This is a genomic window from Stenotrophomonas sp. CASM110 (assembly GCF_049384345.1).
GTDB lineage: Bacteria > Pseudomonadota > Gammaproteobacteria > Xanthomonadales > Xanthomonadaceae > Stenotrophomonas > Stenotrophomonas muris.
Map to the genome: position 1 here is coordinate 1 of NZ_JBMRGI010000020.1, position 57,041 is coordinate 57,041.

Below are 57,041 nucleotides of genomic sequence, written 5' to 3' on the forward strand. Positions count from 1 at the left end.
GAGCCCCCATGGGTGAGGGCGCTTTGCTTGCGAAGCACTGCTTCGCAAGCGCCCGAACGCCCAGCCGCCAGCGGCTGGGCCGGACCCCGGAGGGGGGTTTACGGCGTGTCCTGCCCACCCACATCGCCCCGCCCTCCCACGGATAGCCGCTGTTGCTGTTGCTGTCGCTTCGGCCGTTGCCCTGGCTCGTAGCGGCTGCAGGGCGCAGCCCTGCCGAACCCCCTCAAATGTCTGTCGGAGCCAGCCCGTACTGCTCGGCGAAGCGCTTGCTGAAACTGGCCGCAGACCGGTAGCCCGCGCGTGCGGCCACGGTCTTCAACGGCAGGTCGGTGGTGTAGAGCAGCTGCATGCCATGCGCCAGCCGGGCCTCGGTGAGCAGCTGGCGCAGGCTGGTGTCCTCGGCCGCCAGGCGACGGCGCAGGGTCGCGCCGCTCAGCGCGAACTGTTCTTCCACATCGCGTGATTGCCAGTCGCGTGCTGGTTCGGCGGCGATGCGGTCGCGGATCTGTTCGCCCAGGCTCGGCGCCTGCGGCAGCAGCAGGTTGCCGTGGCCCTGTCGGCACAGGGTCAGCACCAGCGAGGCCAGGGCCAGCCGCGCGTCGCTGTAACGGCCGTCCTGCAGCGATTGCCGCCACTGGCGCAGCACCGCGCCATGGTCGATCAACGGCAGTCGCGCCATCGCCTGGCCGGGGGCGGGAAGCTCTTCGTTCCAGAGCGTGCGCGCCGCCGCCAGCACTTCGGTGCAGAGCGGCACGATGGCACTGAGGTAGCGGCCGCTGCAGGGATCGGGGGTGTTGACCACGTCGATGCGGCACCGCTGGGTCAGCAGCAGGATGTCGCCGGGAACGAACGTCAGCGACTGGTGTGCGGTACGTACCTGCTTGCGGCCTTCCAGCAGGATCGCGAACTGCGGTTGTGGAACCTCCACCGAGCTGGCGCCATGCTCGCGGCGTGCGGTGATGCAGGCATAGCCCTCGGCGCGCCCGCAGCCGGCCAGGCTGGCCATCTCGGCCAGTAACGCAGTGGCCGCTGGCAGCATGCCGGTCATGACACCTGGGCACCGAACAGGCGACCGACGCCGGCCGCCGCAGCCATCGCCAGCGCGCCCCAGAACATCACCCGGACCGCGCCGCGTACAGGCGGTGCGCCCCCGGCCTGGGCCGCCACCGCGCCGGTCAGGCACAGGCCGAGCAGGGTGCTGGCCGTGGTCATCAACGCAACCTTGTCGGTCGGCGCGAGCAGGGCGGTCAGCACCGGCAGCGCCGCACCGCAGGTGAACGCACCGGCCGAGGCCAGCGCCGCCTGCAGCGGGCGCGCGCGCAGGGTGTCAGTGATGCCCAGCTCATCGCGGGCGTGGGCACCCAGTGCATCGTGGGCGGTAAGCTGTTCGGCCACCTGCCGGGCCAATGCAGGCTCCAGGCCGCGGTGGCGGTAGATCGCGGCCAGCTCCTCCAGTTCGCTGTGCGGGTCTTCGCGCAGCTCGCGCTTTTCCATTGCCAGGTCGGCCGCTTCGGTGTCGGCCTGGGTCTGCACCGACACATACTCGCCGGCGGCCATCGACATCGCGCCGGCCACGGTGCCGGCCACGCCGGTGGCAAGGATAGTGGTGGCGGAGGCGCCGCTGGCCGCCACGCCGACCACCAGGCCGGCCACCGAGACGATGCCATCGTTGGCCCCCAGCACGGCGGCACGCAACCAGCCGACGCGCTCGGAGCGGTGCAGTTCGGGGTGTCGCGAATGACGGTTCATGACGCCGAGTGTACGAGGGTCAAGAGGGCGTCGGTAGGATGCTGAAACCCGTCACCGTCGCATGACGCAACGGGGTGCCACGCTATAGTGCGCCCTTGCGATGGAAGGCCGCGAGCCCCACATCCCCCGCCACCGTCCAGCGAGCCTTCCCCTTGTCGAGCCCCAGCCACGTCGCCGATACCCCCATTACCGACCGCTCGCAGCTGGTGGAGGTGATCGCCTCCGGCGAAAAGCCCCGCGCGCAGTGGCGCATCGGTACCGAGCACGAGAAATTCGGGTTCCGCCTGGACGACCTGCGCCCGCCGACCTTCGAGGGCGAGCGCGGCATCGAAGCGTTGCTCAACGGGTTGGTCCGCTTCGGCTGGGAGCCGGTGCAGGAAAACGGCAACACGATCGCGCTGCTGCGCGACGGTGCCTCGGTGACGCTGGAACCGGCCGGTCAGCTGGAACTGTCCGGCGCGGCGCTGGAGACCATCCACCAGACCTGCGTGGAGACCGGCACCCACCTCAACGAAGTGGCACAGGTGGCCGGCGAACTGCAGCTGGGTTTCCTCGGCATGGGCTTCCAGCCGAAGTGGAAGCGCGATGAAATGCCCTGGATGCCGAAGGGGCGCTACAAGATCATGCGCTCGTACATGCCCAAGGTCGGTTCGCTGGGCCTGGACATGATGACCCGCACCTGCACGGTGCAGGTGAACCTGGACTACGCCACCGAAGCGGACATGGTGAAGAAGTTCCGCGTGTCGCTGGCGCTGCAGCCGATCGCCACCGCGCTGTTCGCCGATTCGCCGTTCACCGAAGGCAAGCCCAACGGCTACCTGAGCTACCGCTCGCACATCTGGACCGACACCGACGCCGACCGCACCGGCATGCTCGACTTCGTGTTTGAGGATGGTTTTGGTTACGAGCGCTATGTCGACTACCTGCTCGACGTGCCGATGTATTTCTCCTACCGCGATGGCATCTACCACGACGCCAGCGGGCAGAGCTTCCGCGATTTCATGCAGGCCAGGCTGCCGGTGCTGCCGGGTGCGCTGCCGACGCTGCGCGACTGGTCGGACCACATGACCACCGCGTTCCCGGAGGTGCGCCTGAAGAAGTATCTGGAAATGCGCGGTGCCGATGGTGGCCCGTGGAGCCGCCTGTGTGCGCTGCCGGCATTCTGGGTGGGCCTGTTGTATGACGACACCGCACTGGATGCCGCCTGGGACCTGGTACGCGATTTCACCCTGGTCGAGCGCCATGCACTGCGCGACGGCGTGCCGAAGCATGCGATGAACCTGCCGTTCCGCAATGGCACGGTGCGCGACCTGGCCCGCGAAGCGGTGAAGATTTCCGTCGAAGGCCTCAGGCGCCGTGCGGCGCGCAATGCCGACGACCAGGACGAGAGCAAGTTCCTGGACGTGCTGCAGGAGATCGTCGAATCCGGCCTGACCCCGGCCGAGCGCAAGCTGGCGCTGTTCCATGGCCGCTGGCACGGCGACGTCGATCCGGTGTTCCGCGAGTTCGCGTACTGAGTGGATTGCGGTAGTGTCGGCCGCTGGCTGGCAGATGTATGGGGTTGCCGGCCAGCGGCCGGCACTACCAAAAGAAAAACCCCGGCATTGCCGGGGTTTTTCTTTTTCGCATCTGCCCTGGATCAGGCGGCGTTCTGCATCGTCGCCATGTCGATCACGAAGCGGTAGCGCACATCGTTCTTCGCCATGCGTTCCCAGGCTTCGTTGACGTTCTTGATGTCGATGATCTCGACGTCGCTGACGATGCCGTGCTCGGCACAGAAGTCCATCATTTCCTGGGTTTCGGCCATGCCGCCGATTGCCGAGCCGGTCAGGTGTTTGCGGCCGAAGATCACGCTGCCGCCGGTCAGCGGCGGATCCAGTTCGGTCAGCACGCCGACCAGGCACATGGTGGCCTCGCGCTTGAGCAGGCCCATGTACGGGTTGGTGTCATGGCCGACCGGGATGGTGTTGAGCAGGAAGTCGAAGCTGCCGGCGTGCGCCTTCATCTGCGCGGCATCGCGCGAGACCAGTACCTCATCGGCGCCCAGGCGCTTGGCATCGGCACCCTTTTCCGGCGTGGTGGTGATCATCACGACGTGCGCGCCCAGTGCCTTGGCGAACTTCACGCCCATGTGGCCGAGGCCACCGAGACCGATCACGCCCACCTTCTGCCCCGGGCCGACCTTCCAGTGGCGCAGCGGCGACCAGGTGGTGATGCCGGCGCACAACAGCGGGGCGGCCGCCTTCAGGTCGAGGGTGTCGGACACCTTCACCACGAAGCGCTGCTCGACCACCACGTGGTCGGAATAGCCGCCGTAGGTCGGCGCGCCGGTTTCGCGTTCACGGCCGTTGTAGGTCCAGGTCGCGCCTTCGGCGCAATATTGCTCCAGATCGTGCTCACAGGCGTCGCAGTGGCGGCACGAGTCGACCATGCAGCCGACGCCGGCGTGGTCGCCAACCTTGAAGCGGGTGACGTTGCTGCCGACTTCGGTCACCCGGCCGATGATCTCGTGGCCCGGCACCATCGGGTAGATCGAGCCACCCCAGTCATCGCGGGCCTGGTGCAGGTCGGAATGGCAGATGCCGCTGTAGAGGATCTCGATGCGCACGTCGTCCGGGCCGACCGCGCGGCGTTCGAACTCGTACGGGACCAGCGGGTCGGTATGGGAATGGGCGGCGTAACCACGGGCGAGGGACATGGGGAATCCTTGGCAGGGTTTATCGAAAGGCGTTTTACAATACGCCCCGCAACCAGCAGCAAGAAGCGCGGATATCGGCATGATTCATCAAGTGAAACTGCACAATCGTGGCCACTGACAACCTCTCCCACCTGGCCGCGTTCGCCGCGGTCGCCCGCCACCGCAGCTTCCGCCGTGCCGGCGCCGAGCTGGCGCTGTCGACCTCGGCGGTGAGCTACGCGATCCGCGCGCTGGAGGAACGGTTGGGGGTGGGCCTGTTCCATCGCACCACCCGCAGCGTGGCCCTGACCGAGGCCGGGCAGCGCCTGCTGGAACGCCTGCAGCCGGCGTTGGGGCAGGTGCACGACGCACTGGAAGAAATGAACCACTTCCGCGCAGCCCCGGCCGGCCTGCTGCGCATCAACGCCACCCGCGCGGCGGTACCGACCCAGCTGGGGCCGAGGCTGGCGCGCTTCCTGCACGCCCATCCCGACGTGCGGGTGGAGCTGACCGAAAATGACGGCCTGGTCGACATCGTCGCCGAGGGCTACGACGCCGGCGTGCGCCTGCATGAGTTCGTGCCGGAGGACATGGTGGCGGTGCCGATGGGGCCGCCACTGCGCGGGCTGATCGTCGGCTCGCCGGACTACCTGCGGCGTCGGCCGGCACCGCAGCATCCGCGCGACCTGGCCGCGCACGAATGCATCCGCTTCCGCTTCGCCAGTGGGCACCTGTACAAGTGGCAGTTCGAGCGCGATGGGCAGGCGCTGGAGATCGACGTGCCCGGGCGGTTGACCCTGTGCGAGCAGGGCACGATCGTGCGCGCCGTTCTGGATGGCATCGGCCTGGCGTACGTGCTGGAAGACACGGCAAGGCCGTACATCGAATCGGGGCAGATGGTGGCGGTGCTGGAAGACTGGAGCGAGCCGTTTGCCGGCTTCGCGCTGTACTACCCGAAGCAGCGGCAGATGCCGGGCGCGTTGCGTGCGTTCGTGGATATGTTGCGCGAGTGAGTTGCGATGGATGACGTGGTGCCGACCAACGGTCGGCACCCACCGGGGCAGGCCATTGCCAACCAACGGTCGGCACCTGCCGGGGCAGGGCGTTGCCGATCAACGAATCGACATCGGCCGGTAGATCCACGCCATGCGTGGATGGCACCACGCTACGGCCCTTGCAACACCGGCGCCAACAACGCCACGCACTCACGCAGATGCATCTCCACCGGCGCATCCTCGGCCACCACGCCGATCACGCGTTCGCGCAGCGGCTCGGCCACGGCCATCGCCAGGATCAGCCGCGCCATGCATGCGGAATCTCCCTCGCGCAGCAGTCCACGCTGCTGCTGACGTGCCAGCCAGTCGGCCAGCAGCGCACGGCCGCGTTCGATGCCGTTGTCGAGGTAGGCCTGCAGCAGCGCGTCCTTGCCGGGGAAATCGGTGGCCAGCAGGCGGAACACCTGCACCGCCTGCGCCGATAGCGCCTGCGTGCACACCGCGTGCAGGATGTCCTGCAGCAACGGCACGACCTCTTGGGCATTGCGCGCATCACGCTGCAGCTGTGGCGCGAAGCCGTCGGTCCACTCACGCACCGCCAACCCGACCAGCTCCTCGCGGTTGCTGGCATGGCGGTACACGGTCTTCTTCGCCACCCCGGCGTGCGCCGCCACCGCTTCAATGGTGGTGGCCTCGTAACCCTGTGCCAGCAGCAGCTCCAGCGTGGCCTGCAGCACCGCGTGGCGGACTTCGGCTTCCGGTCGCGCAGGGCGGCCACGGCGGCGGGTCGGTGATGTGGGCGCGGGCAGGGTGGTGCTGTTCATTGCGCCCATCTTACCGCATCCGGTTAATTGCGAAACGGAAATCGTTTCCGTATTTTGGGGTCTCCCAACCCGTAGGAGACCCCCATGGATACCGCTGTGAACGCTCGCCCCTGGCTGGACCACCACGATCTGCTGGACCCGGCGCCGATGCATCTGGAAACCGGCATCCAGCGCCGCGAAGACGGCACGCTGCTGGTGGCGGTGCGCACCGATCTGCACGGCTGCAAGGGCCGCATGCTGGACTGGTGGTTCACCTTCTTCGAGACCACCCAGCACATCCGCTGGTGGCATCCGGTCGATCATGTCGAGCATCGCGGCTGGGACGCGGCCTGGCAGCGCGGGCGCAGCTACCACGGCGCCAGCATCCATGCGGTGGAATCGCTCGCTGACATTCCGCCGGTGGCGGCGCGCCTGAAGTTCCATGACCCGCGCACCTTGCTGGTGCCCGAACGCCTGCAGGCGGCACAGGATGCAGGCCATGTATCGGCGGTGATCGCCGCGCGCATCGGCTTCGGTGATCACGTGCGTCTGGATGTACAGGGCGATCCCTGCGATGGGCAGATGCTGCATGTGGCGCGCGATACGCCGTTTGGCTGCGTGCTGCGCAGCCGCTTCGTGCTCGGCCTGGGCCTGCTCAGGCACTGCTATACGGAGTTCAGTTTCCTGTCGCGGCTGCTGCCTTCGCTGTACTACGGCGAGCGCGCCAACGGCGAAGCAGTGCCGTTGCCGTGGTGAACGGCGCGCCGGTCATTCAACCAGCGCATCGTAGCCTTCGCCACTGAACTGGATCAGGCAGAAGCCATGCCCGAACGGATCGGCCAGTACGGCGATGCGTCCCCAGCGACGCTCGCGCACGGACTGCTCGAGTGTCGCCCCGGCCGCAACTGCACGTGCCAGCGCGGCTTCAATGTCATCCACCACCCAGTCCAGGTGCAGCGGCGTCCAATGACGCTCGTAGTCGCGCACGTCGCCGTCTTCCGTGGCGGCGCTGCCGGCGTCGTTGTGCAGCAGGTAGAGCGGCGTTGGCCCACCGAGCAGCTCCACGGCGCCCGGGCCGAGACGGCGGCCGATGCGCAGGCCGAAGGCCCGGATGTAGAAGTCTTCGGCGGCGGCCAGGTCGGGCACGTCGAGGTTGACGATGAAGCTGTGGGCAGTGGCGTTCATGGCAGCGATGGGCGGCATCCGGTGGTCGCAGTCTAGTCCTGCCGCGTGGTGCTGCCGATTCATCTCCTGCGCGGATTCGGGCAAGCTGGGCGGTTTCGATCGACAAGGACATCCATGAGCGCGCTATCCGGCATCGAACAGGCCACCGGCCAGACCTTCCCGCCCCTGTTCAAGCAGTTGCATGCAGCGGGTCGGTTGAGCTGGGGTGCTCCCCATCCGGAATGGTCCGAGGTGGTATTCCCGGCGCTGCAGGCAGAACCGCCGGTGCTGCTGTACGCCCAGGACTATGAGCCGTTGGAACACGATGAACTGCTCGAGGCGTGGCAGGAGCTGACCGCGGAGGATCATTACAATCCCCTGCGCACTGACCTGCAGTTGCTGCCCTTTGCGCGGACCGGCGCGGGTGACAGCTACTGTTTCTGGAGCAACGCGCCCGGTTTCAGCGAACCGCCGGTGGTGATGGTGTGGCATGACGACGACCGTGCCGATGTGCTGGCCGCCAGCTACCAGGATTTCGTGTTCCGCAAGATGGTCGAAGCGGTTGCCGACTACCAGCGGCCGTACACGCTGCTGTCGCACGGCGAGCTGGCCGGGAATCTGCAGCGCTGGCTGCAGACTCACCATTCCTTCCTGCGCGGCGACCAGTACGCGGCATTGCAGCGGCTGTTCGCCCGCGTTGACGATATTGAAGGAGGAAACTTCAGCGAAGACGAGGCACAGGCCATCGTCGCTGAAGTGATCGGCTTCGAGCGCTTGGACGAGTCGTTCGCCTACGTGCGCGAGGACGCCTGAAGGCCGGGGTCGGATCCGCGCGCAGCGTGGCTCTGACTCCTTGTTCGCCGAACAGGGGGCAGAGCCCTTTCCGTTGGAAAGGGATCCGACCCCGTGCGGGATCAGCCTGCGGCCGGGTAATCGAGATAGCCCGCCTCGCCGCCCCCGTAATAGGTGCTGCGGTCGGGCGTGGCCAGCGCGACGTTGCGTTGCAGGCGCTCGACCAGATCCGGGTTGGCGATGAACGGCTGGCCGAACGCGGCAAGGTCGATGGTGCCGGCCTCGACCAGCTGCAGGGCGCGTTCGCGGGTCATGCCGCCGGCCAGGATCACGGTGCCACCGTAGGCCTGCTTGAACTGCTGCAGGAAGGCCTCGCCCAGCACCGACTGGCCCGCCTGCTGGTTGTCGTTGAGATGCACATAGGCCAGGCCGCGCTTGCCCAGTTCCTTGGCCAGGTACAGATAGGTGGCCTCGTTGTCGGGGTAGAACGGCATGTCGAAGGTGAGATTGTTCGGTGCCAGGCGCACGCCGATGCGCTGCGCACCGATGCGCTGGGCCATCGCATCGACGGTGTCCAGGATCAAGCGCGCGCGGTTGGGCAGCGAGCCGCCGTAGTGATCTTCGCGCTGGTTGATGACCGGGTTGAGGAACTGTTCGAACAGGTAGCCGTTGGCGGCATGCAGTTCGATGCCGTCGAATCCGGCGGCGATGGCGTTCTCTGCGCCGCGCACGAAGTCGTCGACGATGCCGGGGATCTCTGCGGTCTCCAGTGCACGTGCCGGGGTGGGATCGGCGTGGCCGCGGCTGCCATCGTCCAGGTACACGAACGAGGTGTTCTTCGGTGCGCTGGCCACAGGGCGGGTACCGGCGCTGACCGGTTGCCCACCGTCGGGCTGCAGCGAGGAATGCGACATGCGGCCGACGTGCCAGAGCTGGGCGAAGATCGTGCCCTGTGCGGCATGCACCGCCTCGGTGACGAGCTTCCACCCGGCCACCTGCTCGGCCGACCAGATACCCGGGACGTCGATGTAGCCCTGGCCCTGCGGCGAGACCGGGGTGCCTTCACTGATGATCAGGCCGGCGCTGGCGCGCTGCCGGTAGTACTGCGCGGTGAGTTCGTTGGCGACCGCACCGGGGTTGCGGGCGCGGGTCATCGGGGCCATCGCGATGCGGTTGCGCAGGGCGGTGCCTGCCAGATCGAAGGGGCGGAACAGGGCGGCGATCATGTCGGTCATCTCGGTGTGGGGGAAGGCGCCAGCGGCGCGATGCACACAGGATGGAGTTGACATGCGGACGCATAAAGCGCTTCGATCTCCCTGGGCGCGGGACTATTTGTCCCCAATGGAGCGTGATAGATGCTGCCGCTGGAATCGTTGAATGGCCTGGTGACCTTCGTTACCACGGCCCGCTCAGGCAGCTTCACCGAGGCTGCCGACGCGCTGGGCATCTCGCGCTCGGCAGTGGGCAAGGCCATCGCCCGGCTGGAAGCGCGGCTGGGCGTGCGCCTGTTCCACCGCACCACGCGGCGCATCGCGCTGACCACCGATGGCGAGGCGTACTACGCATCGTGTGCGGCGGCGCTGGAAGAAATCTCCGCCGCCGAAGCCTGCCTGGGGTCGGCCGGCCTGCCCAGCGGACGGCTGCGCATCGACATGCCGTCCTCGTTCGGGCGGCTGGTGGTGCTGCCCGTGCTGCTGCGCCTGTGCCGACAGTACCCGGACCTGCAACTGACGATGACCTTCACCGATCACTTCGTCGATCCGGTCGAAGAGGGCATCGACCTGCTGATCCGCTTCGGCGGGTTGCACCAGGCCGAGCACCTGGTCGCGCGCCGGCTGGGTCGCCAGCGCCTGGTCACCTGCGCATCGCCGGAGTACCTGCAGGCGCATGGCGTGCCAGCGACCGTGGAGGAACTGGCGCAGCATCGCAGCATCGTCGGCTTCCGCCATGGGCAACCGGTGGCGTGGCGGATTGGCAGTGATGACGCCGAGGGAACGTTCATCCCGAACGCGGCCTACCAGCTCAACGATGGTGACGCAGTAATCGATGCGGCCATCGCAGGACTGGGCATCTGCCAGATGCCCATTTCACTGGTACGCCGACATCTGGAATCCGGCGCGCTGCACTCGGTGCTGGATGCGCACATGCAACGGCATATCGACATCCATGCGCTGTGGCCGCCGACCCGGCACCTGCGGCCGAAGGTGCGCTATGTGGTGGATGAGCTGGCGCGGCTGGCGGGTGAGGGCTTGTTCGATTGAACCGGCACGATTGAGCGGGATGGTTGCCCGTGTATACTATCCCCCAGTATAGTTTCGAGGTGGCCTGGTCATGCCGCACTCCCCCGAAGAGAAGAAGAAGGTCCTGGCCCGCGTGCGCCGCATCCGTGGCCAGTGCGATGCGCTGGACCGCGCGCTGGAAGCTGGCGCCGACTGCGGGCCGGTGCTGCAGCAGATCGCCGCCATCCGTGGCGCGGTCAACGGCCTGATGTCCGAGGTGATGGAGGCCCATCTGCGCGAGGAGTTCGGGCAACCCGCCGCCTCCGACGAACAACGCGCCGAACGCGTGCGCGACATGAGCGCGTTGATCCGCTCGTACCTGAAGTAAACGACGGCGCAACATGGCGCCGCCCATCCTGTCATTGCCTGTCTCTGGAGAGTCCATCATGAAGTCCCGTGCCGCCGTCGCCTTTGGTCCCGGCCAGCCGCTGCAGATCGTCGAGATCGACGTCGCCCCGCCGAAGAAGGGCGAAGTGCTGGTGAAGATCACCCACACCGGTGTCTGCCACACCGATGCGTTCACGCTGTCCGGCGATGATCCGGAAGGCCTGTTCCCGGTGGTGCTGGGCCATGAAGGCGCCGGCATCGTGGTTGAAGTGGGCGAGGGCGTGACCAGCGTCAAGCCGGGCGACCACGTGATTCCGCTGTACACCGCCGAGTGCGGCGAGTGCCTGTTCTGCAAGAGCGGCAAGACCAACCTGTGCGTGGCCGTGCGCGCGACCCAGGGCAAGGGCGTGATGCCCGATGGCACCAGCCGCTTCAGCTACAACGGTGAGCCGCTGTACCACTACATGGGTTGCTCGACCTTCAGCGAGTACACCGTGGTGGCCGAAGTGTCGCTGGCGAAGATCAATCCGGAAGCAAACCCGGAACACGTCTGCCTGCTCGGCTGCGGCGTCACCACCGGCATCGGCGCGGTGCACAACACCGCCAAGGTGCAGGAAGGCGACAGCGTGGCGGTGTTCGGCCTCGGCGGCATCGGCCTGGCGGTGATCCAGGGCGCGCGCCAGGCCAAGGCCGGTCGCATCATCGCGGTGGACACCAATCCGTCCAAGTTCGAACTGGCGCGCGAATTCGGCGCCACCGACTGCATCAACCCGAAGGATTTCGATAAGCCGATCCAGCAGGTCATCGTCGAGATGACGACCTGGGGCGTGGACCACAGCTTCGAGTGCATCGGCAACGTCAACGTGATGCGCGCGGCGCTGGAATGCGCGCACCGTGGCTGGGGCCAGAGCGTGGTGATCGGCGTGGCCGGTTCGGGCCAGGAGATCTCCACCCGTCCGTTCCAGCTGGTGACCGGCCGCAAGTGGATGGGCACCGCCTTCGGTGGCGTGAAGGGCCGCAGCCAGCTGCCGGGCATGGTCGAGGATGCGATGAAGGGCGATATCGAACTGGCCCCGTTCGTCACCCACACCATGGACCTGGACAAGATCAACGACGCCTTCGACCTGATGCATGAAGGCAAGTCGATCCGTTCGGTGGTCCACTACTGAGCCGCGGCGTGGGCTGGTTCGACGCCCTGCGCAGGCCGCGTGCGGAGGATCCACGCGCGGCCCTGGTCGACCCGATCGAGCAGGCGCTGCGCGCGCTGGGCTGGGTCGAGGGCGGCGTGGGTCCACCGCGCGTGGTGGACTCGCCCTTCGGCATTGATGAAATGCCGTTCGAGCACTGGCTGGCACAGGTATTCCTGCCGCGCCTGCACGAAGCCCGCGCCGACGGCCTGTGGCCACCGCGCAGCGACGTGGCGGTCGCGGCGTATCGCAACCTGGACGGCCAGCCTGGCGTCGAATCGTTGCTGCGCCTGCTGGCACAGCTGGATGAACTGATCAACCAAGGCGTCCACGCCGGGCGTGGATAAGCCGACCAAGGTCGGCATCTACCAGAAGCACGCGTGCGCTGACGCGCCGCGCAGGAGAGCACCATGGAACGCATTGAACACCGCGCCTGTTTCGGCGGTTGGCAGGATGTCTACCGCCATCATTCGACCACGCTGGGCTGCGACATGCAGTTCGCCGTGTACCTGCCGCCGCAGGCGGAAACGCAGACGCTGCCGGTGCTGTACTGGCTGAGCGGACTGACCTGCACCGAGCAGAATTTCATCACCAAGGCGGGCGCGCAGCGCTATGCGGCCGAACACGGCGTGATCATTGTCGCGCCTGATACCAGCCCGCGCGGTGATGACGTGGCCGATGCCGAAGGCTACGACCTGGGCAAGGGCGCAGGGTTCTACCTCAACGCCACCCGTGCGCCCTGGGCGAAGCACTTCCGCATGCATGACTATGCAGTGCAGGAGTTGCCGGCGCTGATCGAAGCGGAGTTCCCGGCGACCGGCGCACGCGCCATCAGCGGGCACTCGATGGGCGGCCACGGTGCGCTGGTGATCGCGCTGCGCAATCCGGGGCGCTACCGCAGCGTGTCGGCGTTCTCGCCGATCGTCGCGCCCAGCCATGTTCCGTGGGGGCAGAAGGCCTTCCACGCCTACCTTGGCGACAACCCGGCCGACTGGGCGCAATGGGACGCCTGCGCATTGATTGCCGCGGCCAGCGAGCGCCTGCCGTTGCTGGTCGACCAGGGCGAGGCGGACGAGTTCCTGCAGACCCAGCTGCAGCCGCAGCGCCTGCAGGAGGCCTGCGCCGCTGCCGGCCATCCGCTGACCCTGCGCCTGCAGCCCGGCTACGACCACAGCTACTACTTCATTGGCAGCTTCATCGGCGAGCACGTCGCCCACCACGCCCGCGCCCTGCACGGCTGAGCCCCCGGGAAAAAGGGGACGGAGGGGATTAAGTCGCATTTGCCGCTGTGCCGCAAACGACTTAATCCCCTCCGTCCCCTTTTTCAGCGATGGATCACACCCTCGTGGCGCCGCCCCGCGCTATCGTGCGCGTAGACGGCCTTGCGGATCGGGGGATGCATGCCGGTAGTGCTGGCGCTGCTGTATGTGCTGTGCCATGGCCTGGTGCTGGCCTTGTGGCCTGGTCCGGCCGGGGTAGGCTCCTTCGTTTTCCTGACCGGTGCCCCGTTGCTGGCGGCGGCCGCCTGCCTGTGGCGGGCCCGCCGCGACCGCGCGGCACTGGGGTGGCGCGCCACGGCATTGGCGCTGCTGCTGTGGGCCGGCGGCATGGCGTTCAACATGATCGACGCCCTGGGCGCCGGGCGTGCCGATTTCACCCCGCGCGCAAGCCTGTTCCTTTACGTGCTCTACGGTGTGCCCCTGGTGTTCATCCTGGCCAGGGCGCGCCGGGAACGGGTCAGCATCAGCCTGATCGATGCGGCCATGGCGGCGCTGCTGGGCGTGCTGTTCTTCGTGCACGCGCAGTCGTTCGCCGCCCGCGTTGACATCGACGACCACGCGTTGTCCAACATGCAACGCATGTTCGATATCCAGAACCTGTGCATCGCCGTGTTCGCGGTGGTGCGCTGGCTGGCCGGCGACGTTCCCGAGCGGCGTACCTTTTTCCGCGCGCTGGCGATGTATGCGGCGACCTACCTGTTGGTGGCGTATTACATCAACCACTACACCTCCGGTGATGCGTTCGGTGCCTATGCCGATCTGCTGATCGATCTGCCGTTCCTGCTGCTGGCGCTGCTCGCACTCAGCCAGGCACCGGCGCGGGTCCTGACGCCGCATCCGCGGATGGCGCGCACGGTGCAGGCGGCGGGCCCGATGATCCTGCCGCTGCTGCTGCTGGTGGTGGGCACCCTGGTGGTCGACCATGCCCGGCCCCTGGCCGTGAGCGGTTTCGTGGTGGCGACGCTGGGGTTCGGCCTGCGCAGCATCCTGCTGCAGGTGGACCTGATGGAACGGCAGGCCTCGCTGGACCAGCTGGCGCGCCAGGATGGCCTGACAGGCGTGGCCAACCGGCGCGAGTTCGACGCGCTGCTGCTGGCCGAGTGGAATCGCGCACGGCGCAGTGGCACCGAGCTGGGCCTGCTGCTGTTGGATATCGATCATTTCAAGGCCTTCAACGACCGCCACGGCCATCCCGCCGGCGACCGCTGCCTGCAGGCCGTGGCAGCGGTACTGAAGGCGAGCGCCGGTCGCGCCGGTGACAGCGTCGCACGTTATGGCGGCGAGGAATTTGCGGTGATCGTGCCCGGAAGCGCGCTGTCGGGCGTTCTGGCGCTGGCCGAGCGCCTGCGCCAGGCGGTGGAAGCGCTGCCGTTGCCGGAAGGATCGGTCAGTATCAGCATCGGCGTGGGTTACCTGCATCCGCCGGCTCTGGCCAGTGCCGATCAGTTGCTGGCAGACGCCGATGCCGGCCTGTATGCCGCCAAGCGGGCTGGCCGCAACCAGGTGATCCTGCATGCGCACGTGCTGGATGACGAGGGCAGCACGCACGGAACGATGGACTGCTGAGCAGCTCTCTGCATGCGATCACACGGGGGGCGCGACGGCTTATCGCTGCCGCAACCAGCCGGTCGGATCGAGCAGCCTCAGCCCGACCGGTGACAACGAGCGCTGCCGCAACGGCAGGTTTGCCGCCTGCACGGCCATTGCACAGCGCGCCAGCTGCTGGCGCAACGGTGCCAGCGAGTCGTCCTCGCGGGGCCGTGCATGCCGCCATTGCGCGATGCGCAGCAGGCAGACCAGCAGGTCCAGTTCACTGGCGGCAATGAAGGGAGAGCCGGCCGGCAGCAGATCGATCGGAGCGGCGGGGGTGGCCAGCAGCGGCAGCAGGCCGATGAAGGCGTCGCAGCCCTCCTGGCCAAGCCCGAGTCCGCTCAGCTGGGCAAGGCCATCGGCCTGCAGATCGGGGTCGCGCAACTGCCGTATCGCGCCCAGCAGCGCCTGTTCGCCCCGGCCGAACTGTCGACCGAAGGCGCGGTAGTTGACCCGGGTGGGAAACAACGGGGAACGGGAGGCCATGGTGGCTAGGGCTGTGGGTCGCGGGTTTCCACCAGCACTGGACAGGGCGCGTGGTCGATGGTCCATTGCCCGATCGAGGGTTCGAACAGGCGTTCCAGCCGGGACAGGTGGCGATGGCCGATCACGATCAGGTCGCACTTCAGGCGCCGGGCCTGCTCGCTGATCACTTCGCCGGGATCGCCGGAGGGGATCTGCGCGATGGCATCGACGCCGCGCTCGCGCAGTTCGGCCAGGGCTTCGGCCAATACTGCCTCGGCGCGGGAGCGCTGGCGGGCGGCTTCCGGATACTCGGTGCGATCGGCTTCGCTGGCATCGGCCGCCAGCGCGAATTCGGGGTCGAGCACGCACAGCAGGTGCAGGCGGCTGTGGGGGCCGGCGATGGCGGCGGCCAGGTCCAGTACGCGTGCGTGCTGGGGGCCACCATCCAGGGCGACCAGCAGGGTAGTGAACATGGATGTCTCCTTGGCAGGACGGGGATGGTCGCCGATGTCACCGCGCGCACCCATGCCGTGCGCGGCAGTCAATGAATGCGTCGAACGCAATCCACGGTGGTTGCAAGTGCCGTAGAGTCATCTGATTTACTGGAGACTGTCATGCCCCTGCCGGACCTGAACCTGTTGCTGGCACTGGACGTACTGATTGACGAATGCAGCGTGGCCGCCGCCGCGCGCCGCATGAACCTGAGCGCGCCGGCGATGAGCCGCACCCTGGGCCGGATCCGCACTGCGCTGGGTGACCCGGTGCTGGTGCGTGCCGGCCGCGGTCTGGCGCCCACGCCCCGCGCGCTGCAGCTGCGCGAGCAGGTCCGCGATGTGATCGAGCAGGCCCACCGCGTCTTCAACGCTGGTCGTGAAGTGGACATGCGCGTGCTCGAGCGAACCTTCAGCGTGCGCGCCAATGATGTCTTCATCGGTGGATTTGGCGGTCGGCTGCGCGAGATCTTCCGCCAGCAGGCACCGCGCGCGGTGCTGCGCTTCGTGCCCGAGGGCGATACCGACGATGATGCGATGGCGCAGGGCCGGATCGACCTGTACATCAGCACCGCCGGCAAGCATGCGCCCGATACCAAGGTGCAGAACCTGTTCAGTACCTCGTTCATGGGCGCCGCGCGCGAGGACCACCCACTGTTCGACGAGGAGATCAGTGCAGAGCGCTTTGCCGCGTGCGACCACATCGCGGTGTCGCGCCGTGGCCTGCCGCGTGGGCCGATCGATGATGACCTGGCCACGCTCGGCCTGCAGCGCCGCGTGGCGCTGATCAGCCCGACCTTCCACGGTGCGATCTTCGCGGCGGCCGAATCAGACCTGATCCTGCCGCAGATGCCAAGCGTGATGCTGGAGCGGATCGTCAGCATGCGCCTGCCGCTGCGCCTGTTCCCGCTGCCGATCCCGGTGCGTACCGCGGCCATCGTGCAGGCCTGGCATCCGCGGCTGGACAACGATGCCGCGCACCAGTGGCTTCGCCGTTCGATCAAGACCATGTGCGAGCGCGTCGAGGACGCCCACCGCTGAGACCCGCAGGCGTGCGCTGGACGCACGCCTGGGATGCCGGCGACGCCATTTTTCACAGGGTACCGGCTCCCTAGACTGCGCTCCCCGGAGTTTCACTGAGCGCATTCCAATGACCCTCAACATGCCGTGCACTGCACGGATCGGCGCCTGGCGATGAGTGCGCCGGCCGCCGCTGTCCCGGCCGCCGCAGCGCGCCGTCCTGCCGCCGCCCCCGGGCTCGATCGCCGCATTCTGGTCGGCCTGTGTGGCGTGCTGCTGGCGGTGCTGGTGTCCGGCTTCAACGAGAACATCACCAAGGTCGCGCTGGCCGACATCCGTGGCGCGATGGGTTTCAGCGTCGACGACGGCAGCTGGATCGTCGCCCTCTACAGCGCGATGTCGGTCAGCGCGATGGCCTTCGCGCCGTGGTGTGCCGCCACGTTCTCGCTGCGCCGTTTCGCGCTGGCGATGATCGGTGGCTTCATGGTGCTGGGCGTGCTGTGCCCGCTCGCCCCGAACCTGCAGGTGTTCCTGCTGCTGCGTGCATTGCAGGGCCTGTGCGGCGGTGCACTGCCGCCGTTGCTGATGAGCGTGGCGCTGCGCTTCCTGCCGCCTGGCATCAAGCTGTACGGCCTGGCCGGCTACGCGTTGACGGCGACGTTCGGCCCGAGCATGGGCACGCCGCTGGCCGCGTTCTGGGTCGAGCAGGTGGGCTGGCACTGGGCGTTCTGGCAGATCGTGCCGTACTGCCTGGCCGCCATGGCGATGGTCGGCTGGGGCCTGCCACAGGACCCGCTGCGGCTGGAACGCTTCGCCCAGTTCGATGGCGTTGGGCTGCTGCTCGGCCTGCCGGCGCTGGTGCTGCTGGTGCTGGGCCTGGTGCAGGGCCCGCGGCTGAACTGGTTCGATTCGCCGATGATCACGCTGATGATCGGTGGCGGTGCCGGCCTGATGGTGCTGTTCATGATCAACGAATGGTTCCACCCGCTGCCGTTCTTCAAGCTGCAGTTGTTGGCCAATCGCAATCTCAGCTACTCGCTGGTCACGCTGGGTGGCGTGCTGTTCGTGCTGCTGGCGGTGATCTCGATCCCGTCCGGCTTCCTGGCCAGCGTGCAGGGCTACCGGCCGCTGCAGACCGCACCGATGCTGCTGTGGGTGGCACTGCCACAGGTGATCGCGCTGCCGCTGGTGGCGGCCCTGTTGAACATCCGCGCGGTGGACTGCCGCTGGGTGCAGGCCACCGGCCTGGCGATGCTGGCACTGGCCTGCTGGCTGGGCTCGCACCTGGACGTGGCCTGGATCCGCGACAACTTCCTGTGGGTGCAGCTGCTGCAGGTGTTTGCCCAGCCGATGGCGGTGCTGCCGCTGCTGATGCTGGCCACCGGCGGCCTGGCGCCACAGGATGGCCCGTTTGCCTCGGCCTGGTTCAACACGGTCAAGGGCTTCGCTGCGGTGCTCGCCGGTGGCGTACTGGATGCCATCGCCCAGGGCCGCCGTCATTTCCATTCCACCGTGCTGGTCGACCGCCTTGGCGAGCAACCGTGGCTGGCCGATGGCCCGCAGCTGGGCGCGCGCCTGCATGCACAGGTACAGGCGCTGACTTCGGCCGACCTGTACTGGGTGGTCGCACTGGTGGCGTTGGCCTTCATTCCCCTCATTGCCTGGATGCCCACCCGCATCCATCCGCCACGCGCCGTGGCCTGAACCTTTCGCAGGAACCCCTCATGACGATCAATCGAACCCCTCTCAACACCGGCCTGGGCCTGGGCGTGCTGGCCCTTGCCATCGGCGCGTGGCTGCTGCTGCGCGATGGCGGTCACCAGACCACCAACAATGCGTACGTGGTGGCCGACTACACTCTGGTAGCGCCGAAGATTGCCGGCTTCGTCAGTGCCGTGGAGGTAGAGGACAACCAGTCGGTGAAGGCCGGTGACGTGCTTGCCCGCATCGACGACCGCGACTACCAGGTGGCACTGCAGGCTGCGCGTGCCGACCTTGCCAATGCCCGTGCGCAGCTGGCCAATGCGCAGGCCGCACTGGCCCAGCAGGACTCGCTGATCGCGCAGGCCAGGGCCAGCGTCGATGTCAGCCGTTCCGAACTGACCCTGGCCAGTGCCGACCAGCAGCGTTACCGCGAACTGGCCCGTGATGGCGCCGGTACCGTGCAGAACGCGCAGCAGGCGCAGTCGAAGCAGGCCGTGGCCAGTGCGCATCTGCAGCAGGGCCAGGCCGCACTGTCGACCGCACGCCAGCGCACCGACATCCTCAGCGCGGGCGTGCAGGCTGCACAGGCGGCGGTGCAGCGTGCAGAAGCGGCACAGGCACGCGCCGAACTGGATCTGTCGCACACCGTGCTGCGCGCGCCGATCGATGGCATGGTCGGTCGCCGCGCAGTGCGCGTCGGTGCCTACCTGACCCCGGGTACGCCGGTGGCTGCGGTGGTCCCGCTGAAGCGCGCCTTCGTGGTCGCCAACTTCCAGGAAACGCAGATGACCCGCATGCAGGCCGGCCAGCAGGTCGAACTGAAGGTGGACGTATTCCCGGGCACGCCGCTGCGCGGGCACATCGACAGCATTGCACCAGCCACCGGCGTCACCTTTGCTGCAGTCGCACCAGAGAACGCCACCGGCAACTTCACCAAGGTGGTGCAGCGCATTCCGGTGAAGATCGTGCTGGAGCCGGGCCAGCCGCTGCTGGACCAGCTGCGTGCCGGCATGTCGGTGGAAGCCAGCGTTGACCTGGGCAGCCGCGCGCGTGCGCAGAGCGTGCAGCACGGACCGGGCCACAAGCGCGGGGAGGGCGCATGAGCGCCATCACCGTGTTCCGCACCTTCGTTGCGGCCACCCTGTGCACGGCCCTGGCTGCCTGCGCGATGGGCCCGGACTTCGTACGCCCGCAGGCGGAACTGCCCGGCCACTGGCGGGGTGGGGCTGTCGCCGGCAACGCCATCGATCAGGACGCCGCCTGGTGGGCCGGCTTCGACGATCCGCTGCTGGGGCAGCTGGCCCACCAGGTGCTGGCGGCCAACCTGGACCTGCAGCTGGCCGCCAACCGCGTGCAGCAGAGCCGCACCGCGCGCGGCATCACCGCCGCCGATCGCCTGCCCAGCGTCAGCGCGAGCGCCAGTGGCGTGCGTGCACGCAACAGCGAGGTGGGCCTGAATGATCCGTCCGGCAACGGCGGCCGTGATGACTACGGGCTGTTCCAGGCCGGTATCGGCCTGGGCTGGGAACTGGATCTGTGGGGCCGCGTGCGGCGCCAGGTGGAAGCGGCCGACGCGCGCGTGCAGATGGCCGAGGAGGATGCACACGCCGTGCGCATCGCGCTGCTGGCGGAAACCGCGCGTGATTACCTGCAGCTGCGTGCGACGCGGCAGCTGCTGGCGATCACCGAGGACAACCTCAGCATCGCGCATGACATCAAACGGCTGACCGAGGCGCGCCAGAAGCAGGGCGTGGCCAGCACGCTGCAGGTGTCCAGCGCGGCCGCGCAGGTTGCTTCGCTGCAGGCGCGCATCGCGCCGCTGCGGCATCGCGAATCGCAGCTGCGCAATGCGCTGGCGTTCCTGCTGGCACAGCCGCCGCAGGCACTGGACGCGCAGCTGCAGGATGCACGCCGTGACTGGCCGGCGTTGCCAGCGGTGGCGGTGGGTCTGCCGAGTGAACTGGCCGAGCGTCGCCCGGACATCCGTCGTGCCGAGGCGGCACTGCATGCCGCAACGGCCGGCATCGGCGTGGCCAAGGCCAGTTTCCTGCCGCGCATCACCTTGAATGGTGACGCAGGCTTCCAGGCCAAGCAGCTGGATGACCTGGATGGCTGGAACGCGCACCGTTTCAGCATCGGGCCGTCGATCAGCCTGCCGATCTTCCAGGGCGGGCGGCTGAAGGCGAACCTCGCGCTGAGCAGGCTGCAGCAGCAACAGTCGGCCCTGCAGTTCCGCCGTACCGTGTTGCAGGCCTGGCATGAGGTGGACGACGCCATGGATGGCTACAGTGCCGAGCAGCAGCGCACGGTGCAGCTGCACGTGGCGGTGGATGAGAGCGAGACGGCACTGGGGGCGGCGCGCCGGCAGTACCAGGCCGGCGTGGTCGACATGCTGGACGTGCTGACCACCCAGCGCATCGCGCTGGACAACCAGGCCGCGCTGGCCAACAGCCAGGCCGCCGCCGCGATCGCGCGTGTAGAGCTGTACCGCGCGCTGGGCGGTGGCTGGTAGCGATAGGGAAACGCCGGGCCATGCCCGGCGGTTCGTCGGTAGTTGCCAACCTTGGTTGGCAGCTTTTTTGGAGCGCCAACCAAGGGTGGCGTCTACCAGAGCATGGTCATCGGCACCGGGTCGATCACGACACGGGCACGGTAGCGCCGGGCCATGCCCGGCGGGCGGGTGCCTCAACGCACATCGCGCAGTTCCCAGTGGCTGCCGGCCAGCAGGCGCAGGCGCTGCTTGAACACGTCACTGTCGATGCGGGTGGTGGCGACCAGGTTGATGCGCAGGTCCTTCTGCTCGCCGGTCACGGTGGCCTCCGGGTCGGTCACGCCCCACTGCGGTTCCACCGCATCCGGGTCGGGCTGCTTGGCCTTCCAGCGTTCGAACAGCGTGCCGCTGCGCAGGGCATCCTGCAGCTCTTCGGCGAAACCGGCGGCGCCCTGGGAATGGAAGGACAGGTCAGGGTCGTTGCCGCGGGCCTTGGACGGATCGGGCAGGCTGATGTGGTACTGCGCAGGCATGGAGTTCTCCTTGAAGTGCGGCAAGGCTGGCACAGTCGGGGTGGAATCGATGTGCAGATTCCTGCCGTGGCCAGCGCTCATTCGAACCGATGCGGCCCATCGGCAAATCCCACGGTGACCGCGCCCTTGCCGACGTTGACCATGCCGGTCAGGCTCATCACCGATTCGTACACGGTCACGCCATGGCCGGCGCAGACCTCTTTCATCTGTGCATAGCCGGGCAGGCTGCGCAGCTCGTCCAGTTCGCCGCCGTAGCTGACGCACACCGTCGGCGTCATCAGCCCGGCACGCACGCGCTGGCCGACCACCGCGAACAGCTTCTGCACGGCGCTGTCGAAGCCCTTGATCTTGGCCACCGGCCCGGTCTCGCCACGGTAGCCGTGCAGCACCGGCTTGATGTCCAGTGCACTGCCCAGTGCCGCGCTGAGCAGGCCGACACTGCGGTCGCCCTTGTGCCGCGCGCGTGCGCGCATGTAGTACAGGTCGCGGGTGATCATGTAGCCGTGCACGTTGCCGGCCAGTTCTTCCAGCCGTTCGCGGATCTGCTGCACGCTGGCGCCACTGTCACGCAGGCGGACAGCCTCCACCGCGGTCACGGCCTGCGCGGCGAACAGGTTCTGGGTATCAAGTACGCGCAGCGCGAACGGCGAGTTGTAGCCCGCTGCCTGCCGCACCGGCTTGTAATCGTTGAGGATGGCGAAGCTGGCCTGCAGCGCGTTGTCGTGGATCGGGCTGCGGGTCTTGGTGATGGTCATGCAGAACACGTGGTCGTAATCGATCACCAGCTGCTGCAGGAACAGGTCGCGGATCTGGTTGACGCTGAAGGGGATGGTTTCCGCTTCAGCGCCATGTTCGGCCACATGCGCGTGCAGGAAGCTCAGGGTGGCCTGCTCATCGCGATGATCGGCCAGCACAGCTTCGCCGATCCGTACGGTGATCGGCAGCAGCACGATGTTGTGCTCGGCAATGAAGTCCTGCGGCAGGTCGCAGGCCGAGTCGACGACGATTCCGATGCGCATCCGCGGCTCCCCCTCCAGGGCGGTTGTAGGTTCGGAAATGTGAAATCTATCTCAAATTCTGGCGTGGCGCGCGAGGGAAACGCGGCACGCCCTGTTCAGCGACTGCGCTGCACGGCCACCGGAAGCTCGGCCAGGCGCTGCCATTCGGGCTGCCGCAGCAGATCCGGGTCGGCCAGCACCGCCGCCATCAGTGGGTGGGCGTCGTTGCCCCAGAACAGTTCGCCATCGATGGCCAGGGTCGGCACGCCGAACACGCCGGTTGCAATGGCGGCCTCGGTGTTCCTCCGCAGCTGCTCCTTGACCGCGGGAGTCGCGATGGCGCTGGCGACATCCTCGATCCCCAGCCGCGCGGCTGGTTCGCGCAGGGCCTCGGCGCTGTCGGCGGCATTGCCGTCGCGCCAGATCCAGTCGAACAGCACGTCCACCGCCTGTGCGCTGCCACCCGCGGCCAGGCACAGGCGCAGGGCAGACAGCGGATTGAACGGGTGGCCCGGCGGGAACCGCAGCGGTGTGCCTTCGGCCTGCGCGGTCCACAGCAGCTGGCGGTAGATGAAGCGGCGCTTGGCCGGAATCTCGGCCGGCCCGAGGTTGCCCAGGTGATGCAGCACGGCACCAAAGGCGATCGGCACCGGCTGGATCCGCGGGAACTCGGGCAGCTGCTTCAGCTTCTGCCAATGCAGGTAGGAGTACGGCGAAACGAAGTCGAAATACCAGCGCAGGGTGGCCATGGTGGTGTCCTTCAATGCGGTCAGGGCTGCGCGTTGCGCAGCAGGTAGCGATCGCGCAGCTCGGTCTGGCGCGAGCGCATCGGCATCGCCCGCCCGCCCAGCCAGACCTGTTCGGCATAGTGCGCCACGTCCAGCGGGTCGCCCTCCCACAGCACCAGGTCGGCACGCTTGCCCGGCTCGATGCTGCCGATCTGGTCGGCCACACCGAACGCCTGCGCCGGCACCCGGGTCAGGCCGGCCAGGCCGTCGGCCCAGGGCAGTCCATTGGCCACGGCATTGCCGGCCAGCTGGCGCATCTTGCGGGCGTTGTGCGAGGCGTCGCCACGCTGCACGAACGAGACCGCCACGCCGGCCCGTTGCAGGCGTGCCGCATTTTCCAGGGTTGCACCGATCTGGTCGAAGCTGGCCGGCAGGTTGGACAGCACGTCGACGAACACCGGCACCTGCGCGGCGGCCAGCTCCGGTGCCAGCTGCCAGGCTTCGCTGCCACCGGCAATGGCGATCTTCACCTTCTCGCGGGCGGCCCAGCGCAGCAGCTGGCGGATGTCCGCCGCACGGTCCACCTCCACCACGATGCGGCCCTGGCCGGCCAGGTAGCGGCCCAGCGTGCGGCGCCCGGCCGGGGTCAGCAGCGCATGCGGTGAGTCCGCGGCGACCTGGCCACGCGCCTCGTCCACCATCTGCTGCAGCAGCATCCATTGCGCCGCACGCGAATGCCCGGTCAGTTCCACTGCGGCCGACCCCAGGCGCAGGAACAGCGCGCGCGGCCCGAGGGGATCGGCGCTGCCGTCCAGCCGCATCACACCGCCCTGGCCAGCGACGAAGCCGCCACCGGTGGCGGCCCCCAGGGCGGTGAAGCCGATGCCGTCCAGGCGCGCCACCGGGATCAGCACCGAGGCCGGGTTGTAGGCCAGGGTGACATCGAATTCGGGGCGCAACGGTTGTTCGCCGATCTTCAGCGTGCTGTCGACCGTGCTCGCTTCACCGGAGACTTCTTCGATGCCGATCTCGGTGATGCCCCCGAACAGCGCGGGTGTCAGCGGGCGGCCATCGGCCTCGACGACGTTGGCCCCGGCCGGTGCGGACAGCCCGTTGCCGACTGCGCGGATGATGCCGCCCTGCACCAGTACATCGGCGTGCTGCAGGCTGCCGCGCGCGCTGGCCGTATGTACGGTGGCGTTGCGGACCAGCAGGTCCTGCGCCTGCGCGGCTGCGGAGAGGCAGGCCAGCACCATGACCGTAGCGCCGAGCCATGCCCGGCGACGCTTGTTCAACGCGCCCATCAGTGCACCTCCTGGCCGAGCTGGAAATCGGAACGCGGCGTCGCTGCCGGCGCACTGCGGTCGTACAGGCGGCGGCCGTCGATGAAGACCTGTTCGGCCAGCGCGTAGGAACCGAAGGGGTTGCCGTTCCACACCACTACGTCGGCCATCTTGCCGGCCTCCAGGGTGCCGGTCTGGCCTTCAATGCCCAGCGCTCTGGCGGCATTGGCCGTCATCCAGGTGATGGCATGTTCGGGCGTGATCTCCGGCATGTGCGCGCGGCGCGCGGCGGCGATCACCTTGGCCGCTTCCTGGTTCAGGCGCTGGATGCCTTCGGGCGAATCGGAATGGACGATGGCGCAGCTGTTCTTCGGCCGGTCGACCAGTGCGATGTTCTCCGGAATGCCATCGAAGGCTTCCATCTTGAAGCCCCACCAGTCGGCCCACAGCGCACCGCAGACGCCGTCGGCGGCCAGCCGGTCGGCCAGCTTGTAGGCCTCCACGCCGTGGTGGAAGGCCGCCACCTTGAAGCCGAATTCCTTGGCCAGGTCGAGCATGGTGGCCATCTCGTCGGCGCGGTAGCAGTGGATGTGCACGCGGATGTCGCCTTCGATCGCGCCGGCCAGCGTGTCCAGCTTGAGATCGCGCTTGCCGCCGGCATCACCGGCGCTGTCGCCCTTGTCGCTGCCGAACCAGCCCTTGCGCTTGGCCGGCTTGGGTTTGTTCTTGGCGATGTAGTCGGCAGCATCGATGAAGGCGGCGCGGTAGCCGGCAACGTTGCCCATCCGCGTGGCTGGGGCGACGTTCTTGCCTTCGCCGTAAACCCGTTTCGGGTTCTCGCCGCAGGCCATTTTCAGCCCCCACGGAGCACCCGGGAATTTCATGGCCTGGTAGGTGATGGCCGGCACGTTCTTCAGGGTCACGCCACGGCCACCGACCAGGTTGGCCGAGCCAGGCAGCACCTGCATGCTGGTCACGCCTCCGGCCAGGGCTGTAGCGAAGCCCGGGTCCTGCGGCCACACCGAGTGCTCGGCCCAGACATTGGCGGTGACCGGTGCGGTCATCTCGTTGCCGTCGCTGTGCGCGCCGACGCCCGGGCTGGGGTACACGCCCAGGTGCGAGTGCACGTCGATCAGGCCCGGGGTGACCCACTTGCCCCGCGCATCGATGCGGGTGACCCCGGCATCGGCCTGCAGCTGGCGGCCCACGGCGACGATGCGGCCCTCGCGCAGCAGCACGTCGGCGTTGTCCAGGCGCTGGCCGGTGCCGGTGAGCACGGTGGCGTTCTGGATCAGCACCGGCGCATCGGGATGCGCCCGGTAGGTGCTGGGGTAGGGATCGGCGACGAAGCGCGAGGCGCCCACCGCCGGTGCCGTGCTCAACGAAACCAGCGCCATCCCAAGAGCGGCGCGCAACACCATCGATGCCATGCAGAGATCCCCAACCCACGCGTGAATCCGCCGACGCTATCTGTCGTCGATACCACTTGCCAAGTGACCTTGGGCAGGGGCAGGGGTGGGGATTTTCCTATACAAAAATTCTGAACGAAGCATTAATTTTTTGTGACACCTGCCGCTACCAACGGGTGGGACAGCGAGCGCTGACCCGCCGTGAGGTGTGCTTTCCATTGCTCCATGACGGAGCTGCACCTGAAATATTTCAAGGAATCAAGGACGTAACTGCAGATGATTGTCTTCCCGTCGTATCGCTCCACCGCTTCCCGCCGCTCGATCCTCCCCTCACCCCTGGCCTCGGCCATTGTTGGCTCGCTGCTGATGGCCGCCGCTCTGCCGGCGCTGGCCCAGGACAGCAACGCAGACGCCTTGTCGCGTTACCAGTTCCAGCGCAGCCTGCAGGCCGCGTTTGCCGCACCGGTCCTCACCGCTTCGCCGTCGCTGGCCGTCGCCGCCGCCGATGTGGAAGTCGATCCGGAACCCATCATGGGCAAGCCGGGTGATGCCGCCAGCTGGCGCACCACCGAATTCAACAGCGACTGGGGCCTGCAGGCGATCAACGCCGATGTGGCCTACGCACGCGGCCTGACCGGCACCGGCATCCGCCTGGGCGTGTTCGACAGCGGCACCGGCCTGGACCACGACGAGTTCGCCGGCAAGGACCACCGCAGCATCCATCTGGCCGACGTGCTGGCCGATGGCAGCCTGTGCGCGCGCGAAGTGCTGAGTGGCCCGGACGCCTGCTTCGCCAGCGACGGTGACCAGGTGGCCGTGTCCTACCAGCTGCTCGACCCGGACTATGCCGATCTGCTGGAGCGCAATGGCTTCTACGAAGGCCTGAGCTACAACGTGCACGGTACCCACGTGTCGGGCACCATCGCCGCCAACCGTGATGGCAACGGCACCCACGGTGTTGCCTTCGGCGCCGACCTGAGCGTGGCCCGCCTGTTCTCCAACAGCGCCACCTACCTGTCGGTGGTGAATATCGGCGGTTCCCTGTATCTGGACGAACAGACCATCGCCGCCATCCAGGCCGACGATTCGATCTACCCGCAGCTGTATGCGCAGATGAACGAGCAGGGTGTGCGCGCCATCAACCACAGCTGGGGCCTGGCCAACGAGCCGACCACAGCGGAAGACCTGGACATGTACCAGTCGCACCCGGTGTTCGCCGCCAGTCTGGCTGCGATGGCCGAAGGTTCGCGCAGCAGCGGACTGATCCAGGTATGGGCCGCTGGCAACACCGATTCGCCCAACACTTCGCCGGAAGAAGCGCCGATTGCCGGCATGTATGCCTCGCTGCCGCGCGCCGTCGCCGACGTCGAGCCGTACTGGCTGGCCGTGGTCAACGTCAATCAGGACCTGGAGCTGAGCAACCGCTCGATGCGCTGTGGCCTGGCGGCGAACTGGTGCCTCGCCGCGCCCGGCTCGAACATCAACTCGACCGTGTACGGTCCCGATTCGGTGATCGAAGGTGATTTCTACGATGACAATGGCAACCTGGTGGTGGACATCATCAGCCAGACCCCGTCGTCCGATTACGAGGAACTGAGCGGCACGTCCATGGCCGCCCCGCACGTCACCGGCGCGCTGGGCCTGCTGTTCGAGCGCTTCCCGTACCTGGACAGCGCGCAGGTGCGCGACGTGCTGCTGACCACCGCCACCGACCTGGGTGCTGCAGGCGTGGACGATGTCTACGGCTGGGGCCTGATGAACCTGGCTGCGGCCGTCGAAGGCTACGGCTCGCTGCGCGTGGACACCGAAGTGGTGATGAACCAGAAGGCCGGCGGCCTGAAGGTGTGGGAAGGTGATGCATGGGACGACTGGACCAATGACATCGGCGGCCCGGGCAAACTGACCAAGAGCGGCATCGGCTGGCTGCGCCTGAGCGGCGACAACAGCTTCAACGGCGCGGTGGTGCGCGAAGGCGTGCTGGAACTGGACGGCGTGAACACGCTGACCAGCGCCGTGGACGTGACCGGCGGAACCTTCCTGCTGAACGGCACCCTGCAGAACACAGCGCTGAACAGCCTGGGCGGCAGCAGCCGCATCACCGCCACCGGTGTGCTGGACGGCTCGGACCTGACCGTCACCGGCGGCGTGGTGTCCTTCAACGGCGTGCAGACCGGCGGCAGCACCTTCGTGGGTGAAAAGGGCACGCTGAAGGGCGTGGGCCAGCTGGGAAACACCACCGTGGCCGGCATCATCGCTCCGGGCAACTCCATCGGCACGCTCACCATCAACGGTGACTATGTGCAGACCGCCACTGGCGTGTACCAGGCCGAGGTGGCCCCGGGCAGCCGCAGCGACCAGCTGCACGTGACCGGCACCGCCACCCTGGGCGGCACCCTGGTGGCGCTGCCGGAACCGGGCACCTACTATCTGGGCGAGCAGTTCAACTTCATCCAGGCCGACGGCGGCGTGAACGGTCGGTTCGCCAGCACCGATTTCAGCGCCTTCTCGCCCTTCCTGCAGTTCGGCCTGGCCTACTCCGCCGCCGGCGCGCGCATTGAAGTGACCCGCGGCAACGCGCTGGCTACCGCGGCCACCACCGCCAACCAGTTGGCCGTGGCCACCGTGGTCGACGGTCTGGCGGTCAACCAGGGCCTGCCGCGTCCGCTGACCATGCTGTTCCCGGAACAGGTGGGCAGCGCACTGGACAGCCTCAGCGGCGAACTGCATGCCGCCACCAGCGCGGCCCTGCTGGAAGGCAGCCGCTACGTGCGTGATGCCGCGCTGGCCCGCCGTGCCGGTGCCGCTGCACCGGGTGCCGAAGGCGGCGACGCCACCGGTGTGTGGGTGCAGGCCCTGGCCGGCAGCACCACGCTGGACGGCAACACCAACACCGCCCGCACCGAAGCCAACAGCAACGGCCTGCTGGTCGGTGCCGACCGCGAGTTCGGCGGCTGGCAGGTGGGCGTGCTGGCCGGTACCGGCCGCACCGACGTGAAGCAGGGCGAAGGGCGCCGTGCGAGGTCGAAGGTGGACAACACCCACTTCGGCGCCTACGCCAGCCACAACTGGGGCGGTTTCGGCCTGCGTGGCGGCCTGGCATGGAGCGAACACGATGTGGACAGTACCCGTGAGCTGGCGTTCGCCGGTTACAGCGACACCCTGAGCGCCCGCTACGACGCGCGTACCCGCCAGGCCTTCATCGAAGCGGCCTACCGCTTCGGTGGCCGCGAGGCTGGCCTGGAGCCGTACGTGCAGGTGGCCCGCGTGGAAGTGGACACCAAGCACGTGAACGAGCGTGGCGGTGCTGCGGCCCTGCAGGGTTCGGTGGACGACGTGCGCACCACCCTGGCCACGGCCGGCGTGCGCTTCGACAAGGGCTTGAAGGCCTCGTTCCAGCAGGACAGCTGGTTGCACGTGCGCGGCGCGGTGGCGTACCGCTACGCCAGCGGCGACCGCAACCCGTCGGCCCGCCTGGGCTTTGCCACCGGCGGTGACAGCTTCGTGGTCAACGGTGCACCCATCGCCGACAGCGCGGTGGTGGCCGAACTGGGCCTCTCGGCCTGGCTGACCGCCAAGCAGCAGCTGGAACTGGGCTACAGCGGCCAGTTCGGCGACGAAAGCCGCGACCACGGTGCCAACCTGCGCTGGTCGGTGCGTTTCTAAGCCACCGGCTCCCGCAGGGAAACCAGGAGGGGCGGCCGTTGGGCCGCCCCTTCTCTTTGTGTGGCAGGGCAGGCGCAGCGTTGCCTACAATGGCGCCCCTGCAGAACCGGACCGGGCATGAAGAGCAAACAGGAAATCGTCGACAACTGGCTGCCGCGTTACACCGGCGTTCCGCTGGACCAGTTCGGCCAGCATATCCTGCTGACCAATTTCGGCGGCTACCTGCACACCTTCTCCGCGCTGACCGGCGCCCCGGTCATCGGCCTGGACCGGCCGATGGCCAGCGCCACCATCGATGGCATCACCATGATCAACTTCGGCATGGGCAGCCCCAATGCCGCGATCATCATGGACCTGCTGTCGGCGGTGATGCCCAAGGCGGTGCTGTTCCTGGGCAAGTGCGGTGGCCTGAAGCGCAAGAACCAGCTGGGTGACCTGGTGCTGCCGATCGCAGCGATCCGCGGTGAGGGCACTTCGGGCGACTACCTGCCGCCGGAAGTGCCGGCCTTGCCGGCGTTCGCGCTGCAGCGTGCGGTCTCGACCATGATCCGTGATCTCGGCCACGACTACTGGACCGGTACCGTCTACACCACCAACCGCCGGGTCTGGGAGCACGACGAGGCGTTCAAGGAGCGGCTGCGGGCGATGCGCTGCATGGCCATCGACATGGAAACCGCCACCGTGTTCGCCGCTGGCTTCGCCAACCACATTCCCAGCGGCGCACTGCTGTTGGTGTCGGACCAGCCGATGATCCCCGATGGGGTCAAGACCGAGGCCTCCGATGCCAAGGTCAGCTCCCAGTTCGTGGAAAACCATATCCAGATCGGTATCGAGGCGCTTAAGCTTATCCGGCGCAACGGCAAGTCGGTCCGCCACCTGCGCTTCGACGAATGATGATGATGGCCTGGCGCGGCGCGCCGGCCCTGGGGAGTAGGTGATGGACGTTGCCGCGCACGTGGTGGAATTCTGGAAAGAGGCGGGCCCTGCGAAGTGGTTCGCCCGCGATGATGCGTTCGACGCGCAGTTCCGCCAGTTGTTCCTGGATGAGCATTTCGCAGCCGCCTCGCGCGCGCGCGAACACTGGCTGGGCAGTGCCGAGGGCGCACTGGCGCTGATGCTGCTGCTGGACCAGTTCCCGCGCAACTGCTTCCGCGGTAGCGCCCATTCCTACGCCACCGATGGCCTGGCCCGGCACTACGCCATGCGCGCCATCGAGGAAGGCCTGGACCTGCAGCTGGTGCCCAAGCTGCGCGCCTTCATCTACCTGCCGTTCGAGCACTCCGAGGATCCGCTGGACCAGGACCGCTCGGTGGCGATGTTCGACGTGCTGGGCGACAAGGAATACCTGCAGTACGCCGAGCTGCACCGCGACATCATACGCCGCTTCGGTCGCTTCCCCCACCGCAACGCCGTGCTGGGTCGCATTCCCTCACCGGAAGAACTGGACTACCTGGCCGAAGGCGGTTTCGCCGGCTAAGAAAAAGGGGACGGAGGGAATTAAGTCGTTTTTGCCACAAACGACTTAATTCCCTCCGTCCCCTTTTTAGGGGGCAGATCGCCTTTCCGCAGGAAAGGGCTCTGACCCCGGGCCTTCAATCAGTACTTCGGCACGCCGTTGTCGACGTCTTCCGACCAGGCGTTGATGCCGCCGGTGACGTTGAACACCTTGGTGAAGCCCAGGGCGCGGAACTGCTCGGCGGCCTGCGCGCTGCGGCCACCGTGGTGGCACATGAAGGCCAGCGCGGTGTCCTTGGGCAGGGCTTCCAGCGCGGCGCGGCCGTTGCCGTCGAAGGTCTTGAACGGCACGCCCACGGCGGCGATTTCACGCTCGTCGGCCGGGCGCACGTCCACCAGGGTGATGTTGCCGGCACGCACCAGGTCGTCGGCATCGCGCACGCTGATTTCCTGCACCGGCTTGGGCGCATTCGGGTTGTCGATGGCCAGGCCCTTGCCGCGGATGTCGTCCACCCAGTCGATGGTGATGCCGTTGGCGCGACGGGCGCTGGCCAGGTCGAACTGCACGCGCAGGCCGTTGGACTCGGCGGCGATGGCGCCTTCGTCGTGCGGGGCCAGCTGGAAGTTCGGCTGGAAACCGGCGTCGATGGACAGCTGCAGAGCAGCGCCCGGGGCATCGGCCAGCGCGCCCTTGAGCATTTCCACGGCCGCCGGGGTGACGGTGATGCTCGGCGGGGTACGGTCCGGCGCGGCCAGGCCCAGCACGCTGCTCAGCTCGCCGCTGGCAGCCATCTGCAGCACGATGTCGCTGCCGCCGACCAGTTCGCCGTCGATGTACAGCTGCGGAATGGTCGGCCAGTCGCCATAGGCCTTGATGCCTTCACGGATTTCCTGGTCGGCCAGCACGTTGACGTGGGCGAACTCGACGCCGAGGTCCTGCAGGGCGCCCACGGCCTTGGCCGAGAAACCACACTGCGGCATCGACGGCTGGCCCTTCATGAACAGCACGACGCGGTTGGCGTTGAGGATGGATTCGATGCGCGAACGCAGGGCGGGATCGAGGGACATGGACGTCGGGGTTCCGGGAATTCGAATCATCAATTCTACCCCTCATGGCATCATGGGGGATGAGCAACGCAGGAACATTGCATCGCATCCCGACCCGGCCCTGGCGCTGGCTGCCCTGGCTGGTGGCGTCGCAGCTGGCCGTGATCCTGGTCTGGGCCCTGGCCGGCTGGCACTGGGGGCTGCCCGTGATGGTGGCCAGCCACGCACTGTTCCTGGTGCCGGTATTCCTGCCCAACAGCCGCTTCTACGCGCCGGTGCTGAGCCGGATCGGAGAGGCCGGAAACAGCGTCTGGTTGACCATCGATGACGGTCCCGGCCCGGAGACCCGTGCGGTGCTCGACCTGCTGGACCGCTACCAGGCCCGCGCCACCTTCTTCCTGGTGGGCGAGCGTGCGCTGGCACAGCCGGAGCTGGTGCAGGAGATCCTGCGCCGCGGCCACGACCTGGGCAACCACAGCCACAGCCATCCGCAGGCGCGCTTCTGGCGGCTGGGCCCGGCAGCGATGCGTGCCGAGATCGAGGGCTGCCAGCATGCGCTGCAGGCGGTAAGCGGCCGCCCGGTGCGCTGGTACCGTTCGGTGGTGGGCATGACCAATCCGTTCGTGGCGCCGGTGCTGAAGGCGCTGGGACTGGTGCGCGTGGGCTGGAGCGCCCGTGGCTACGACGGTGTCGGCTGCACGCCGGAGGGCGTGCTGTCGCGGCTGCTGCCGGACCTGCGCCCGGGCGCCATCGTGCTGCTGCATGAGGGGGCCGCCCACGGCCACAACCTGGCGATCATCGAACGCGTGCTGCAGGCGCTGGACGAGCGGGGGCTGAAGGCGCGGCTGCCGGTTCCGTAACGCCGGGCCCTGGTGGTGTAGAGCAGCCGAGCATGGGCTCGGCGCTACAAGGGTTGCCGATCATCCTGTAGCGTAGCGCCGGCACATGCTGCACTCGGCGCTACAACGCGGGGCGTTCGGCCACCAGCAACCAGCTGTTGAACGGCGTGCGCCCGTGCAGGGGGCGCGGGGCCGTCACTTTCAATCCGGCCTCGGCCAGTGTCGCCTGCAGCACCTGCGGGTCGGGGTAGTGGCGCGGCCGCGTGCCCATCCAGCCGACCAGCCAGGCCAGCCGGTCCGCCACCCGCGTGGTGCGGTCGCGGCCATCGCCGGTGGCCAGTGGCGTGCGCAGCAGCAGGCGGCCGCCGGGAGCGACCCGCATACTGGCCTCACGCAGCAGTGCCTGCTGTGGGCCCGCGTCCAGGTACTGCAGCACATCCAGCAGCAGCACATGCCCGGCCTGCGCCGGCAGCGGCGCCTGCACGTCCAGGCAGTCGAAGCGCACAGCGGGCAGGCCGGTGGCGGCACGCTGGGCGCGGGCGATCTTGCCGGCATCCACGTCCACGCCCCGGTAGGGCTGGGAGCCACCGCGCTGGCGCAGCACGTGGGCGAACAGGCCCAGCCCGCAGCCCAGGTCCAGCACGGGTTGCCCGTCGCCAGGCAGGTGCTGCAGCACGCCGTCATACAGCGGGTCGCTGCCCAGCTTGCTGCGGGTGTAGTAGTAGTCGCGGCGGCTGGCCCAGGCGTGTGCGGGGCGGAATGCCTCGGCGATCGCGCGGGCCTGCGCGGCGCTCAAGGGTGTGCAGGGCAGGGGCGGGCCGTTCCGTGGCGTGCCATCCATCGGGTCAGTCCGTTCCGCCGAGCAGGTGGGCGGCGACCGGCAGCGCGCGCGCGCTCCACAGCGCGTACATCCGTGCTGAAGGGTGCAGGCCGTCGTCGGCGATCATCGCCGGGTCGCCACCGTGGTCACGGCTGATGTCGGTGATGTCGACGAAGGCCACGCCCTGCTGGGTGCAGATCACTTCAGCGGCCGCATTGAATTCGTCGGTCTCGATCTCGATCGCGGCCAGGTCACGGCCGCTGCCGATACCGAACGGCGTCGCGCCCCAGTCGGGGAAGGACAGCACCAGCACACGCCCGGGGCGGCCACCGGCAAAGCCGATCGCCCGCTGCAGCAGGGCGTGGAACTGTACGCGGTACTCGTCCAGCGGCCGGCCGCGGTACTGGTTGTTGACGCCGATCAGCAGGCTGACGAAATCGAACGGGCCCTGCGGCGCGGCCGCATCGATGCCGGCGTCCAGCTCGTCGGTGGTCCAGCCGGTGGTGGCGATGGTCTGCGGGTCGGCCAGCGCCACATCCTGCGCACGCAGGGCGGCGGCCAGCTGGTGTGGCCAGCGGCCTTCAACGGCAACGGCTTCTCCGATGGTGTACGAATCGCCCAGCGCCAGGTAGGACAGCGCCACGGCTCAGGCCACCGAACGGCGCGGCTTCAACGGTACGACCTTGGTCGCGTCCTCGGCACGGCGGGCCAGCACGCGGTCGATGCGGGCGAACACATCGCGCATCACCGAGGCTTCCGGCAGCAGGGTCACGCGGAAATGATGGCGGTAGGGCACGTTGAAGCTGGAACCCGGTACCACCAGCACGCCTTCATTGTTCATCAGATCCAGCGCGAAGTTGTGGTCGTCGAAGCCCTTGGCGGCGGCACCGACCACGGCCGGGAACGCGTACAGCGCACCGGCCGGCGCGACCAGCGACAGGTGCTCACTGGCTTCGCAGGCTTCGATCACCGCGCGGCGGGTTTCATACAGGCGGCCGCCCGGGGTGCACAGTTCGGAGATGGTGTCCGGGCCGTTCACTGCGGCCTCGATGGCGTACTGGCCCGGCACGTTGGCGCACAGGCGCAGCGCGCCGAGCAGGTCCAGCGCAGCGCGGAAGTCGCCCAGGCGCGCGTCGTCGCCGCTGAGGTGGGCCCAGCCCACGCGCCAGCCGCAGGCACGGTGCACCTTGCTCAGGCCACTGAAGGTCAGGCACGGGTGGTCGCCGGCCAGCGGCGCGACCGGCTGGAATACCGCATCGTCGTACAGGATCTGGTCGTAGATCTCATCGACCAGCAGCAGCAGGTTGTGGCGGCGCGCGATCTCGACCACGCGCTCGAGCAGTTCACGCGGGTAGCTGGCGCCGCTGGGGTTGTTCGGGTTGATCAGCACGATGGCGCGGGTGCGCGAGGACACCAGCGTCTCGATCTCGCTCGGGTCCGGCTGGAAGCCGTTCTCGGCGGCGCAGCGGTAGTACACCGGGCGGCCATCGTTGAGGATGGTCGAGGCCGACCACAGCGGGTAGTCGGGTGAGGGCACCAGCACTTCGTCGCCCGGGTTGAGCAATGCGCGCAGCGACAGGTCGATCAGTTCGCTGACGCCGTTGCCGACGAACACACGGTCGGGGTGCGCATCCGGTGCGCCACGGCGGGCGTAGTACGCCGCGATGGCTTCGCGTGCGACCGGCAGGCCCTGCTGGTGGGTGTACGGGTCGGTGCGGCCCATGTCATCGGCGATCGCGCGCTGCAGGTGCTCGGGCGCGCGGAAACCGAAGTTGCCCGGGTTGCCGATGTTGAGCTTGATCAGCTTGCGGCCCTGCGCCTCCAGCTCCCGGGCTCGCCGCGCCAGTTCTCCGCGGATTTCGTAGCGCACTTCGGAAAGGCGCTCGCGGATGGCCAGGGGCTTGGGCGAGTTGGTGGACATGGGAGCTGGGCCGTCAAAAGGCATGGGGCTTCCATCCTACCGGAATTGCTGCAATGCATGGCAGGGGCGCCGGGCCCGTCATTGCTGGGCTGGCAGGGCATCGGCACGGGTAGAATGGCGGCGATGACCCAGACCCCCGATTTCATCGCCCTGCAGACCATTGGCTGGCCCTGGCCGGGCCCGGCGCAGCAGGCCGACTGGCAGGCCGCGATGGCCGCACATCCGCAGGCCCGCCCGGCGCGGGTGATCGAACAGCACCGCACCCACTACGTGGTGGCCGATGGCCCGGATGCGTCGATCAAGGCCGAATCGCTGCCGGAATGGCAGCGCCCGCGCTTCCCCAGCCACGAGCGGCCTGCAGTGGGCGACTGGGTGCTGCTGGACGGCATCCGCATTGTCGCGCTGCTGCCACGCCGCACCGCGATCAAGCGTGGCGCCGCCGGCGAGCACTACCACCAGCAGGTGATCGCGGCCAACATCGACACGGTGTTCATCGTCTGCGGCCTGGATGCCGACTTCAATCCGCGCCGCATCGAGCGCTACCTGCTGCTGGTCGGCGGTGGTGGTGCAGAACCGGTGGTGGTGCTGACCAAGGCCGACCAGACCGAGTACAGCGAGGATGCGCTGGCGGTGCTGGAAGAGCTGGAGATGCAGGGCATCGCGCTGCATGCGATCAACGGCCTGGATGCCGACAGTGTGGCGGTGCTGCAACCGTGGCTGGGCCCGGGCCGCACGGTGGTGCTGGTCGGTTCCTCCGGTGCCGGCAAATCCACGTTGACCAACACCCTGCTTGGCGAGCAGCGGATGAAGACCAACGCGGTGCGCGCCAACGATTCGCGTGGCCGCCATACCACCACCCACCGCGCGCTGATGCCGTTGCCGACGGGCGCCTGCCTGATCGACACCCCGGGCATGCGCGAGCTGAAGCCGACCGGCGAAGAGACGCTGTCCGAAGGTGGCTTCGCCGACATCGAGGCGCTGGCCGCACAGTGCCGTTTCAACGACTGCAAGCACCAGCAGGAACCCGGCTGTGCGGTGCGGGCGGCGATCGAGGCGGGCGAGATCGAAGAGAGCCGGCTGCTGAACTACTTCAAGCTGAAGGAAGAAGTGGCTGCCGCTGCCGCCAAGCTGGCGGTACGCCAGGCCGAGACCGCGCAGGAGCGCGGCGGCAAGAAAGGCAAGGGCCAGCAGTTCCGCCCGGCAGGCAAGCCGCGTAGGCGGTAACAAGGCAGCCGAGCATGGGCTCGGCTCTACAGCTGGTCCGCGGTGGAGTCATTTCATGTAGCGCCCGAGCCAATGCTCGGGCGGCGGCGCACCGCGCCGGGCACGGCAGGGCGTTATAGTCCGCGCATGGAACCGACTGCGACGCTGGACCGTGATGTGGCCCACCATGCAGCGCTCGATGCGCGCCTGGTCGAGGCCGTGGGAGGCATCCGCCTGCTGGGCCTGACCAGCTGGCCGGCCACGCTGCAGGCACCGTTCCTGGACAGCGTGGCGCGCGGCCAGCCGGTGCTGCCGAAGGTGGATTACCCACGGCTGGACTTCAGCGAAGAACGTCGCGCGCTGGCCGCGATCGCCGCCGACTGCGACGACACTCATCCGCTGGGCCACTACGTGCGGCAGTCAGCGCAGAGCTGGGACCTGGCCGCGCAGCTGCTGGAAGGACTGGGCACCGCCGCCGTTGATACCTGTTCGGTGCAGCTGTTCGGCGCCCCCGAGCAGCCGCTGCCGGGCAATGGCCCGAGCACGCGCGACGCGGCGCGCCACTTCATACAGATTGCCGCCGAACTGGACCACGAACTGCTGGCGCCGGAAGAGCAGGTGCCGGTCTCGGCCATCGCCCTGCAACTGCAGCTGCAGAATGATCTGGATGCGTTCTTCGAATCGCGCATCATCCAGGTGCAGCTGGATCCGGAGCTGGTGTCCAAGGCCGCCGCCGGCCCGACCCGCATCCGCCTGCGCACCAGCGCGCGCTTCAGCGCCTACGACCGCGCGCAGTTGTTCCACCACGAAGCGCTGGTGCATTCGCTGACCGCATTGAATGGCCGCGGCCAGCCGGTACTGCCGAGCCTGGCGTTGTCCTCGCCACGGGTAACGGCGACCCAGGAAGGGTTGGCGACCTTCGCCGAGCAGATCACCGGCAGCATCGACATCGAGCGCCTGAAACGCATCAGCCTGCGTACCGAAGCGATTGCGATGGCACGCGAAGGCGCTGATTTCATCGAAGTGTTCCGCTATTTCTGCGATGCCGGGCAGAACGCGGAAGAGAGTTTCGCCTCGGCCCAGCGCGTGTTCCGTGGCGTGCCGCCGAGTGGCGGCCTGGCCTTCACCAAGGACACGGTGTACCTGCGCGGCCTGGTATCGGTGCACACCTTCTTCCGGCACATGCTGGCCGAGGACCGCCTGCAGGTCTGCCGCTGGTTGTTCGCCGGCAAGATGAGCCTGGCCGATGCGATCGCGTTCGCGCCGCTGTTCGAGGCGGGGGTGCTGAAGCCGCCGCGCTGGCTGCCGCATTGGGTGAGCCGGGCGAACGGCCTGGCCGGCATGCTGGCGTTCTCGCTGTTCGCCAACCGGATACGGATGGACCAGCTGGCGCCGGAATGAAATGCGTTGGCGGATCCTCCTGCGCCTGCCTGCTATCGGCTGGGAGGAGGCGGGGCACCCTGGTCAGGACACGCAAAAGCCCCTCCATGGTGCTCGATGGCGCCATCCATGGCGCCAACGGTCCTGACCAGGGTGCCCCGCCTCCTCCAGACAATTTCCTGCGGGCGCGGCAGCAGGTCCACCAGAGGGATTGCGTTTGAGAAGTTTGAAAAGCAAAGCGCCGGGCAATGCCCGGCTCTTTGCTTTTGCTCTTGCTTTCCATTGCCTCCGCGCCGGCGCTGGGAATTGTCGAGCGCGGGTAGGCAGGCCCATGCAGGACCGTTGGCGCCATGGATGGCGCCATCGAGCCCCCAAGGACGGGTTTACGGCGTGTCCTGCATGGGCCTGCCTACCTGCGCCATGCAGGAACAGTCAATGCGCCGCAGCGCCCGCTTCTGACTTAGAACTCCGCCGCCACCGTCATGAACAGCTGCCGCGGCGCACTCGCATGGATCGCATAGCGCGTGCCCTTCGGATCAGTCGGTGCGAACGAACTCAGCTGGCCGGCGTAGCGCTTGTTGGTCAGGTTGGTCGCGTTCAACGACACCCGCACGTTGCGCAGGCCCAGGCCCGGGCCGAAATCGTAGCCCGCACCGGCGTCGAAGGTGGTCACGCCCGGCACCGACTGGTCGTTGGTGTAGGTGTAGTAGCGCTTGCCGGTGTACTTCGCACGCAGGCTGGCGAAGAAGCCGTCGCGGTTCCAGCTGATCTCGCTGGAGGCCATGCGCTGCGGCGTATCCACCGTGATCTTGCCGGCCACCGGAACGATCGCACCGCCCGAGGTGTAGTCATCCTCGTAGGTGGTCTTGTTCCAGGACAGCGCGTTGTACCACTGCAGGCCATCAATCGGCTTGAGGATGAAGGTCAGTTCCGCGCCATGGCTCTTCACCGAACCGACGTTGATGAAGCGCGTCACGCACTCCGGGCGCGTGCCGACTTCGATGCTCGAACACGGGTTCAGCGACAGCAGGCGGTTGTCGAACTTGACGTTGTATGCAGCGATCGAGGCCTGGTACTTCTCACCGAAAGTGCGGAAGCCGGCTTCCAGGCTCTTGGACTTCTCCGGCTCCAGCCCGGCGCTGGCCGCGAACGATTCCGGCGACACCTGCAGCGGGCCGCCGCTGCCACCGCCGACGAAGGCGGCGATGTTCTCGGCGTAGGAGGCGAACAGCTCGTTGTTGGCGTTGAGCTTGAAGCCCAGGCCTACCTGCGGCAGCACCGATTCCTTGGCGGTCAGTGTGCCCGACGCAATGCGGGTTTCAACGCCGGGCTGCGCGGTGGCGCGCATGCGGGTGTTGGGGCTCTTGATGCCCACGTCCACGGTCAGGCGCTGGTCCAGGAAGCGCATGCGGTCCTGCACGTAGAACTGGCGCGTGCGGATGTCGAAGTCCTGGTTGAACAGCAAGCGGTCGGGGTTCTTCAGGTACAGGTCGTCCAGGAACGGGCCGCTGATGTAGTAGAAGTTGCGCGACACGTTATGGTCGTTCTGCTCGTACCACAGGCCGGCTTCCAGCTCGTGGATGCCCACCGTCCACGACAGCGCGGCGGTCAGGCCATCGCGGTTGATCGTGTAGTTGGTGCTGCGGATCGAGATCGGCAGCATCCTGTCGGTACCCGGGTAGGACGGCTGGCCCGGTGCCCACCAGTGGCCCTGGCCACGGTTGTCGTGGTGGTAGGCCAGCAGCTTCAGGCGGCCCTGCTCGCCCAGGCGCAGGTCGGCATCGACCGAGTACAGGTTGTCGTCGCGCAGTGCACGGCTCTGATAGTACGCATCGTCGATGCTGTTGACGCCGCCGCTGAACTTGCAGCGCGCCTTGTTGTAGGTGCCAGGCGCGCAGTACGCGGCGGCGACGGCGCGATCCCAGTCCGGCGCGTAGATGTTCCAGTCATACCCCAGTCCGCGTGCCAGCATGTCCTTGGACAGGTAGGCATAGTTGGCCTGGCTGGCGCGCGAGGTCGCCACGAACGCACCGAAACGGTGGTCGCCAACGTTCCACACTGCCTTGGCATTGAACTGGCGGGTGGTCTGGTTCTGGTACGGCGCGGCCCACATGTCCTGGTCCTGGTGCACGCCGGACACATAGGCCGAGAAGCCGTTGAGGTCGCCGGTGTCCACGCGCAGGTAGCCGCGGCGCTGGTTGTTGTCGCCGACGGTGACGCTGGCGCGGCCACCGAATTCGGTGGACGGATCCATCGAGAAATACTGGATGGTGCCGCCCAGGTTGCTGGTCGAGGCCACGCCCAGCGAACCAATGCCCTGCGACAGTTCGGCGCCGGCCAGGTTCTCGGCGATGATCGCGCGGGCGATGCTCAGGCCGTTGTAATTGCCGTAGCTGTTGTCGCCCAGCGGGATGCCGTCCAGCGTGTAGCCCAGGCGGCTCTTGTCGAAGCCGCGCAGGCTGATGGTCTGCGATTCCTCGTTGGCGCCAAAGGCATCGTTGGACTGCACCGACACGCCCGGAAGGCGATCGAGGATCTTCTGGCCACTGGTGCCCGGCGGCAGCACCTGCTTGTCCACGGCAGTGATGCGCTGCACCTGGCGGGTCTCGCCCTGGCCGATCACAGAGACGGTATCCAGCGTCTGCGCGCTCAGCGCGGCATCGGTGCTGGCGCCGGTATCGGCGGTGGTGGCGGCATGGGCGCTGGCAGCGGCGGAGAGCACGATCGCTACGGCGATCGTCAGGTGTCGGGTCTGCATGGTGGTCCGTTGCATGGGGGGTGATCACCGGCACGCGTGCGCGGTGCAGGGCCACTATGCGAACGGAACATGAAACCTTCTTTACGGAAAACCAACGAATGGTGCAGGGCACCCGCGCAGGTCCCGCAGCCGGATGAAAAAGGGGCCGGATTCCCTTCGCAAGCAAAGGTTCACCGGCCCCGCGCACTCCGTGGGGGAGGCGGTCCACGCGCAGCGTGGAGACTGGCTTACCCCATGTACAGGCCACCGTTGACCGGATAGTCGGCGCCGGTCACGTACGAGGCTTCATCCGAGGCCAGCCAGGCGCACAGGCCGGCCACTTCCTCGGGGCGACCCAGGCGGCGCACCGGCACCGAGGCCGCCAGCCGGTCCAGTACATCCGGCGGGAAGCTGCTGATCGCCTGGCTGGCGATGTAGCCCGGCGACAGCGTGTTGACGGTGACGCCGCGCGAAGCCACTTCGGCGGCCAGCGCACGGCTGAAGCCATGCATCGCGGCCTTGGCGGTGGCGTAGTTCACCTGGCCGATCTGGCCCTTGTGGGCGCTGACCGAGCCGATGTTGATGATGCGGCCCCAGCCCCGCGTGGCCATGCCGTCGACCACCTGCTTGGTCAGGTTGAACAGCGCATTGAGGTTGGAGGCGATCACCGCGTTCCAGTCCTCCACCGTCATCTGCCGGAACAGCAGGTCGCGGCTGCCGCCGGAGTTGTTGACCAGTACATCGACCTCACCCACTTCGGCGCGGACCTTGGCGAACGCGGCGCTGGTCGAGGCCCAGTCGGTCGCGTTGCCTTCGGAGGCGATGAAGTCGAAGCCCTGTTCGCGCTGCTCGCGCAGCCAGTTGGCCTTGCGCGGCGAGTTCGGCGCGCAGCCGGCAACCACGGTGTGGCCGCTGCGGGCCAGGCTCTGGCAGATGGCAGTGCCGACACTGCCCATTCCACTGGTGACGTAAGCGATTCGAAGCGTCATTGCAGAAGGCTCCTTGGCAAAGGGTCAGGCGGCGAGGGGATACAGGCCGAACAGCAGGCTGCCGATCATCAGCAGCATCGAGATGGCGATGGCCCACTTCAGGGTGAACTTCTGGTGGTCGGCGAATTCGACCTTGGCCAGGCCCACCAGCAGGTAGGTGGACGGCACCAGCGGGCTGAGCAGGTGCACCGGCTGGCCAGCCAGCGAGGCGCGCGCCATTTCCACCGGAGTGATGCCGTAGTTGCCGGCGGCCTCGGACAGGATCGGCAGCACGCCGAAGTAGAACGCGTCGTTGGACATGAAGAAGGTGAACGGCATCGACGCCACCGCGGTGATCACCGCCAGGTACGGGCCCCACGACTCCGGAATGACCGCCAGGAAGCTGTGCGACATCGCTTCGACCATGCCGGTGTTGTTGAGGATGCCGGTGAAGATGCCTGCGGCGAAGATCAGCGACACCACCGACAGCACGTTGCCGGCGTGGTTGACCACGCGGCGGCGCTGCTCGGCCAGGTTCGGGTAGTTGATCACCAGGGCGATGGCGAAGCCGACCATGAACAGCACCGGCATCGGCAGCACGCCGATGATCAGCGCGGTCATCAGCGCCACGGTCAGGGCCAGGTTCACCCACAGCAGCTTCGGCCGCTTGATGTCCTCGGCGTCTTCCACGGTCGGCAGCGGATTGCTGTCATCGGACACGCTGTTGTCCATCCAGCTGCCGCCCTTGGGCAGGGTCACCACGCCGAGGCGACGGCGTTCCTTCAGGCCCAGGTACCAGGCCAGCAGCAGCACGCCGGCACAGGCGATCACCATCGACGGGATCAGCGGCACGAACACATCGGCCGGGTCCACGTGCAGCGCAGTGGCCGCGCGTGCGGTCGGGCCGCCCCACGGGGTCAGGTTCATCACGCCGCCGGCGAGGATGGTCACGCAGGTCATGTTCAGCGCGTTCATGCCCAGCCGCTGGTACAGCGGCAGCATCGCCGAGACGGTGATCATGTAGGTGGTCGAACCGTCGCCATCGAGCGAGATCAGCATCGCCAGCACGGCGGTGCCAAGCACGATCTTCATCGGATCGCCCTTGACGAAGCGCAGGATCACCCGCACCAGCGGATCGAACAGGCCGGCATCGATCATCACCCCGAAGTAGAGGATGGCGAACATCAGCATCACGCCGGTCGGCGCGATCTTCTTGATGCCCTCCAGCATCATCTCGTCGATGCCGGCACCGAAGCCACCGATCAGCGCGAACAGGATGGGAATGGTGATCAGGGCGACGAGCGGCGACAGGCGCTTGCTCATGATCAAGTACATGAACGTAATGACCATGCCAAAGCCGAGGATGCTCAGCATCATCTGCGGACTCCTTGCGAAAACAGGACGTGGGGAGTGGAAGGGGCCGGGCGCCGCGCGCCCGGAATGTCAGGCCTAGAAGTCGTACTGCAGGCGGCCGGTGACCGCGCGGGTGCGGTCCACCGTGACCCCGGCCAGGCGGTCGCGGTTGCGGCTTTCGATCACGTTGAGCATGAAGCGCAGGTTGTCGCGCAGGTACCAGTTGCCGCCCAGCGTCCAGGCTTCGGTGCTGCCGCGGCGCAGGTCCGGCGCGCCATCAAGGTGCTGCGCGCCCCACATCTGGTCGTAGCGCAGCGCCACTTCGAATGCACCGGCCTTGTGGCGGATGTCCTTCACCCGCGCGAAGCGTCCGGTCTTGCGGTCATAGGCGCGGCTTTCGCCGGTGACGAACCAGCTGAGCATGCCGTAGGCGGCCATCACGTCGCCGCGCTGGGCGCCGTCATCGAAGGTGGCGCCACTGAACTCGCCCTGCCACGACAGCGGGCCGCGCACCTGCGCGTATTCCAGCGACCACTTGTTGACGTCGGTATCGCGGCCGGCGGAGAAGTCGACCAGGGTCAGGCGGCTCTCGTCGGACAGGTGGCCGGCCGGGCGCGGACGGATGCGCAGGCCGGGCACGCCATTGGCGCCGGGGTTGTCATACGCCTCGCGGGCCAGCGACAGGCCCAGGTGCAGCACGTCGCCGTCGCTGGGCGAGGGCGCCCAGGTGACGCGACCACCCGCCGCGCGGCCCTTCACCTGCCAGGCGTCGATGCTCTCCAGGCTGTAGAGGCTGGCCGCCCAGGTGAAGTCGCCCGGGTTGGCCTGCCAGGACGCACTCAGGCGGTACAGCGGCGCCAGCGTGGTGCCGGCGTTGCCGCGCTCCAGGAAGCTGCCGTAGTTGGAGCTGGTACGGTCATCCAGCGAGAAATACTGCTTGAACTGGCCCACGGTCAGCTTGCCCGCCTTGCCGAAGCTGCGGGCCAGGTAGACATCCTTGGCCTCGACGCGGTCGCCGGAGAAGTCGGCTTCCAGCTTGTAGTCGACCACGAAGAACTTGCCGGACACATCGACCCAGGCGCGGCGGATCTCGGTGTCATCCTTGTTCGGCGTTCCGCGGTTGTCGTTGTCGAAGGTGGCGAAGTCCAGGTGCAGGCGGCCCCCCAGGGTGGCGGTGACCGGACGGTCGTCTTCGGCGGCGAAGGCCGGCACCGACAGGACAGCCAGCGCCATCATGGCGGCAGGACGCCGCCAGGCAAACGTGAATTCCACAAACCCTCCCAGGTGCGCGCCAGGCGCGCGGCAATCGTGGGCACCGGACGGTGCGCGGCCGCAGTCTGGGTCGGGCAAGCTGTCATCGTCCTGTCAACGGATTGTGCGGTGCAGCGAAAAGCAGGCCGCTGGGCTCGCCGTGCCGCGCCCGGCGAGCCCAGCGGCGGCATGCGGTAGCATTCGGTTCCCCTCCCACCCGTGTGCCCATGCGCCTGCTGCTGGTCGAAGACAATCCGGATCTGGCCGATGCGATCATCCGCCGGATGCGCCGCAGCGGGCACGCCGTGGACTGGCAGGCCGATGGCCTGGCCGCTGCCAGCGTGCTGCGCTACCAGAGCTTCGACCTGGTGGTGCTGGACATCGGCCTGCCCAAGCTCGATGGCCTGCGCGTGCTGGCCGGCATGCGCGAGCGCGGTGACAGCACGCCGGTGCTGATGCTGACCGCGCGTGACGGCATCGAAGATCGCGTGCAGGCGCTGGATGTGGGGGCCGACGACTATCTGGGCAAGCCGTTTGATTTCCGCGAGTTCGAAGCGCGCTGCCGCGTGCTGCTGCGGCGTGCGCGCGGCCAGGCCAGCGAAGTGGTGCAGATTGGCGGCTTCCAGTTCGACAACGCGGCGCACCGGGTCAGCCTCGACGGGGAGCCGATCGAACTGCCCAATCGCGAGTACCGCCTGCTGGAGATCCTGGTCGGCCGTCTTGGCCAGGTGGTCGGCAAGGACGAGATCGGCAACGGCCTGTTTGGTTTCGATGACGAAGCGGGCCCGAATGCCATCGAGTTGTACGTTGGTCGCCTGAGAAAGAAGCTGGCGGGCGCGCCGCTGCGCATCACCACGGTGCGTGGCGTCGGTTACCTGCTGGAAGCCAGCGATACCCATGCCGACGCCGATGGCTGACACGCGTGCTGCGACTGCGGCGCCGGGTTCGCTGCGGCGCACGCTGCTGCTCTACCTCGGCGTGCTGCTGGCGGTGTTCGCGGTGGCCCTGCTGTTCGCCGCACGCGATTACGGCCAGCGCGCCGCCAACCGATCCTACGATCACCTGCTGGTGTCCTCGGCGCTGTCCATCGCCGATTCGGTGGCCCTGGTCGACGGCCAGTGGCAGGTCGATCTGCCCTATGCGGCGCTGGACCTGCTGGCGATGGCGCCGGAGGACCGCGTGTTCTACCGGGTGGCCGACAGCCGCGGCACGCTGATCACCGGCTACGGTGATCTGCCGACACCGCCGCGCAGGCCCGGTACCCAGCCGCAGCTGTTCGACGCCCCCTACAGCGGCGAAACCGTGCGCTTCGTGGTGGTCGGCCGCAGTTTCGCCGCGGCCTCCGCGCAGGGCGAGGTGCAGGTGCAGGTGGGCCAGACCCGGCGCGCGCGCGAAGCCGTTGCGCAGGACATGGTCAATCGTGCATTGCTGGCGATCGGTGTGTTGTCCGGGCTGCTGCTGGCGCTGGTGGCGTTCGGCGTGCATCGTGCGTTCCGGCCGCTGGTGCGGGTGGAGCGCGAGCTGTCGCGCCGCGAGCCGTCCGACCTGAAGCCGCTCGATGCCCGCGTGCCACGCGAGATGGACCAGATGGTGGCCGCGTTGAACCGCTTCATGGAGCGCCTGTCCAGCAGCAACGAGACACTGCGCGCGTTCATGGCCGAGGCCGCACACCAGATGCGCACGCCACTGGCGGCATTGCGAGCTCAGGCGCAGTTGGCGCTGGATGATGACGATCCTGAGGACATGCGACGCAGCCTGCAGGCGATCGAGCGCAACGCCACGCATATGAGCCGGCTGCTCAACCAGCTGCTCAGCGATGCCAGCGTGATCCATCGTTCGCACCTGCAGCGCTTTGCGGCGGTGGATCTGGCCGAGACCGTGCACCAGGCGTTGCATGAAGCACTGCCGCAGGCAAGCCCGGCACCGCGCGTGCAACTGGCGATGACTGCCGAGCCGGTGCAGGTGCATGGCGACGCGCTGCTGCTGCGCGAGGCAATCAAGAACCTGGTCGACAACGCGTTGAAGTACGGCGGCGACGGCCCGTTGCAGATCGCGCTGACCGTGGAAAGCGGGCAGGCCGTGCTGACCATCGCCGACCATGGCGCAGGCATCGCGGCTGCCGATGCCGAACGCGTATTCGAGCGCTTCGCGCGTGGCGAAGGCGCGCCATCCGGCGGTGCCGGGCTGGGCCTGGCCATCGTCAAGCGGGTGGTCGACAGCCACGGCGGCCGCATCGACCTCAGCAACCGCCCGCAGGGCGGGCTGATCGCCACCATCCGCCTGCCACGGAGCAGTCCATGATCCGCCTGTTTGCCACGGCCGTTGCCCTGCTGCTGGCCCTGCCGGTGCTGGCCGCGCCCGGCGATGTGCGTCGTTTTCCCGCACAGGGGGCGGCCACCGCGCAGCTGCGCATTCACGGCACTACCGACATCGAAGTGTTCGCGGTGGTGATTGCCGATTACCAGCGGCTGCACCCGGGCACCGAGGTGGTGTACGAGGACATCATCACCCAGGACCTGTACGCGCGTTACCTGCACGACCGCGGTGGACCCGCATCGCCGGACCTGCTGATCTCCAGCGGCATGGACCTGCAGACCAAGCTGGTCAACGATGGCCACGCGCTGCCACATCGCTCGGCGCTGACCGCTGCGCTGCCAGCCTGGGCGCAGTGGCGCAACGAGGCCTTCGGCATCAGCTACGAGCCGGTGGTGATGGTCTACAACACCCGCGCAATGCCTTCGGCAAAGGTGCCGCACACGCGCCGCCAGCTGCTGGACCGGCTGCGTGCCGAAGGTGCACCGCTGCGCGGCAGGGTCGGCACCTATGACATCGAGCGCAGCAGTGTCGGCTACCTGCTGGCAACGCAGGATGCGCAGCGCGGCAGCATCGCCGGCGCGCTGCTGGGGGCGCTCGGCGACAACGACGTAGTGCGCGAAGAGCGCACCGGCGTGCTGCTGGACAAGGTGGCCAGCGGCGAGCTGTCGCTGGTCTACAACGTGCTTGGTTCCTACGCGCAGGCACGGGTCGATGCCGGCGCGCCACTGGCCATCGTCGAGCCTGAGGACTACACGCTGGTGGTGCTGCGCACCGCGGTGATTCCGCGTACCGGCCCACACCCGGAAGAAGCGCGGCGCTTCCTCGACTACCTGCTGTCGCCCCGTGGCCAGCAGGTGCTGTCGCGCGAGGCGCGGCTGATGCCGATCGTGACCGGCAACGCACGTGGCGACGATGCGCCCGGCCGCAGCCGGCGTCCGATCCAGCTCGGCCCGGGCCTGCTGGTGTACCTGGATGCGCTCAAGCGCCGCCAGTTCCTCGATGCCTGGCGCAGCAGCGTCGAGCCGGCGGGGCGCTGAGGCTCCGGCCTGCCCGTACAATGGCGGCATGAGCGAATACACCATCCTGATCGCCGACGACCACCCGCTGCTGCGTTCGGCGGTGGTGCAGTCCTTGCGGCAGAGCCTGCCGCTGGCGCAGGTGCGCGAGGTGGCCAGTGCCGATGCGCTGGCCGAGGCGCTCGACGCACAGCCGGACGTGGACCTGGTGCTGCTCGACCTGACCATGCCCGGCGCGCACGGTTTTTCCGCGCTGCTGCACGTGCGCGGCTCGCATCCGGACATCCCGGTGGTGATCCTTTCCTCCAACGACCATCCGCGGGTGATCCGCCGTGCCCAGCAGTTCGGCGCCGCCGGTTTCATCCCGAAGTCCGCGCCGGCCGAGACCATCGGCGAGGCCGTGCAGGCAGTACTCGATGGCGGCCTGTGGTTCCCGGCGATGGCCGCCGAGCGTTCCGAGGCCGATGCACTACTGGCCAGCCGCCTGGCCCAGCTGACCCCGCAGCAGTTCCGCGTGCTGCTCTGCCTGGCCGATGGCCTGCTCAACAAGCAGATCGCCTACACCCTGGGGCTGGCCGAGAACACGGTGAAGGTGCACGTCACCGCCATCCTGAAGAAGCTCGAGTGCCACAGCCGCACACAGGCGGCGGTGCTGGTGAAGGCGCTGGAGCCCGAGGGCGACGCCGGCATCGGGCTGTAGTTTCCAGCCAACGGCGCAGCCCCTCGTGGGTGGACACGTAGAGCAGTTCATGGGTGAGGCCGGGCAGGTGGACTGCACAGGGGCCGCTGCACGTACATCCATGTAAGCTCGGTCGCCGCATCCATGCGGCTCACGCCCCTGCGCAGCCCACCTGCCCGGCCACGGACAGGTTCCGTGCGCATCCACCCACGGAAGAGAAAAGAAGATCAAAAGCAAAGGCAGCCTGACAGGCCGCTTTTTGTAGAGCCGAGCCCACGCTCGGCTGCTTTCTGGCCGGTCCGTGAAGCCGAGCATGGGCTCGGCTCTACACGAGCAAGCGCAGCGCGCGACCCGCTTTTGATCTTATTTTCTTCTCCGTGGGTGCAGGCCACCGAAATCTGTCGGAGGCCGGTCGGGTTGGGTGCGCGGGGGTGTCAGCCGCATGGGCCCGAGGCATGCCTCGGGCGGGTTGGGCAGGACGCCCAACCCGGGTCTTGCCGTGTGCGCAGGACAGCGCACACGAGCAAGCGGCTGCAAGCCTCCATGGACGGATTCACGGCGTCCTCCGCGTACCCAACCCGACCGGCCCACCCGCGGCTTCTGCTTTCCGACCACCCAGACACCACCCACGAGGGGCTGCGCCGTTGGCTGGAAACTACCCGCGATGGCGGATCAGCAACTGACTCATCAGTGCCCGCAGCGCCGGCGGCTTCACCGGCTTGGCCATCATCCCCCAGCCGCGTTCGGCGGCCATCTCACGCAACCCCGCATCGCGCTCGGCAGTAACCAGCACTACCGGCGGGCGGGCCTGCCACAATTCGGCCAATGTCTCGTACAGCACCGGCCCATGGTGATCGCCCATGCGCACATCCAGCAGCACCAGCTCCGGTACTGCGCCTGTTGCTGCCAGCTGCAGCGCCGCCTGTGGGCCATCGGCCAGCGCCACCTCGCAGCCCCAGCGCTCCAGCAGCGCGCGGCTGGCCGCGCACACGTGCGGATCGTCGTCGATCACCCACACCCGGCGACCGCGAAGCGGGTTGTCCGCCGCCGGTTCCTGCACCAGCACCGGCACGGGAGCAGTAGCGGGAATCGCGCTGGCTTCGCCGAACGGCACGCCCACCGCGAACACGCTGCCCTGGCCCAGCTGCGAGCGCAGCCGGATCGGATGCCCAAGCAGGCGGCCGATGCGATCGACGATGGCCAGGCCAAGGCCGGCGCCGCGCTGCTGGCCGTCGTGCAGGCGGCGGAACTCCTCGAAGATCTCGCCCTGCAACGCGTCGGGAATGCCGGGGCCCTGGTCGTGCACCTCGATCCACAGCATGCCTTCACGGCGACGGCAGCCGAGCAGCACGCGGCCGCGTTCGCTGTAGCGCAGCGCGTTGGACAGGAAGTTCTGCAGGATTCGGCGCAGCAGGGCTTCATCGCTGACCACTACCGCATCGGTATCGACCCAGTCGACCACCAGGCCACGCGACTGTGCGGCGATGCCGAATTCGCGCGCCAGCGTCTGCAGCAAAGGCCCGAGCCGGAACGCCTGCACTCGGGTCGGCAGGCTGCCGGATTCCAGGCGCGCGATATCCAGCAGGCTGTTGAGGATCGCATCCTGCGCGGCCAGCGCAGCATCGATGTGGTCCGCAGTCTGCTGCTGCGCCGGGTCGCCCAGCTTGCCGCGCAGCACCGAGACGAACATGCGCGCCGCGTTGAGCGGCTGCAGCAGGTCGTGCACGGCCGAGGCGACGAATCGCGTCTTGTAGCGGTTGGCCTGCTCGGCTTCGCGGCGTGCTTCTTCCAGGTCATGGGTGCGCTCGGCGATGCGGTGTTCCAGCGCATCGGCCAGCGAGCGCAGTTCGCGCGCGGCGTTCTTGTAGCTGGTAATGTCGGCATAGCTGGTGACGAAGCCGCCGTCGGGCAGCGGGTTGCCGCGGATTTCCAGCACGGTGCCATCGTCTTTTTCGCTCTCGCGCATGTGCGGGCGGCCGCTGCGCAGGTGGTTCAGGCGGCGCTCGATGGCTTCATCGACCGGGCCCGGACCAAGCAGGCCACGGCGTGCGTTGAAGCGGAACAGTTCCTCGATCGGCCGGCCGACGCGAACCAGGTCCTGCGGGAAGCGGAACAGTTCCAGATAGCGCGAATTCCACGCGACCAGGCGCAGTTCGCGGTCGATCACCACCACGCCCTGCGGCAGGTGTTCGAGGCTGCGGCTGAGGCCGCTGTCGGCATCGGTGGCGGCCTGCAGCAGGCCATCCTGCGCGGTACGCAGTTCCTGTGCATGCTGCTTGAGCAGGGTTTCCAGCTCGCGGCGGCTGCGCAGGCGATGCTTGGCCAGTCGCCGGCGCTGCTGCACGAACAGCACCAGGAAGCCCAGCGCCAGCCATGCAGCGCCACCGGTGAGTGCGGCGGCGCGGCCGGCGCCGGTGGCGGCACTGGCATCGTGCAGCAGGTGCAGGTTCCAGCCTTCGGCGGGCAGCGGCAGGCTCTGCCACAGCATCGGCTGCGGCAGCGCCGGATCCAGCAGGCGCACCATGCGGCCGCCATCGGCCAGCACGTCTTCGGTGCGTGCGCGCAGGGGCTGCAATGCGCGGTCGGCGTACTGGCGGGCGTCCAGCATCTCGCGGCGCTCATCGGCTCCCAGCGGGCGCAGCAGCCGGTAGCGCCAGCTGTCCCGGTTGGCCAGGAACACCACGTCGTGGTCGTCGCTGGCCAGCACCACGTCCGGGCTGCTCAGCCATTCCTGTTCCAGCGCGGACAACTCGACCTTGATCACCACCACGCCCAGCCGCTTGCCGTCTTCTTCGATGGCCTGCGAAAGGTAATAGCCGGGCACGCCGGTGGTCATGCCGATGCCGTAGAAGCGGCCACGGCCCTGCGCCAGCGCCTGGCGGTAGTAGGGGCGGTAGCTGTAGTTCTCGCCGACGTTGGTGGTCGGCTGGTCCCAGTTGCTGGCCGCCACCGCCACACCGTCGTGGCCGACCAGGGTCAGGGTCGAGGCACGGGTGACTTCGTTGGCGCGTTGCAGCTTGAGGTTCAGCCGCTGCCGTTCGCTGGGCGAGGGCGGCACGCGCAGTGCATGCAGCAGATCCGGGTCAAGTGCCAGCACCTGCGGCAAGGTGCCGAAGCGGTCGATGCGCTGTTGCAGGCCCTGGCCATACAGCTGCAGCTGGCGTTGCACCTGGCTGCTTTCCTCGCCGAGCGCGCGCCGCCAGGCGTAATGACCGGCGGCGACCGCGCACAGCACGGTACCGCCGACCATCACCAGCAGGGTCAGCAACAGCATCCGGTGGCGGCTGAGCCAGTACATGGCGGCAGTCTACGCAGGGCCGGCGGGCGTGGCGTGCACGCCCGCCGGGGTCTGACGTGGAAGGGGTCAGAAGTGCATCTGCGCGCGCAGTTCGAAGATCTCCGGCGTGCTGTGCACGCCACGACGGCTGGCGTCGACCTTCACGTAGTTGGCCTGGAACTTGAAGTGGCTGGTCAGGTACCAGTTCGCGCCCAGCGTCAGGTCGTGCTGGCGGCCGCCGAGGATGCTGCCATCGTCCAGGTCGAGACGGCTGTATCGGGCCAGCAGTTCGACCGCGCCGTAGTTGTGCGCCGGCTTGATGTTGGCCACCGCGCCGGCGTTGTACGGGCGCGATTCGCCGGTCAGCACCCAGCTGGCCATCGCGTACTGGCCACTGCCGGTGTAGTCGGGCTTGCCGTCATGACGGGTGACCGTAGCGCGCAGCGCTTCGGCCTGCAGCGAGAACGGGCCCCGGATCCAGATGCCTTCCAGGCCGGTGCGGCGGATCTGGTCGGCAGTGACCAGCGCACCGGAATCGACGTAGCGGATGTCGGTCAGGCCGGCTTCCGGGCGCGCGCGCAGGCGGGCGCTGGCCTCGTGATGCACGTCGCGGCCATCGCTGTAGCCACGCGGGTTTTCCTGCGAGTAGGCCAGGCCCAGGTGGATCACATCGCCTGGTGCCTTCACCGGCGTCCACACCGCACGCACCGCCTGGGTGGTGCCGGGGTTGTCGCCCTGCAGGTCCTTGCCGCCATAGGCCCCGGCCTGCAGCAGGTACTGCGGGCGCTCCAGCACCCACTCCACGCCGGTGCGGCGGCCTTCGTAGAAGGCCTGCACCGGCAGCGAGGTTTCCAGGAAGCTGCCGGCACGCGAAGAGGTGTTCGCATCCAGGCCGACCGGGGTCTTCATGTAGCCGAAGCGGAAGCGGCCGACGTCACGGCCGAAGAAGGCCTTGCTCTCGAAGCGCACGAACACGTCCAGCCAGGTATCGGCCTGGAAGTCGTAGTAGACCATCGCATCGTAGACGCCCTTCTTTTTCAGCGTCGCGCCGAATTCCTTGCGGCGCACGGCATCGTCGTCCTCGAGGCCACTGGCCGAGGAGAAGTCGTTGTAGTCGTAGGCGATGTTGGCGGTGGCCGCCAGCTCGGTGCCATCACCGAAGGTGTACTTGGTCGGCCAGTTGTCGAAATCGGCGGCCGAGGCGAAGGCGGGAAGGGCGGCCAGCGACAGGGCCAGCAAGGTGGGATTCGGGCGCATGTTGGGTGCGGCTCTCTCAGATTGCGTGTGGACAGGACATCAACGGCCGGAAGGGCCGGAACTTTCGCAAAGACTCACCCAGCCGTTCAGCCCGGGCCACCAGCCTCCCCAGGATCGGGCGGTGCGGCGCCAGTGTAGGCACCTGTGCCACCTGAACCGGGAGGCTAGTACCAATAGGTTATCTGCGCTGGCGTGCCTGGCGCGTACAAAGGCGTCCATTGGTCGCACCTCCTGTGCGTGCTGCACAGGGCCTGCGATCAGTTTCCACGGTAACGGTTCCCGTGCAGCTCCGGGGCCGTACGTGCCTGAAAACGCCCCTTCCGGAGTCCGCCATGCACATCCCGACCGCAGCACCGGTGCCTGCAAAGCCGTTGCCGATCTATCGCCAGCTGTACTTCCAGGTGATCGTGGCGATCGTCCTGGGCGCCATCCTCGGCCATTACGAGCCGTTGATCGGCGAGAAGATGAAGCCGCTCGGTGATGCCTTCATCAACCTGGTGAAGATGATCATCGCGCCGGTGATCTTCCTCACCATCGTCACCGGCATCGCCAGCATGACCCACCTGCGTACGGTGGGCCGGGTCTTTGCCAAGGCGATGGCGTACTTCCTGTTCTTCTCCACGCTGGCGCTGATCGTCGGCATGATCGTGGCGCACGTGGTGCAGCCCGGCGCCGGCATGAACATCAACCCCGCCGAGCTGGACCAGACCGCGGTGCACAGCTACGTCGAGAAGTCGCACGACCTGACCCTGGTCGGCTTCCTGATGGACATCATCCCGAAGACGCTGCTCAGCGCGTTCGTCGACGGCAACATCCTGCAGGTGCTGTTCGTGGCCGTGCTGTTCGGCATCGCGCTGGCGATGGTGGGCGAGAAGGGCAAGCCGGTGCTGAACTTCCTGGAGGCGCTGGTCGCTCCGGTGTTCAAGCTGGTGCACATCCTGATGAAGGCCGCCCCGATCGGCGCCTTCGGTGCGATCGCCTTCACCATCGGCAAGTACGGCGTCGGCTCGCTGATCAACCTGGCCTGGCTGGTGGGCTCGTTCTACCTCACCGCCTTCCTGTTCGTGGCGGTGATCCTCGGCGTGGTCTGCCGCCTGTGCGGCTTCTCGGTGTTCAAGCTGGCGCGCTACCTGAAGGCCGAACTGCTGCTGGTGCTCGGCACCTCGTCGTCGGAGTCGGCGCTGCCGTCGCTGATGGAGAAGATGGAACGCGCCGGCTGCAGCAAGTCGGTGGTGGGCCTGGTGGTCCCGACCGGCTACTCGTTCAACCTGGACGGCACCAACATCTACATGACCCTGGCGGCGCTGTTCATCGCCCAGGCCACCAACACCGAACTGACCCTGGGCCACCAGATCGCCCTGCTGCTGGTCGCCATGCTCAGCTCCAAGGGCGCGGCCGGCGTCACCGGCGCGGGCTTCATCACCCTGGCCGCCACCCTGGCCGTCGTGCCGGAAGTGCCGGTGGCCGGCATGGCGCTGATCCTGGGTGTGGACCGCTTCATGAGCGAATGCCGCTCGCTGACCAACTTCATCGGCAATGCCGTGGCCACCGTGGTGGTCTCGCGCTGGGAAGGCGCGCTGGACCGCAACCGCCTGAAGCTGGCGCTGGATGGCCGCGAAAGCGAACTGCCGCCGCCGGTCGATGCGCTGCCCGAGGCACTGCCGGCCAAGGGCTGATCCAGGTGTGTGGTACCGCGGGGCCGGTCACGACAGTGGTACGGCCCCGCGGCGTTTCAGGGCGTCCCATGGCTGTCATGGGCAACGCCGAAGCTGACATCGCGGTACCGTCGCATACGGCACGGAATTGTGCGGTCGCAGCATGCTTGCGACAGGATAGCGACAGGTCCAGACGCTCCAACGGGGGTATCATCCCCTGTCCCTTCTGCCCATTCATGTAACCCACATCGATGTCCAACGAAGATTTCAAACAGGCCGCCCTCGATTACCACCGGATGTCCCCGCCGGGAAAGATCAAGGTTTCCGCTACCAAGCCCATGCTGACCCAGCGCGACCTGTCGCTGGCGTATTCGCCGGGCGTGGCGTACGCCTGTGAAGCGATCAAGGCCGACCCGCAGCAGGCCAGCGAGCTGACCGCCCGCGGCAACCTGGTGGCGGTGATCTCCAACGGCACCGCGGTGCTGGGCCTGGGCAACATCGGCGCGCTGGCCGGCAAGCCGGTGATGGAAGGCAAGGGCGTGCTGTTCCAGAAGTTCGCCGGCATCGATGTGTTCGACATCGAAGTCGACGAGACCGACCCGGACAAGCTGGTCGACATCATCGCCTCGCTGGAACCGACCTTCGGCGGCATCAACCTGGAAGACATCAAGGCGCCGGAATGCTTCGTGGTCGAGCGCAAGCTGCGCGAGCGCATGAAGATCCCGGTGTTCCATGACGACCAGCACGGCACGGCGATCATCGTCGGCGCGGCGGTGCTCAACGCCATGGCGATCACCGGCAAGAAGATCGAGGACGTGAAGCTGGCGACCACGGGCATGGGCGCGGCCGGCATTTCCTGCGTGAACATGCTGGTGCAGTTGGGCCTGAAGCCGGAAAACATCCTGGCCTTCGACCGCGAGGGCGTGATCCACACCGGTCGTACCGACCTGGATCCGGAAAAGCAGCGCTATGCGCGCGACACCGACAAGCGCACCCTGGCCGAGATCGTCGACGGCGCGGACATCTTCCTGGGCCTGTCGGCGCCGGGCATCCTGACCGCCGACATGGTCAAGACCATGGCGCCGGATCCGGTGATCTTCGCACTGGCCAACCCGACCCCGGAAATCATGCCGGAACTGGCGCGCGCCGCCCGTCCGGACGCGATCATCGGCACCGGCCGTTCGGACTACCCGAACCAGGTCAACAATGTGCTGTGCTTCCCGTACCTGTTCCGTGGTGCGCTGGACGTGGGCGCCACCGCGATCAACGAGGAAATGAAGATCGCCTGCGTGCGTGCCATCGCTGCACTGGCCCGCCGCGCCGCCACCGACATGGGCTCGGCCTATGGCGGTGACACCCCGAGCTTCGGCCGTGAATACCTGATCCCGCGTCCGTTCGACCGTCGCCTTCTGGTGGAGCTGTCGGCCGCCGTGGCCCAGGCCGCAATGGATTCGGGCGTGGCCTCGCGCCCGATCGACGACATGGGCGCCTACCGCGACAAGCTGGCCCAGTTCGTCTACCGCACCAGCCTGATGATGAAGCCGGTCTACGACCGCGCGCGCAGCGACAAGCAGCGCGTGGTGTACGCCGAAGGCGAAGAGGAAGTGGTGTTGCAGGCGGTGCAGAACGTGGTCGATGACGGCCTGGCGCACCCGATCCTGATCGGCCGCCCGGAAGTGATCGAGTCGCGCATCGAACGCCTCGGCCTGCGCCTGAAGATCGGCGAGAACGTTGAAGTCACCAACATCAACGATGACCCGCGCTTCAACGAATACTGGCAGTACTACCATGGCCTGACCGGCCGTCGTGGCGTGACCGTGGCCGCGGCGAAGAACCTGATGCGTTCGCGCCCGACCCTGATCGCAGCAGTGATGGTGGCGCGTGGCGAAGCCGATGCGATGCTGACCGGCATCGTCGGCCGCTTCCACAAGAAGCTGGGCTACGTGCGCAGCGTGCTGCCGCTGGAGCCGAAGGTCACCTCGACCTCGGCGATGACCGGCGTGATCAACCAGCAGGGCGTGTTCTTCTTCGTCGATACCCACGTGCAGGAAGACCCGACCGCCGAGCAGCTGTGCGAAGCGACCCTGCAGGCGGCCTACCGCATGAAGTTGTTCGGCATCGAGCCGAAGGTCGCGCTGCTGTCGCACTCCAACTTCGGCAGCCACGATTCGAAGGACGCGCTGAAGATGCGCCAGGTGCGCGAGCTGCTGCTCAAGCGCAACCCGCGCCTGAACGTGGA

49 protein-coding genes (1 of these 49 running past the window's edge) are annotated in these 57,041 nt (G+C 67.7%); 26 read left to right on the top strand and 23 right to left on the bottom strand.

The features are described 5' to 3' along the window. Window positions 1–223: 223 nt before the first annotated feature. Entirely contained in the window at window positions 224–1,048 is an 825-nt protein-coding gene (locus VG561_RS16360) for a helix-turn-helix transcriptional regulator (RefSeq protein WP_069117884.1), read from the bottom strand. Continuing rightward, on the bottom strand, window positions 1,045–1,749 hold the full coding sequence (locus VG561_RS16365; RefSeq protein WP_014648397.1) for a VIT1/CCC1 transporter family protein: 705 nt from the start codon (window positions 1,747–1,749) through the stop codon (window positions 1,045–1,047). Before VG561_RS16365 ends, VG561_RS16360 begins: the two co-directional genes overlap by 4 nt. 152 nt (window positions 1,750–1,901) lie before the next feature. Between VG561_RS16365 and VG561_RS16370 the strand changes: the two genes are divergently transcribed. After that, window positions 1,902–3,266 carry a glutamate--cysteine ligase gene (locus tag VG561_RS16370; RefSeq protein WP_262093048.1) on the top strand — a complete coding sequence of 455 codons (1,365 nt, stop codon included), beginning with the start codon at window positions 1,902–1,904 and terminating at the stop codon, window positions 3,264–3,266. Between the two features lie 122 nt (window positions 3,267–3,388). Here the strand turns inward: VG561_RS16370 and VG561_RS16375 are convergent, their stop codons facing one another. After that, on the bottom strand, window positions 3,389–4,447 hold the full coding sequence (locus VG561_RS16375; RefSeq protein WP_014648395.1) for an NAD(P)-dependent alcohol dehydrogenase: 1,059 nt from the start codon (window positions 4,445–4,447) through the stop codon (window positions 3,389–3,391). 107 nt (window positions 4,448–4,554) lie between these two features. On the opposite strand from VG561_RS16375, the gene VG561_RS16380 reads away from it, so the two are divergent. Beyond that, window positions 4,555–5,439, top strand: a complete 885-nt coding sequence (locus VG561_RS16380) for a LysR family transcriptional regulator (RefSeq protein ID WP_014648394.1) — start codon at window positions 4,555–4,557, stop codon at window positions 5,437–5,439. A 152-nt stretch (window positions 5,440–5,591) separates the two neighbouring features. On the opposite strand, the gene VG561_RS16385 is transcribed toward VG561_RS16380, so the two are convergent. Continuing rightward, window positions 5,592–6,254: a TetR/AcrR family transcriptional regulator gene (locus VG561_RS16385; RefSeq protein WP_049440662.1), complete on the bottom strand. Its 663-nt coding sequence runs from the start codon at window positions 6,252–6,254 to the stop codon at window positions 5,592–5,594. A gap of 75 nt (window positions 6,255–6,329) precedes the next feature. On the opposite strand from VG561_RS16385, the gene VG561_RS16390 reads away from it, so the two are divergent. After that, on the top strand, window positions 6,330–6,980 hold the full coding sequence (locus VG561_RS16390; RefSeq protein WP_041863812.1) for a DAPG hydrolase family protein: 651 nt from the start codon (window positions 6,330–6,332) through the stop codon (window positions 6,978–6,980). A 12-nt stretch (window positions 6,981–6,992) separates the two neighbouring features. Here the strand turns inward: VG561_RS16390 and VG561_RS16395 are convergent, their stop codons facing one another. Beyond that, on the bottom strand, window positions 6,993–7,409 hold the full coding sequence (locus VG561_RS16395; protein WP_262093050.1) for a VOC family protein: 417 nt from the start codon (window positions 7,407–7,409) through the stop codon (window positions 6,993–6,995). Window positions 7,410–7,523: 114 nt separating this feature from the next. Here VG561_RS16395 and VG561_RS16400 point away from each other — a divergent pair, with 114 nt between their 5' ends. Next, window positions 7,524–8,201 (top strand): SMI1/KNR4 family protein, encoded by a 678-nt coding sequence (locus tag VG561_RS16400; protein ID WP_423179802.1) that lies wholly within the window; start codon window positions 7,524–7,526, stop codon window positions 8,199–8,201. Window positions 8,202–8,302: 101 nt separating this feature from the next. On the opposite strand, the gene VG561_RS16405 is transcribed toward VG561_RS16400, so the two are convergent. Further along, window positions 8,303–9,406, bottom strand: coding sequence for an alkene reductase (locus tag VG561_RS16405; RefSeq protein ID WP_262093052.1), 1,104 nt, complete (start codon window positions 9,404–9,406; stop codon window positions 8,303–8,305). Window positions 9,407–9,535: 129 nt separating this feature from the next. Here VG561_RS16405 and VG561_RS16410 point away from each other — a divergent pair, with 129 nt between their 5' ends. From VG561_RS16410 to VG561_RS16435, 6 genes are all read left to right on the top strand, one after another. Further along, a complete protein-coding gene (locus VG561_RS16410; protein ID WP_046432481.1) occupies window positions 9,536–10,441 on the top strand; it encodes a LysR family transcriptional regulator in 906 nt (301 codons plus the stop codon). Between the two features lie 70 nt (window positions 10,442–10,511). Then, a complete protein-coding gene (frmR, locus tag VG561_RS16415; protein ID WP_005411009.1) occupies window positions 10,512–10,787 on the top strand; it encodes a formaldehyde-responsive transcriptional repressor FrmR in 276 nt (91 codons plus the stop codon). Between the two features lie 58 nt (window positions 10,788–10,845). Further along, entirely contained in the window at window positions 10,846–11,955 is a 1,110-nt protein-coding gene (locus VG561_RS16420) for an S-(hydroxymethyl)glutathione dehydrogenase/class III alcohol dehydrogenase (RefSeq protein WP_032960685.1), read from the top strand. Between the two features lie 8 nt (window positions 11,956–11,963). Next, window positions 11,964–12,320, top strand: a complete 357-nt coding sequence (locus VG561_RS16425) for a YqcC family protein (protein ID WP_134809281.1) — start codon at window positions 11,964–11,966, stop codon at window positions 12,318–12,320. A gap of 63 nt (window positions 12,321–12,383) precedes the next feature. Continuing rightward, window positions 12,384–13,214 carry an S-formylglutathione hydrolase gene (gene fghA / locus VG561_RS16430; RefSeq protein ID WP_262093053.1) on the top strand — a complete coding sequence of 277 codons (831 nt, stop codon included), beginning with the start codon at window positions 12,384–12,386 and terminating at the stop codon, window positions 13,212–13,214. 159 nt (window positions 13,215–13,373) lie between these two features. Further along, window positions 13,374–14,819, top strand: a complete 1,446-nt coding sequence (locus VG561_RS16435) for a GGDEF domain-containing protein (protein WP_049408786.1) — start codon at window positions 13,374–13,376, stop codon at window positions 14,817–14,819. A 39-nt stretch (window positions 14,820–14,858) separates the two neighbouring features. Here VG561_RS16435 and VG561_RS16440 read toward each other — a convergent pair whose 3' ends face one another. Then, entirely contained in the window at window positions 14,859–15,329 is a 471-nt protein-coding gene (locus tag VG561_RS16440; protein ID WP_126411355.1) for a hypothetical protein, read from the bottom strand. Between the two features lie 5 nt (window positions 15,330–15,334). Continuing rightward, complete coding sequence (locus VG561_RS16445; RefSeq protein WP_049408788.1) at window positions 15,335–15,781, bottom strand: universal stress protein; 447 nt, start codon at window positions 15,779–15,781, stop codon at window positions 15,335–15,337. Between the two features lie 141 nt (window positions 15,782–15,922). On the opposite strand from VG561_RS16445, the gene VG561_RS16450 reads away from it, so the two are divergent. The 4 genes from VG561_RS16450 (at window position 15,923) to VG561_RS16465 (ending at window position 21,035) form a co-directional block, all read left to right on the top strand. Next, window positions 15,923–16,840, top strand: a complete 918-nt coding sequence (locus VG561_RS16450; protein WP_014648381.1) for a LysR family transcriptional regulator — start codon at window positions 15,923–15,925, stop codon at window positions 16,838–16,840. Between the two features lie 153 nt (window positions 16,841–16,993). Next, entirely contained in the window at window positions 16,994–18,523 is a 1,530-nt protein-coding gene (locus VG561_RS16455) for an MFS transporter (RefSeq protein ID WP_164077732.1), read from the top strand. Window positions 18,524–18,543: 20 nt separating this feature from the next. Continuing rightward, window positions 18,544–19,626 (top strand): HlyD family secretion protein, encoded by a 1,083-nt coding sequence (locus tag VG561_RS16460; RefSeq protein WP_032956599.1) that lies wholly within the window; start codon window positions 18,544–18,546, stop codon window positions 19,624–19,626. Beyond that, a complete protein-coding gene (locus VG561_RS16465) occupies window positions 19,623–21,035 on the top strand; it encodes an efflux transporter outer membrane subunit (RefSeq protein WP_142235184.1) in 1,413 nt (470 codons plus the stop codon). The genes VG561_RS16460 and VG561_RS16465 overlap by 4 nt, the downstream gene beginning before the upstream one ends. Before the next feature lie 173 nt (window positions 21,036–21,208). Here the strand turns inward: VG561_RS16465 and VG561_RS16470 are convergent, their stop codons facing one another. The 5 genes from VG561_RS16470 to VG561_RS16490 all read right to left on the bottom strand — a co-directional run bounded on the left by VG561_RS16470 (window position 21,209) and on the right by VG561_RS16490 (window position 25,986). After that, window positions 21,209–21,547, bottom strand: a complete 339-nt coding sequence (locus VG561_RS16470) for a hypothetical protein (RefSeq protein ID WP_005410998.1) — start codon at window positions 21,545–21,547, stop codon at window positions 21,209–21,211. A 77-nt stretch (window positions 21,548–21,624) separates the two neighbouring features. Beyond that, window positions 21,625–22,566, bottom strand: coding sequence for a DegV family protein (locus tag VG561_RS16475; protein ID WP_032956590.1), 942 nt, complete (start codon window positions 22,564–22,566; stop codon window positions 21,625–21,627). Window positions 22,567–22,661: 95 nt separating this feature from the next. After that, window positions 22,662–23,294: a 2-hydroxychromene-2-carboxylate isomerase gene (locus VG561_RS16480; protein ID WP_032956588.1), complete on the bottom strand. Its 633-nt coding sequence runs from the start codon at window positions 23,292–23,294 to the stop codon at window positions 22,662–22,664. A gap of 20 nt (window positions 23,295–23,314) precedes the next feature. Continuing rightward, window positions 23,315–24,577, bottom strand: a complete 1,263-nt coding sequence (locus tag VG561_RS16485) for an amidohydrolase family protein (protein WP_014648375.1) — start codon at window positions 24,575–24,577, stop codon at window positions 23,315–23,317. After that, window positions 24,577–25,986: an amidohydrolase gene (locus VG561_RS16490; protein WP_401735014.1), complete on the bottom strand. Its 1,410-nt coding sequence runs from the start codon at window positions 25,984–25,986 to the stop codon at window positions 24,577–24,579. The genes VG561_RS16485 and VG561_RS16490 overlap by 1 nt, the downstream gene beginning before the upstream one ends. A gap of 255 nt (window positions 25,987–26,241) precedes the next feature. Between VG561_RS16490 and VG561_RS16495 the strand changes: the two genes are divergently transcribed. The 3 genes from VG561_RS16495 to VG561_RS16505 all read left to right on the top strand — a co-directional run bounded on the left by VG561_RS16495 (window position 26,242) and on the right by VG561_RS16505 (window position 31,105). Beyond that, a complete protein-coding gene (locus tag VG561_RS16495; protein ID WP_423179803.1) occupies window positions 26,242–29,628 on the top strand; it encodes an autotransporter domain-containing protein in 3,387 nt (1,128 codons plus the stop codon). 117 nt (window positions 29,629–29,745) lie between these two features. Then, window positions 29,746–30,522, top strand: coding sequence for an AMP nucleosidase (locus VG561_RS16500; RefSeq protein WP_005419211.1), 777 nt, complete (start codon window positions 29,746–29,748; stop codon window positions 30,520–30,522). Between the two features lie 43 nt (window positions 30,523–30,565). After that, window positions 30,566–31,105 carry a DUF924 family protein gene (locus VG561_RS16505; protein ID WP_014648372.1) on the top strand — a complete coding sequence of 180 codons (540 nt, stop codon included), beginning with the start codon at window positions 30,566–30,568 and terminating at the stop codon, window positions 31,103–31,105. A gap of 119 nt (window positions 31,106–31,224) precedes the next feature. Here VG561_RS16505 and grxD read toward each other — a convergent pair whose 3' ends face one another. Further along, the gene (gene grxD, locus VG561_RS16510; protein WP_032956577.1) at window positions 31,225–32,151 is read right to left on the bottom strand and encodes a Grx4 family monothiol glutaredoxin; all 927 of its coding nucleotides are present in this window, start codon (window positions 32,149–32,151) and stop codon (window positions 31,225–31,227) included. A gap of 59 nt (window positions 32,152–32,210) precedes the next feature. Here grxD and VG561_RS16515 point away from each other — a divergent pair, with 59 nt between their 5' ends. After that, complete coding sequence (locus VG561_RS16515) at window positions 32,211–32,990, top strand: polysaccharide deacetylase family protein (RefSeq protein ID WP_197574920.1); 780 nt, start codon at window positions 32,211–32,213, stop codon at window positions 32,988–32,990. A 100-nt stretch (window positions 32,991–33,090) separates the two neighbouring features. Here VG561_RS16515 and VG561_RS16520 read toward each other — a convergent pair whose 3' ends face one another. The 3 genes from VG561_RS16520 to VG561_RS16530 are packed head-to-tail and all read right to left on the bottom strand — an operon-like array spanning window position 33,091 to window position 35,710. Next, window positions 33,091–33,810, bottom strand: coding sequence for a class I SAM-dependent methyltransferase (locus VG561_RS16520; protein WP_046432455.1), 720 nt, complete (start codon window positions 33,808–33,810; stop codon window positions 33,091–33,093). A gap of 4 nt (window positions 33,811–33,814) precedes the next feature. After that, window positions 33,815–34,432, bottom strand: coding sequence for an SGNH/GDSL hydrolase family protein (locus VG561_RS16525; protein WP_032956572.1), 618 nt, complete (start codon window positions 34,430–34,432; stop codon window positions 33,815–33,817). A gap of 3 nt (window positions 34,433–34,435) precedes the next feature. Further along, window positions 34,436–35,710, bottom strand: a complete 1,275-nt coding sequence (locus VG561_RS16530; RefSeq protein ID WP_046432453.1) for a pyridoxal phosphate-dependent aminotransferase — start codon at window positions 35,708–35,710, stop codon at window positions 34,436–34,438. A gap of 114 nt (window positions 35,711–35,824) precedes the next feature. Between VG561_RS16530 and rsgA the strand changes: the two genes are divergently transcribed. Beyond that, window positions 35,825–36,934, top strand: coding sequence for a ribosome small subunit-dependent GTPase A (gene rsgA / locus VG561_RS16535; RefSeq protein ID WP_032129866.1), 1,110 nt, complete (start codon window positions 35,825–35,827; stop codon window positions 36,932–36,934). Between the two features lie 126 nt (window positions 36,935–37,060). Further along, complete coding sequence (locus tag VG561_RS16540) at window positions 37,061–38,314, top strand: flavohemoglobin expression-modulating QEGLA motif protein (RefSeq protein WP_075076345.1); 1,254 nt, start codon at window positions 37,061–37,063, stop codon at window positions 38,312–38,314. Between the two features lie 439 nt (window positions 38,315–38,753). Here the strand turns inward: VG561_RS16540 and VG561_RS16545 are convergent, their stop codons facing one another. From VG561_RS16545 to VG561_RS16560, 4 genes are all read right to left on the bottom strand, one after another. Further along, a complete protein-coding gene (locus tag VG561_RS16545; protein ID WP_169412036.1) occupies window positions 38,754–41,051 on the bottom strand; it encodes a TonB-dependent receptor domain-containing protein in 2,298 nt (765 codons plus the stop codon). A 227-nt stretch (window positions 41,052–41,278) separates the two neighbouring features. Beyond that, window positions 41,279–42,019 (bottom strand): acetoacetyl-CoA reductase, encoded by a 741-nt coding sequence (gene phbB / locus VG561_RS16550; RefSeq protein ID WP_005419193.1) that lies wholly within the window; start codon window positions 42,017–42,019, stop codon window positions 41,279–41,281. A 24-nt stretch (window positions 42,020–42,043) separates the two neighbouring features. After that, window positions 42,044–43,372, bottom strand: coding sequence for a CitMHS family transporter (locus VG561_RS16555; RefSeq protein ID WP_005419191.1), 1,329 nt, complete (start codon window positions 43,370–43,372; stop codon window positions 42,044–42,046). Between the two features lie 75 nt (window positions 43,373–43,447). Next, a complete protein-coding gene (locus VG561_RS16560; protein WP_423179809.1) occupies window positions 43,448–44,587 on the bottom strand; it encodes an OprO/OprP family phosphate-selective porin in 1,140 nt (379 codons plus the stop codon). 242 nt (window positions 44,588–44,829) lie between these two features. Between VG561_RS16560 and VG561_RS16565 the strand changes: the two genes are divergently transcribed. From VG561_RS16565 to VG561_RS16580, 4 genes are read left to right on the top strand one after another with little or no spacing between them, the layout of a single operon-like run. Further along, window positions 44,830–45,519, top strand: coding sequence for a response regulator transcription factor (locus tag VG561_RS16565; protein WP_005419188.1), 690 nt, complete (start codon window positions 44,830–44,832; stop codon window positions 45,517–45,519). After that, window positions 45,512–46,903: a sensor histidine kinase gene (locus VG561_RS16570; protein ID WP_014648362.1), complete on the top strand. Its 1,392-nt coding sequence runs from the start codon at window positions 45,512–45,514 to the stop codon at window positions 46,901–46,903. The genes VG561_RS16565 and VG561_RS16570 overlap by 8 nt, the downstream gene beginning before the upstream one ends. Next, window positions 46,900–47,955, top strand: a complete 1,056-nt coding sequence (locus VG561_RS16575; RefSeq protein ID WP_014648361.1) for an ABC transporter substrate-binding protein — start codon at window positions 46,900–46,902, stop codon at window positions 47,953–47,955. The genes VG561_RS16570 and VG561_RS16575 overlap by 4 nt, the downstream gene beginning before the upstream one ends. A 28-nt stretch (window positions 47,956–47,983) precedes the next feature. Continuing rightward, a complete protein-coding gene (locus tag VG561_RS16580) occupies window positions 47,984–48,634 on the top strand; it encodes a response regulator (RefSeq protein ID WP_014648360.1) in 651 nt (216 codons plus the stop codon). Between the two features lie 634 nt (window positions 48,635–49,268). Here VG561_RS16580 and VG561_RS16585 read toward each other — a convergent pair. Together VG561_RS16585 and VG561_RS16590 are read right to left on the bottom strand one after the other, a co-directional pair. After that, the gene (locus VG561_RS16585) at window positions 49,269–51,911 is read right to left on the bottom strand and encodes a hybrid sensor histidine kinase/response regulator (RefSeq protein ID WP_014648359.1); all 2,643 of its coding nucleotides are present in this window, start codon (window positions 51,909–51,911) and stop codon (window positions 49,269–49,271) included. A 66-nt stretch (window positions 51,912–51,977) separates the two neighbouring features. Beyond that, on the bottom strand, window positions 51,978–53,147 hold the full coding sequence (locus tag VG561_RS16590) for an OprO/OprP family phosphate-selective porin (RefSeq protein WP_032959491.1): 1,170 nt from the start codon (window positions 53,145–53,147) through the stop codon (window positions 51,978–51,980). A gap of 332 nt (window positions 53,148–53,479) precedes the next feature. Here VG561_RS16590 and VG561_RS16595 point away from each other — a divergent pair, with 332 nt between their 5' ends. Beyond that, the gene (locus VG561_RS16595) at window positions 53,480–54,823 is read left to right on the top strand and encodes a dicarboxylate/amino acid:cation symporter (protein ID WP_014648357.1); all 1,344 of its coding nucleotides are present in this window, start codon (window positions 53,480–53,482) and stop codon (window positions 54,821–54,823) included. A 230-nt stretch (window positions 54,824–55,053) separates the two neighbouring features. Continuing rightward, window positions 55,054–57,041 carry the 5' portion of an NADP-dependent malic enzyme gene (locus tag VG561_RS16600; protein ID WP_014648356.1) on the top strand. 304 nt of this gene lie beyond the right edge of the window, so 1,988 of the gene's 2,292 nt are visible here — the first part of the coding sequence; the start codon lies at window positions 55,054–55,056; its stop codon lies off the right edge, out of view.

Coding starts and splice junctions, on each gene's coding strand:
- VG561_RS16385 (WP_049440662.1), bottom strand. CDS start 6,254: ATGGGCGCAATGAACAGCACCACCCTGCCCGCGCCCACATCACCGACC.
- VG561_RS16555 (WP_005419191.1), bottom strand. CDS start 43,372: ATGCTGAGCATCCTCGGCTTTGGCATGGTCATTACGTTCATGTACTTG.
- phbB (WP_005419193.1), bottom strand. CDS start 42,019: ATGACGCTTCGAATCGCTTACGTCACCAGTGGAATGGGCAGTGTCGGC.
- VG561_RS16515 (WP_197574920.1), top strand. CDS start 32,211: ATGAGCAACGCAGGAACATTGCATCGCATCCCGACCCGGCCCTGGCGC.
- VG561_RS16405 (WP_262093052.1), bottom strand. CDS start 9,406: ATGATCGCCGCCCTGTTCCGCCCCTTCGATCTGGCAGGCACCGCCCTG.
- VG561_RS16400 (WP_423179802.1), top strand. CDS start 7,524: ATGAGCGCGCTATCCGGCATCGAACAGGCCACCGGCCAGACCTTCCCG.
- VG561_RS16445 (WP_049408788.1), bottom strand. CDS start 15,781: ATGTTCACTACCCTGCTGGTCGCCCTGGATGGTGGCCCCCAGCACGCA.
- VG561_RS16470 (WP_005410998.1), bottom strand. CDS start 21,547: ATGCCTGCGCAGTACCACATCAGCCTGCCCGATCCGTCCAAGGCCCGC.
- VG561_RS16395 (WP_262093050.1), bottom strand. CDS start 7,409: ATGAACGCCACTGCCCACAGCTTCATCGTCAACCTCGACGTGCCCGAC.
- VG561_RS16465 (WP_142235184.1), top strand. CDS start 19,623: ATGAGCGCCATCACCGTGTTCCGCACCTTCGTTGCGGCCACCCTGTGC.
- rsgA (WP_032129866.1), top strand. CDS start 35,825: ATGGCGGCGATGACCCAGACCCCCGATTTCATCGCCCTGCAGACCATT.
- VG561_RS16360 (WP_069117884.1), bottom strand. CDS start 1,048: ATGACCGGCATGCTGCCAGCGGCCACTGCGTTACTGGCCGAGATGGCC.
- VG561_RS16575 (WP_014648361.1), top strand. CDS start 46,900: ATGATCCGCCTGTTTGCCACGGCCGTTGCCCTGCTGCTGGCCCTGCCG.
- VG561_RS16475 (WP_032956590.1), bottom strand. CDS start 22,566: ATGCGCATCGGAATCGTCGTCGACTCGGCCTGCGACCTGCCGCAGGAC.
- VG561_RS16480 (WP_032956588.1), bottom strand. CDS start 23,294: ATGGCCACCCTGCGCTGGTATTTCGACTTCGTTTCGCCGTACTCCTAC.
- VG561_RS16485 (WP_014648375.1), bottom strand. CDS start 24,577: ATGGGCGCGTTGAACAAGCGTCGCCGGGCATGGCTCGGCGCTACGGTC.
- VG561_RS16500 (WP_005419211.1), top strand. CDS start 29,746: ATGAAGAGCAAACAGGAAATCGTCGACAACTGGCTGCCGCGTTACACC.
- VG561_RS16570 (WP_014648362.1), top strand. CDS start 45,512: ATGGCTGACACGCGTGCTGCGACTGCGGCGCCGGGTTCGCTGCGGCGC.
- frmR (WP_005411009.1), top strand. CDS start 10,512: ATGCCGCACTCCCCCGAAGAGAAGAAGAAGGTCCTGGCCCGCGTGCGC.
- VG561_RS16390 (WP_041863812.1), top strand. CDS start 6,330: ATGGATACCGCTGTGAACGCTCGCCCCTGGCTGGACCACCACGATCTG.
- VG561_RS16410 (WP_046432481.1), top strand. CDS start 9,536: ATGCTGCCGCTGGAATCGTTGAATGGCCTGGTGACCTTCGTTACCACG.
- VG561_RS16530 (WP_046432453.1), bottom strand. CDS start 35,710: ATGTCCACCAACTCGCCCAAGCCCCTGGCCATCCGCGAGCGCCTTTCC.
- VG561_RS16585 (WP_014648359.1), bottom strand. CDS start 51,911: ATGTACTGGCTCAGCCGCCACCGGATGCTGTTGCTGACCCTGCTGGTG.
- VG561_RS16490 (WP_401735014.1), bottom strand. CDS start 25,986: ATGGCATCGATGGTGTTGCGCGCCGCTCTTGGGATGGCGCTGGTTTCG.
- VG561_RS16460 (WP_032956599.1), top strand. CDS start 18,544: ATGACGATCAATCGAACCCCTCTCAACACCGGCCTGGGCCTGGGCGTG.
- VG561_RS16420 (WP_032960685.1), top strand. CDS start 10,846: ATGAAGTCCCGTGCCGCCGTCGCCTTTGGTCCCGGCCAGCCGCTGCAG.
- VG561_RS16495 (WP_423179803.1), top strand. CDS start 26,242: ATGATTGTCTTCCCGTCGTATCGCTCCACCGCTTCCCGCCGCTCGATC.
- VG561_RS16590 (WP_032959491.1), bottom strand. CDS start 53,147: ATGCGCCCGAATCCCACCTTGCTGGCCCTGTCGCTGGCCGCCCTTCCC.
- VG561_RS16455 (WP_164077732.1), top strand. CDS start 16,994: ATGAGTGCGCCGGCCGCCGCTGTCCCGGCCGCCGCAGCGCGCCGTCCT.
- VG561_RS16375 (WP_014648395.1), bottom strand. CDS start 4,447: ATGTCCCTCGCCCGTGGTTACGCCGCCCATTCCCATACCGACCCGCTG.
- VG561_RS16595 (WP_014648357.1), top strand. CDS start 53,480: ATGCACATCCCGACCGCAGCACCGGTGCCTGCAAAGCCGTTGCCGATC.
- grxD (WP_032956577.1), bottom strand. CDS start 32,151: ATGTCCCTCGATCCCGCCCTGCGTTCGCGCATCGAATCCATCCTCAAC.
- VG561_RS16545 (WP_169412036.1), bottom strand. CDS start 41,051: ATGCAGACCCGACACCTGACGATCGCCGTAGCGATCGTGCTCTCCGCC.
- VG561_RS16450 (WP_014648381.1), top strand. CDS start 15,923: ATGCCCCTGCCGGACCTGAACCTGTTGCTGGCACTGGACGTACTGATT.
- VG561_RS16565 (WP_005419188.1), top strand. CDS start 44,830: ATGCGCCTGCTGCTGGTCGAAGACAATCCGGATCTGGCCGATGCGATC.
- VG561_RS16365 (WP_014648397.1), bottom strand. CDS start 1,749: ATGAACCGTCATTCGCGACACCCCGAACTGCACCGCTCCGAGCGCGTC.
- VG561_RS16440 (WP_126411355.1), bottom strand. CDS start 15,329: ATGGCCTCCCGTTCCCCGTTGTTTCCCACCCGGGTCAACTACCGCGCC.
- VG561_RS16560 (WP_423179809.1), bottom strand. CDS start 44,587: ATGATGGCGCTGGCTGTCCTGTCGGTGCCGGCCTTCGCCGCCGAAGAC.
- VG561_RS16520 (WP_046432455.1), bottom strand. CDS start 33,810: ATGGATGGCACGCCACGGAACGGCCCGCCCCTGCCCTGCACACCCTTG.
- fghA (WP_262093053.1), top strand. CDS start 12,384: ATGGAACGCATTGAACACCGCGCCTGTTTCGGCGGTTGGCAGGATGTC.
- VG561_RS16580 (WP_014648360.1), top strand. CDS start 47,984: ATGAGCGAATACACCATCCTGATCGCCGACGACCACCCGCTGCTGCGT.
- VG561_RS16435 (WP_049408786.1), top strand. CDS start 13,374: ATGCCGGTAGTGCTGGCGCTGCTGTATGTGCTGTGCCATGGCCTGGTG.
- VG561_RS16540 (WP_075076345.1), top strand. CDS start 37,061: ATGGAACCGACTGCGACGCTGGACCGTGATGTGGCCCACCATGCAGCG.
- VG561_RS16505 (WP_014648372.1), top strand. CDS start 30,566: ATGGACGTTGCCGCGCACGTGGTGGAATTCTGGAAAGAGGCGGGCCCT.